Origin of the sequence: Streptomyces sp. NPDC019531 (genome assembly GCF_044903305.1) — a bacterium.
Taxonomy (GTDB): Bacteria; Actinomycetota; Actinomycetes; order Streptomycetales; family Streptomycetaceae; genus Streptomyces.
Genome location: NZ_JBJDQL010000004.1, coordinates 1 through 55857, shown reverse-complemented (window position 1 = coordinate 55857; position 55857 = coordinate 1). Strand labels below are relative to the sequence as shown.

Annotated in this window: 54 protein-coding genes and 1 pseudogene; 24 read left to right on the top strand and 31 right to left on the bottom strand. The window is 70.3% G+C overall.

Going from position 1 to position 55857, the window contains the following annotated elements:
• Nucleotides 1–394 precede the first annotated feature (394 nt).
• On the top strand, nt 395–868 hold the full coding sequence (locus ACI2L1_RS06500; protein ID WP_404738446.1) for an ATP-binding protein: 474 nt from the start codon (nt 395–397) through the stop codon (nt 866–868).
• Between the two features lie 316 nt (nt 869–1184).
• On the opposite strand, the gene ACI2L1_RS06495 is transcribed toward ACI2L1_RS06500, so the two are convergent.
• Complete coding sequence (locus ACI2L1_RS06495; protein WP_404738184.1) at nt 1185–2111, bottom strand: cyclase family protein; 927 nt, start codon at nt 2109–2111, stop codon at nt 1185–1187.
• An 85-nt stretch (nt 2112–2196) separates the two neighbouring features.
• Between ACI2L1_RS06495 and ACI2L1_RS06490 the strand changes: the two genes are divergently transcribed.
• The 4 genes from ACI2L1_RS06490 (at nt 2197) to ACI2L1_RS06475 (ending at nt 6732) form a co-directional block, all read left to right on the top strand.
• Nucleotides 2197–3063 (top strand): SDR family oxidoreductase, encoded by an 867-nt coding sequence (locus ACI2L1_RS06490; protein WP_404738183.1) that lies wholly within the window; start codon nt 2197–2199, stop codon nt 3061–3063.
• A 108-nt stretch (nt 3064–3171) separates the two neighbouring features.
• Nucleotides 3172–4320, top strand: coding sequence for an acyl-CoA dehydrogenase family protein (locus ACI2L1_RS06485; RefSeq protein ID WP_404738182.1), 1149 nt, complete (start codon nt 3172–3174; stop codon nt 4318–4320).
• Nucleotides 4320–5369, top strand: coding sequence for a Zn-dependent alcohol dehydrogenase (locus ACI2L1_RS06480; RefSeq protein ID WP_404738181.1), 1050 nt, complete (start codon nt 4320–4322; stop codon nt 5367–5369). Before ACI2L1_RS06485 ends, ACI2L1_RS06480 begins: the two co-directional genes overlap by 1 nt.
• Before the next feature lie 76 nt (nt 5370–5445).
• Nucleotides 5446–6732, top strand: a complete 1287-nt coding sequence (locus ACI2L1_RS06475; RefSeq protein ID WP_404738180.1) for an MFS transporter — start codon at nt 5446–5448, stop codon at nt 6730–6732.
• Here the strand turns inward: ACI2L1_RS06475 and ACI2L1_RS06470 are convergent.
• Nucleotides 6619–7677, bottom strand: coding sequence for a GlxA family transcriptional regulator (locus ACI2L1_RS06470; protein ID WP_404738179.1), 1059 nt, complete (start codon nt 7675–7677; stop codon nt 6619–6621). The two genes, ACI2L1_RS06475 and ACI2L1_RS06470, sit on opposite strands and share 114 nt — an antisense overlap.
• 67 nt (nt 7678–7744) lie before the next feature.
• A complete protein-coding gene (locus ACI2L1_RS06465) occupies nt 7745–8518 on the bottom strand; it encodes a helix-turn-helix domain-containing protein (protein ID WP_404738178.1) in 774 nt (257 codons plus the stop codon).
• 321 nt (nt 8519–8839) lie between these two features.
• Between ACI2L1_RS06465 and ACI2L1_RS06460 the strand changes: the two genes are divergently transcribed.
• The 4 genes from ACI2L1_RS06460 (at nt 8840) to ACI2L1_RS06445 (ending at nt 12691) form a co-directional block, all read left to right on the top strand.
• Entirely contained in the window at nt 8840–9340 is a 501-nt protein-coding gene (locus tag ACI2L1_RS06460) for a glycine-rich domain-containing protein (RefSeq protein ID WP_404738177.1), read from the top strand.
• Between the two features lie 74 nt (nt 9341–9414).
• Entirely contained in the window at nt 9415–10044 is a 630-nt protein-coding gene (locus tag ACI2L1_RS06455; RefSeq protein ID WP_404738176.1) for a class I SAM-dependent methyltransferase, read from the top strand.
• Between the two features lie 103 nt (nt 10045–10147).
• Nucleotides 10148–11458, top strand: a complete 1311-nt coding sequence (locus ACI2L1_RS06450; RefSeq protein ID WP_404738175.1) for an MFS transporter — start codon at nt 10148–10150, stop codon at nt 11456–11458.
• A gap of 102 nt (nt 11459–11560) precedes the next feature.
• Nucleotides 11561–12691, top strand: coding sequence for a methyltransferase (locus ACI2L1_RS06445; RefSeq protein ID WP_404738174.1), 1131 nt, complete (start codon nt 11561–11563; stop codon nt 12689–12691).
• Nucleotides 12692–12700: 9 nt separating this feature from the next.
• Here the strand turns inward: ACI2L1_RS06445 and ACI2L1_RS06440 are convergent, their stop codons facing one another.
• The 6 genes from ACI2L1_RS06440 to ACI2L1_RS06415 form a co-directional block, all read right to left on the bottom strand.
• Nucleotides 12701–13294, bottom strand: coding sequence for a flavin reductase family protein (locus ACI2L1_RS06440; protein WP_404738173.1), 594 nt, complete (start codon nt 13292–13294; stop codon nt 12701–12703).
• Nucleotides 13295–13354: 60 nt separating this feature from the next.
• The gene (locus ACI2L1_RS06435) at nt 13355–14146 is read right to left on the bottom strand and encodes an enoyl-CoA hydratase/isomerase family protein (protein WP_404738172.1); all 792 of its coding nucleotides are present in this window, start codon (nt 14144–14146) and stop codon (nt 13355–13357) included.
• Nucleotides 14137–16362: an acetate--CoA ligase family protein gene (locus ACI2L1_RS06430; protein ID WP_404738171.1), complete on the bottom strand. Its 2226-nt coding sequence runs from the start codon at nt 16360–16362 to the stop codon at nt 14137–14139. Before ACI2L1_RS06430 ends, ACI2L1_RS06435 begins: the two co-directional genes overlap by 10 nt.
• A 105-nt stretch (nt 16363–16467) precedes the next feature.
• Nucleotides 16468–17982, bottom strand: a complete 1515-nt coding sequence (locus ACI2L1_RS06425) for a flavin monoamine oxidase family protein (RefSeq protein WP_404738170.1) — start codon at nt 17980–17982, stop codon at nt 16468–16470.
• A 148-nt stretch (nt 17983–18130) separates the two neighbouring features.
• Nucleotides 18131–19360 (bottom strand): flavin-containing monooxygenase, encoded by a 1230-nt coding sequence (locus ACI2L1_RS06420; RefSeq protein WP_404738169.1) that lies wholly within the window; start codon nt 19358–19360, stop codon nt 18131–18133.
• Between the two features lie 214 nt (nt 19361–19574).
• Nucleotides 19575–21215: a subtype B tannase gene (locus ACI2L1_RS06415; RefSeq protein ID WP_404738168.1), complete on the bottom strand. Its 1641-nt coding sequence runs from the start codon at nt 21213–21215 to the stop codon at nt 19575–19577.
• A 187-nt stretch (nt 21216–21402) separates the two neighbouring features.
• Between ACI2L1_RS06415 and ACI2L1_RS06410 the strand changes: the two genes are divergently transcribed.
• From ACI2L1_RS06410 to ACI2L1_RS06400, 3 genes are all read left to right on the top strand, one after another.
• Entirely contained in the window at nt 21403–21852 is a 450-nt protein-coding gene (locus ACI2L1_RS06410; RefSeq protein ID WP_404738167.1) for a DoxX family protein, read from the top strand.
• A complete protein-coding gene (locus tag ACI2L1_RS06405; protein WP_404738166.1) occupies nt 21849–22256 on the top strand; it encodes a Zn-ribbon domain-containing OB-fold protein in 408 nt (135 codons plus the stop codon). Before ACI2L1_RS06410 ends, ACI2L1_RS06405 begins: the two co-directional genes overlap by 4 nt.
• Before the next feature lie 243 nt (nt 22257–22499).
• Nucleotides 22500–23114 carry a GNAT family N-acetyltransferase gene (locus tag ACI2L1_RS06400; RefSeq protein WP_404738165.1) on the top strand — a complete coding sequence of 205 codons (615 nt, stop codon included), beginning with the start codon at nt 22500–22502 and terminating at the stop codon, nt 23112–23114.
• Nucleotides 23115–23128: 14 nt separating this feature from the next.
• Here the strand turns inward: ACI2L1_RS06400 and ACI2L1_RS06395 are convergent, their stop codons facing one another.
• The 3 genes from ACI2L1_RS06395 to ACI2L1_RS06385 all read right to left on the bottom strand — a co-directional run bounded on the left by ACI2L1_RS06395 (nt 23129) and on the right by ACI2L1_RS06385 (nt 24601).
• Nucleotides 23129–23521 carry a type II toxin-antitoxin system VapC family toxin gene (locus ACI2L1_RS06395; RefSeq protein ID WP_404738164.1) on the bottom strand — a complete coding sequence of 131 codons (393 nt, stop codon included), beginning with the start codon at nt 23519–23521 and terminating at the stop codon, nt 23129–23131.
• Nucleotides 23518–23790, bottom strand: a complete 273-nt coding sequence (locus tag ACI2L1_RS06390) for a hypothetical protein (RefSeq protein ID WP_404738163.1) — start codon at nt 23788–23790, stop codon at nt 23518–23520. The genes ACI2L1_RS06395 and ACI2L1_RS06390 overlap by 4 nt, the downstream gene beginning before the upstream one ends.
• A 145-nt stretch (nt 23791–23935) precedes the next feature.
• Nucleotides 23936–24601 (bottom strand): pyridoxal 5'-phosphate synthase, encoded by a 666-nt coding sequence (locus tag ACI2L1_RS06385; protein ID WP_404738162.1) that lies wholly within the window; start codon nt 24599–24601, stop codon nt 23936–23938.
• 138 nt (nt 24602–24739) lie between these two features.
• Between ACI2L1_RS06385 and ACI2L1_RS06380 the strand changes: the two genes are divergently transcribed.
• Nucleotides 24740–26065: a hypothetical protein gene (locus ACI2L1_RS06380; protein ID WP_404738161.1), complete on the top strand. Its 1326-nt coding sequence runs from the start codon at nt 24740–24742 to the stop codon at nt 26063–26065.
• A 48-nt stretch (nt 26066–26113) separates the two neighbouring features.
• Here ACI2L1_RS06380 and ACI2L1_RS06375 read toward each other — a convergent pair whose 3' ends face one another.
• Nucleotides 26114–27283: a thiolase C-terminal domain-containing protein gene (locus ACI2L1_RS06375; RefSeq protein ID WP_404738160.1), complete on the bottom strand. Its 1170-nt coding sequence runs from the start codon at nt 27281–27283 to the stop codon at nt 26114–26116.
• 82 nt (nt 27284–27365) lie between these two features.
• Here ACI2L1_RS06375 and ACI2L1_RS06370 point away from each other — a divergent pair, with 82 nt between their 5' ends.
• Together ACI2L1_RS06370 and ACI2L1_RS06365 are read left to right on the top strand one after the other, a co-directional pair.
• Nucleotides 27366–28553, top strand: a complete 1188-nt coding sequence (locus ACI2L1_RS06370) for an acyl-CoA dehydrogenase family protein (protein WP_404738159.1) — start codon at nt 27366–27368, stop codon at nt 28551–28553.
• Complete coding sequence (locus ACI2L1_RS06365) at nt 28550–29020, top strand: nitroreductase family deazaflavin-dependent oxidoreductase (RefSeq protein WP_404738158.1); 471 nt, start codon at nt 28550–28552, stop codon at nt 29018–29020. The genes ACI2L1_RS06370 and ACI2L1_RS06365 overlap by 4 nt, the downstream gene beginning before the upstream one ends.
• Nucleotides 29021–29097: 77 nt before the next feature.
• Here the strand turns inward: ACI2L1_RS06365 and ACI2L1_RS06360 are convergent, their stop codons facing one another.
• Nucleotides 29098–29733 carry a TetR family transcriptional regulator gene (locus tag ACI2L1_RS06360; RefSeq protein WP_404738445.1) on the bottom strand — a complete coding sequence of 212 codons (636 nt, stop codon included), beginning with the start codon at nt 29731–29733 and terminating at the stop codon, nt 29098–29100.
• A 135-nt stretch (nt 29734–29868) separates the two neighbouring features.
• Here ACI2L1_RS06360 and ACI2L1_RS06355 point away from each other — a divergent pair, with 135 nt between their 5' ends.
• The 3 genes from ACI2L1_RS06355 (at nt 29869) to ACI2L1_RS06345 (ending at nt 33671) form a co-directional block, all read left to right on the top strand.
• Nucleotides 29869–30612, top strand: coding sequence for a VOC family protein (locus ACI2L1_RS06355; RefSeq protein WP_404738157.1), 744 nt, complete (start codon nt 29869–29871; stop codon nt 30610–30612).
• A 170-nt stretch (nt 30613–30782) separates the two neighbouring features.
• Entirely contained in the window at nt 30783–33134 is a 2352-nt protein-coding gene (locus tag ACI2L1_RS06350; protein ID WP_404738156.1) for a PQQ-binding-like beta-propeller repeat protein, read from the top strand.
• Nucleotides 33135–33230: 96 nt separating this feature from the next.
• Nucleotides 33231–33671, top strand: coding sequence for a hypothetical protein (locus ACI2L1_RS06345; protein WP_404738155.1), 441 nt, complete (start codon nt 33231–33233; stop codon nt 33669–33671).
• A gap of 3 nt (nt 33672–33674) precedes the next feature.
• On the opposite strand, the gene ACI2L1_RS06340 is transcribed toward ACI2L1_RS06345, so the two are convergent.
• Genes ACI2L1_RS06340 through ACI2L1_RS06325 form a run of 4 tightly spaced genes read right to left on the bottom strand, consistent with a single transcriptional unit; the run spans nt 33675 to nt 37010 of the window.
• Entirely contained in the window at nt 33675–34643 is a 969-nt protein-coding gene (locus ACI2L1_RS06340) for an alpha/beta fold hydrolase (protein WP_404738154.1), read from the bottom strand.
• A gap of 36 nt (nt 34644–34679) precedes the next feature.
• Nucleotides 34680–35465 (bottom strand): enoyl-CoA hydratase/isomerase family protein, encoded by a 786-nt coding sequence (locus ACI2L1_RS06335; RefSeq protein WP_404738153.1) that lies wholly within the window; start codon nt 35463–35465, stop codon nt 34680–34682.
• Nucleotides 35450–35857 (bottom strand): Zn-ribbon domain-containing OB-fold protein, encoded by a 408-nt coding sequence (locus ACI2L1_RS06330; protein ID WP_404738152.1) that lies wholly within the window; start codon nt 35855–35857, stop codon nt 35450–35452. The genes ACI2L1_RS06335 and ACI2L1_RS06330 overlap by 16 nt, the downstream gene beginning before the upstream one ends.
• 1 nt (nt 35858) lies before the next feature.
• Nucleotides 35859–37010 (bottom strand): lipid-transfer protein, encoded by a 1152-nt coding sequence (locus ACI2L1_RS06325; protein WP_404738151.1) that lies wholly within the window; start codon nt 37008–37010, stop codon nt 35859–35861.
• Between the two features lie 105 nt (nt 37011–37115).
• Here ACI2L1_RS06325 and ACI2L1_RS06320 point away from each other — a divergent pair, with 105 nt between their 5' ends.
• Nucleotides 37116–38678 carry a FadD3 family acyl-CoA ligase gene (locus ACI2L1_RS06320; protein ID WP_404738150.1) on the top strand — a complete coding sequence of 521 codons (1563 nt, stop codon included), beginning with the start codon at nt 37116–37118 and terminating at the stop codon, nt 38676–38678.
• 78 nt (nt 38679–38756) lie between these two features.
• Here the strand turns inward: ACI2L1_RS06320 and ACI2L1_RS06315 are convergent.
• From ACI2L1_RS06315 to ACI2L1_RS06305, 3 genes and pseudogenes are all read right to left on the bottom strand, one after another.
• Nucleotides 38757–38876 (bottom strand): annotated as a pseudogene (locus tag ACI2L1_RS06315) (transposase family protein); the annotation flags it as partial.
• Between the two features lie 21 nt (nt 38877–38897).
• On the bottom strand, nt 38898–39422 hold the full coding sequence (locus ACI2L1_RS06310; protein WP_404738149.1) for a cupin domain-containing protein: 525 nt from the start codon (nt 39420–39422) through the stop codon (nt 38898–38900).
• A 141-nt stretch (nt 39423–39563) separates the two neighbouring features.
• Complete coding sequence (locus ACI2L1_RS06305; protein WP_404738148.1) at nt 39564–40334, bottom strand: MBL fold metallo-hydrolase; 771 nt, start codon at nt 40332–40334, stop codon at nt 39564–39566.
• A 77-nt stretch (nt 40335–40411) separates the two neighbouring features.
• On the opposite strand from ACI2L1_RS06305, the gene ACI2L1_RS06300 reads away from it, so the two are divergent.
• Complete coding sequence (locus ACI2L1_RS06300) at nt 40412–41065, top strand: TetR/AcrR family transcriptional regulator (RefSeq protein WP_404738147.1); 654 nt, start codon at nt 40412–40414, stop codon at nt 41063–41065.
• A gap of 473 nt (nt 41066–41538) precedes the next feature.
• On the opposite strand, the gene ACI2L1_RS06295 is transcribed toward ACI2L1_RS06300, so the two are convergent.
• The 4 genes from ACI2L1_RS06295 to ACI2L1_RS06280 all read right to left on the bottom strand — a co-directional run bounded on the left by ACI2L1_RS06295 (nt 41539) and on the right by ACI2L1_RS06280 (nt 43715).
• The gene (locus tag ACI2L1_RS06295; RefSeq protein WP_404738146.1) at nt 41539–41790 is read right to left on the bottom strand and encodes an SCO4226 family nickel-binding protein; all 252 of its coding nucleotides are present in this window, start codon (nt 41788–41790) and stop codon (nt 41539–41541) included.
• 142 nt (nt 41791–41932) lie between these two features.
• Nucleotides 41933–42109 (bottom strand): hypothetical protein, encoded by a 177-nt coding sequence (locus ACI2L1_RS06290; protein WP_404738145.1) that lies wholly within the window; start codon nt 42107–42109, stop codon nt 41933–41935.
• A 570-nt stretch (nt 42110–42679) separates the two neighbouring features.
• A complete protein-coding gene (locus ACI2L1_RS06285) occupies nt 42680–42883 on the bottom strand; it encodes a DUF397 domain-containing protein (RefSeq protein WP_404738144.1) in 204 nt (67 codons plus the stop codon).
• Nucleotides 42864–43715 carry a helix-turn-helix domain-containing protein gene (locus ACI2L1_RS06280; protein WP_404738143.1) on the bottom strand — a complete coding sequence of 284 codons (852 nt, stop codon included), beginning with the start codon at nt 43713–43715 and terminating at the stop codon, nt 42864–42866. Before ACI2L1_RS06280 ends, ACI2L1_RS06285 begins: the two co-directional genes overlap by 20 nt.
• Before the next feature lie 119 nt (nt 43716–43834).
• Here ACI2L1_RS06280 and ACI2L1_RS06275 point away from each other — a divergent pair, with 119 nt between their 5' ends.
• Nucleotides 43835–44395 carry an ATP-binding protein gene (locus ACI2L1_RS06275; RefSeq protein ID WP_404738142.1) on the top strand — a complete coding sequence of 187 codons (561 nt, stop codon included), beginning with the start codon at nt 43835–43837 and terminating at the stop codon, nt 44393–44395.
• 84 nt (nt 44396–44479) lie between these two features.
• Here ACI2L1_RS06275 and ACI2L1_RS06270 read toward each other — a convergent pair whose 3' ends face one another.
• Both ACI2L1_RS06270 and ACI2L1_RS06265 read right to left on the bottom strand, forming a co-directional pair.
• The gene (locus ACI2L1_RS06270; protein WP_404738141.1) at nt 44480–44665 is read right to left on the bottom strand and encodes a hypothetical protein; all 186 of its coding nucleotides are present in this window, start codon (nt 44663–44665) and stop codon (nt 44480–44482) included.
• A gap of 244 nt (nt 44666–44909) precedes the next feature.
• Nucleotides 44910–48029, bottom strand: a complete 3120-nt coding sequence (locus tag ACI2L1_RS06265; protein ID WP_404738140.1) for a BTAD domain-containing putative transcriptional regulator — start codon at nt 48027–48029, stop codon at nt 44910–44912.
• A gap of 199 nt (nt 48030–48228) precedes the next feature.
• Between ACI2L1_RS06265 and ACI2L1_RS06260 the strand changes: the two genes are divergently transcribed.
• Both ACI2L1_RS06260 and ACI2L1_RS06255 read left to right on the top strand, forming a co-directional pair.
• A complete protein-coding gene (locus ACI2L1_RS06260) occupies nt 48229–49464 on the top strand; it encodes an amidohydrolase family protein (RefSeq protein ID WP_404738139.1) in 1236 nt (411 codons plus the stop codon).
• Nucleotides 49465–49898: 434 nt separating this feature from the next.
• Complete coding sequence (locus tag ACI2L1_RS06255) at nt 49899–50750, top strand: MBL fold metallo-hydrolase (RefSeq protein ID WP_404738138.1); 852 nt, start codon at nt 49899–49901, stop codon at nt 50748–50750.
• Between the two features lie 198 nt (nt 50751–50948).
• Here ACI2L1_RS06255 and ACI2L1_RS06250 read toward each other — a convergent pair whose 3' ends face one another.
• The 3 genes from ACI2L1_RS06250 to ACI2L1_RS06240 form a co-directional block, all read right to left on the bottom strand.
• The gene (locus ACI2L1_RS06250) at nt 50949–51296 is read right to left on the bottom strand and encodes a DUF6247 family protein (RefSeq protein WP_404738137.1); all 348 of its coding nucleotides are present in this window, start codon (nt 51294–51296) and stop codon (nt 50949–50951) included.
• A 29-nt stretch (nt 51297–51325) separates the two neighbouring features.
• Nucleotides 51326–51562: a hypothetical protein gene (locus ACI2L1_RS06245; protein ID WP_404738136.1), complete on the bottom strand. Its 237-nt coding sequence runs from the start codon at nt 51560–51562 to the stop codon at nt 51326–51328.
• A 172-nt stretch (nt 51563–51734) separates the two neighbouring features.
• Complete coding sequence (locus ACI2L1_RS06240; protein ID WP_404738135.1) at nt 51735–52088, bottom strand: hypothetical protein; 354 nt, start codon at nt 52086–52088, stop codon at nt 51735–51737.
• Between the two features lie 158 nt (nt 52089–52246).
• On the opposite strand from ACI2L1_RS06240, the gene ACI2L1_RS06235 reads away from it, so the two are divergent.
• Nucleotides 52247–52543 (top strand): GntR family transcriptional regulator, encoded by a 297-nt coding sequence (locus ACI2L1_RS06235; RefSeq protein ID WP_404738134.1) that lies wholly within the window; start codon nt 52247–52249, stop codon nt 52541–52543.
• Between the two features lie 761 nt (nt 52544–53304).
• On the opposite strand, the gene ACI2L1_RS06230 is transcribed toward ACI2L1_RS06235, so the two are convergent.
• Nucleotides 53305–55857, bottom strand: a 2553-nt coding sequence (locus tag ACI2L1_RS06230; RefSeq protein ID WP_404738133.1) for an RHS repeat-associated core domain-containing protein, incomplete at its 5' end; no start/stop codon positions are given.

Sequence of the window (55857 nt, the reverse complement as noted above, 5' to 3'; positions counted from 1 at the left end):
CCTGGAGTCGGCGGCCCGCTCCGGTACCTTGTGTGAGATGCGAGTGGTTCGGAGCATGAGCCATGCCGGTGTTGCCGATGGGGCGGCCCCGGACCCGGCGATGCGCGCTGCTGCTAGCAGGGTGGAAGGGCCTGCTTCCGGCGCCTGTTCGACTTCCCGCGGCGAGCGTCGCACAGTATCCCGCACGAGTACTCCTTCGCGCTGGAATATGCCCGAAGCGCTTGTTGGCGTGACTGTACGTCAACCATGCTGTCTCGTAAGGGATTCACGTTCTGTGACCCCGGCTTCGGCTGTTGTTCTGGTCATGCAAAAAATGGCTACGATCGTGGCCCTCGTGAGGCGCGAGCCCATGTGCCCGCCGGTTCGGATGGTGTGAGCGGTGCAGGTGCTTCAAGTGCAGCTGGAGATCCGGCCCGACCCCGCTGAGGTGGGGCGGGCCCGGAGGTGGGCCCGCTCGCGGCTCGCCGGGTCCGGGATAGGGGCCGATGAACCGCTCGCCGAGGCCCTGGTCCTGCTCGTGTCCGAACTGGTCACCAACGCCGTGGTGCACACCGGCCGTCCGGCCGTCCTGCGGCTGTCCCTGCCGGGTGCGGAGGCGGAGTCGGCCACCGTGCGCCTGGAGGTGGCCGACCGCAGCGGCCGGGCGCCGGTGCCGCGGTGCGTGGACGGCGACGCGACCGGCGGCCGCGGTCTCGCCCTCGTCGACGGTCTCGCGGACCGCTGGGGCTGGAGCCCCGAGGGCGCCGGAAAGAGCATCTGGTGCGAACTGGACCGCTGCGAGCAGCCCCGGAAGGGCAGCGAGGTCTGTACCGAGGTGTACGGCATCGAGGCCTCGGCATACGAAGGGCTGGCGTTCGAGGCGGTGTGACCGGCGCATGGTCGCAGAAACCACCGTCCCCCCTGCACCGTGGTGTGTTGGCGCGCTGGGAGATGCATCGGTGCGCGGCTCCGACAAATAGGTCGTAAGTGATAAATCCCCGTACGGGTGTTGACGCATTGTGTTCGATTGATCACGCTGGTGTCAGCGATTCGCCGTGAGGGGACGACGAGGGCTTCGGTGACGGAAGTCCTCGACGAGTGTGGATCGTGACGCGGTGTCGATTCCCCCGGGGTGGAGGGGAGTCGATGACGGCGGCGCGCGATGCCGAGCTCGGGGCGGGCCTGCGCGCCGCCGGCCGACCTCCTCACAGAACGGCCACCGGGGCCACCGGGGTTCCGGTGCCGCCGACGAACGGCTCGGGCATCGCCGACAGCAGGAACGTGTAGCGGCCCGCTTCTCCACAGGCTGTGGACAACTCCTCCAGGTTCCAGTTCTGGCCCTGCAGCATCCCCATCTCCACCAGGTCGAGGGCGTGCACCGGCAGCCACAGGTCCTCGATCTCGGGTGGGAAGATCTCGAACGTGAGGGTGTCGTTGGCGACCGCGGCGACGTCGCGCGCGTGGAACCACTCCGGGGTACGGACCGACAGGCCCGGCGACGGATAGGCGTACGCCTCCCTGTCCCCGGCGAGATACACCTGGATCTGCCCCGTCCGTACGAGCACGATGTCACCGGCACGCACGCGCGTGCCCGCGAGTTCCTCGGCCGCCTCCAGGTCCTCCGGGGTCACGGCGTGAGTGCCGTCGAGCCGGCCCTTGCCGAGGGCGCGCGCCACGTCCAGGAGCACCCCGCGCGAGACGATGTGCCGCGCCTTGTCGATACCGCTGAACTCGGCGCCGCCGTGCGGGGTGATGGTGCCGGCCGGGCGGCCGTTGTAGAGCAGGCCCGAGTGCGAGACATGGGTGAGGGCGTCCCAGTGGGTGGCGGCCTGCAGGCCCATGGTCACCGCGTCGTCGCTGCACGCGACCGTTCCCGGGCCGAAGATCTCCTGGTTGATCTGCACCATCGTGTGCAGCGGGTTGACCCGGCCGGGCATCATCCCGGTCTGTACGCCGTCCTGCTTCAGGGGGAGCGCGAGAGGGACCCGGCGGCCCGTGCGGACGGTCGCGGCGGCCTCGCGGACGACCTCGTCGGTGATCAGGTTCAGAGTGCCGATCTCGTCGTCGGCGCCCCAACGGCCCCAGTTGTTCACGCGCTTGGCGATGTCGTGGAACGCGGCCGGAAGTGACATCGGGCCCTCCCCGGGGCTTGTGTCCGCACAACTGACGGGTCATAAAATCTAACGGTCCGTCAGAAACCGCGGGAAGGGGCCGGGCATGGGGAACTTCTTGGCAGGCAGGGTCGTCGCCGTGACGGGCGCGGGGCGGGGCATCGGGCGGGCGGTCGCACTGGCCGCGGCGGCCGAGGGGGCGCGGGTCGTCGTCAACGACTACGGCGTCTCGATCGACGGGGCGTCTCCTGCGAGCGAGATCGCCTCGGGAGTGGTGAAGGAGATCGAGGCGGCCGGGGGTGAGGCCGTCGCCGTGGCCGACGACATCTCGACGATGGCGGGTGGGCAGCGGGTCGTCGACACCGCGTTGTCTTCCTACGGGCGGCTGGACGGTGTTGTCTGTGTCGCCGGGATTCTGCGCGAGCGCATGTTGTTCAACATGACCGAGGACGAGTGGGACCCGGTTGTCGCGACCCATTTGAAGGGGACGTTCACCGTTTTCCGGGCGGCCTCGGCCGTGATGCGGAAACAGCGGGCGGGGACGTTGATCGGGTTCACCAGTGGGAACCATCAGGGGTCGTTTTCGCAGGCCAATTACAGTGCGGCGAAAGGGGGGATCATTTCGCTGGTGCGCAGTGCGGCGCTCGGGTTGCACAAGTACGGGGTGACCGCGAATGCGGTGGCGCCTGTCGCTCGTACGCGGATGTCGGCGAACGTTCCCTTCGACCTGGCAGAGATCGGGGAGCCGGAGGATGTCGCCGCCATGGTCGTCTACCTGCTGTCCTCGCGGGCTCAGGAGATCACCGGGCAGGTGTACACCGTGGCGGGGCCGAAGATCGCGGTGTGGGCGCAGCCTCGGGAGTTGCGTGCCGCGTATGCCTCCGGCGGGTGGACGCCTGATCGGATCGCGGAGTTCTTGCCGGGGAGTGTGGGAGTGGATCCGATGCCGTTGCTTTCGGGGCCGGGCGCCTAGTGGGTTGGGGGTGCGGTTGTTTGGCGGGTGCGGGTAGTTCGTGGTTGATCGCGCAGTTCCCCGCGCCCCTGGGTGGGACAGCGGGGCCGGTGTTCAGAGGAGACCCTTGTGGACTTTGGATTCGCCGCTGAGGATGATGCGTTCCGGTCCGAGGTGCGGGAATGGCTCTCCAGTCATGTCGATGGCTCTCAGGATCGGCGTGCGTGGGAGCGGACCCTTGGGAAGTCCGGGTGGATCGGGCTTGGTTGGGCCGAAGGCGGTTATGGGAACCGGACCGCCACGCTCACCCAGCAGGTTGCCTGGGCCGAGGAGTACGCGCGGTCGGGGGCGCCGGCGCGGTCCGGGCACATTGGGGAGAAATTGCTCGCGCCCACCCTTCTCGCGCACGGTACCGACGAGCAGAAGGCTCGCTTTCTTCCTCCCGTCGCCGCCGGGGACGAGCTCTGGTGTCAGGGGTACAGCGAACCCGGGGCGGGGTCCGATCTCGCCGGGGTGCGCACGAAGGCCACGCGGGGCCAGGACGGGACGTATCGGATCAGCGGGCAGAAGATCTGGACCTCCCTCGCGCATGAAGCGGACTGGTGTTTCGTTCTCGCCCGCACCGATCCGGAGTCGACTCGGCATCGCGGGCTGTCCTTCCTCCTCGTTTCCATGGATCAGCCGGGACGTATCGAGGTACGGCCGATCCGGCAGATGACCGGGACCAGCGAGTTCAACGAGGTGTTCTTCGACGGAGCGCACGCGCGCGTGGAGCATGTCGTCGGGGGTGAGGGGAACGGCTGGCGGGTGGCGATGAGCCTGCTCGGTTTCGAGCGGGGGGTGTCCACGCTGGCCCAACAGGTCGGGTTCGCCCAGGAGTTGACTCAGGTGGTGCAGATCGCCGTACGTACCGGCGCGATCGCCGATCCCGTCGTACGCACGCTGCTCGTGCGGCAGTGGGCCGAGTTGCGGACCATGCGGTGGAACGCCCTGCGGACGCTGGGGGGTTCCGGGGACGCCGGGGCCGCCAGTGTGGCCAAGCTGCTGTGGGCCGGGTGGCATCAGCGGCTCGGGGAGCTGGCGATGCTCGTGCGGGGGGCCGGGGCCGCGGTCGGACCCGGGGAATGGTCCTCCTCCGCGCCGTACCAACTCGACGATCTGCAGCACCTGTTCCTGTTCTCGCGGGCCGACACCATCTACGGCGGCTCGGACCAGGTCCAGCGCACCATCATCGCCGAGCGGGTGCTCGGTCTGCCCAGGGAACCCAAGGGGGTCTGATGCGCGGCGTGCTGTTCGACGGGAGGCAGATCCAGGTCGTCGACGATCTGGAGGTGCGGGATCCGGGGCCCGGTGAGGTGCTGGTCGCGATCTCGGCGGCCGGGCTGTGCCACAGCGATCTGTCGGTGGTGGACGGGACCATTCCGTTTCCGGTGCCGGTCGTGCTCGGGCACGAGGGGGCCGGTGTGGTGGAGGCCGTGGGGGAGGGGGTCACGCACGTCGGACCCGGTGATCATGTGGCCCTTTCCACGCTGGCCAACTGCGGTGCCTGCGCCGACTGCGACCGGGGGCGGCCGACCATGTGCCGTAAGGCCATCGGGCGGCCTCAGAAGCCCTTCTCACGGGGCGGGGAGCGGGTGTTCCAGTTCGCGAGCAACTCCGCCTTCGCGGAACGGACCGTGGTGAAGGCCGTACAGGCGGTGCGCATTCCCGAGGACATTCCCCTGTCGTCCGCCGCGCTCATCGGTTGCGGGGTGCTGACCGGGGTGGGGGCGGTGCTCAACCGGGCCCGTGTGGACCGCGGGGACAGTGTGCTGGTGATCGGGACCGGCGGGATCGGGCTCAACGTCATCCAGGGCGCGCGGATCGCAGGGGCCTTGCGGATCGTGGCGGTGGACGCCAACCCGGCGAAGGAGGCGGTGGCCCGGCAGTTCGGGGCGACCGACTTCCTGACCTCGGTGGAGGGCGTGCGGGAACTGCTGCCGCACGGGGTGGACCACGCCTTCGAGTGCGTCGGGCGGGTCGAACTCGTGCGCGCCGCCGTCGACCTGCTGGACCGGCACGGACAGGCGGTGCTGCTGGGGATGCCGGCGGCGGGCGCGGAGGCGTCCTTCGTCGTCTCGTCGATGTTCCTCGACAAGGCCATCCTCGGCTGCCGGTACGGGTCGTCGCGGCCACAGCGGGACATCCCGCTGTACGCCGAGCTCTACCGGCAGGGGCGGCTGTTCCTCGACGAACTGGTGACGGAGACGTATCCGATCGAGGACTTCGAGAAGGCGGTGGGGGACGCGGAGGCGGGGCGGGTGGCTCGGGGAGTGCTCACGTTCTGAGCCACCGGTACGGAGTTTTCCACAGGGCCTGGAAAACCATTGGGGCGATGTCAGTGCCGGGCCCTAGCTTCGGCGCATGACTTACCGCGACGTCGCCACCCCCAGGGTCCTGGTCTGGGCCTGCACGTCCGTCGGCGCCCGTATGCCGGTGGCGATGGCTCCGCTCGCCCTCGTCTTCCTGGTGCGCGAGAGACCGGGAGGGTATGCGCTGGGGGCGGTGCTCGCGGCGGTGTACGTGATCGGTGAGATCGTCGGTGCCCCGGTGCTCGGGATGCGGCTCCGCCCCGAGCGTCCCAGGCCCCACCTGGCCTCGGGGCTCGCGGTCGGCGCCGCCGGGTTCGCGGGGCTCGGGCTGCTTCCCGACGTGAACTCCCTGATCCTGGGCGCGTTCGCGTTCGTCGCCGGGGCCGCCCCGGCCGCGGCGACCGGCGGTCTGCGCGCGCTGCTCACCGAGCTCGTTCCGGAGCGGGCCGTCGCGCAGGCGCTGTCCACCGAGTCCATGCTCAACTCCGTCATCTGGTCCGTCTCCCCGGCCGCCGTCACCGGCCTCGCCCTCGGAGTCGCGCCGCGTGTCCCGCTGTTGCTGGCCGCCGGATTGATGGCGACCTCGGTCGCGGGGCTGTGGCCGCTGCCGGGCGGCTGGAAGGCGGACGACCCGGTCGATGGGGCGTGGGACGCCGGGTCGTCGTTGCCCCGGCTGCTGCTCGGTGCCTGGCCGGTGTACGTCACGGGCGCGGCCAGTCTCAGCCTGCTGGGCCTCGCCGAACTGGCGCTGCCGGCCCTGCTCGAACAGCGGGGCATCTCCGTCGGCTGGTCCGGCCCGATGCTGACGGGGCTGGCGGTGGGCGGCGGACTCGGGGCGTTCCTCTACGGCCTGCGCACCTGGCCCGGCCTGCTGCACACCCGCAGTGTCGTGTTCATGTGCGGCACCTCGATCTGCGTCACCCTCGTCGCGCTGATACCGAACACCGCCGGGATCGCGGCCGCGCTCGCCGTGGGCGGCCTGCTCCAGGTGGGCGCGCTGCTCACCCGCAACCTCGCCCTGCGCGACGCGCTTCCGCCCGGCGCGCTGGCCGCCGGCTACTCCGTGATGTACGCGGCGGCGGGCGCGGGCTACGCGGCCACGGGTTCGCTCGCCGGTGCCCTGCTCAGAGTCACGGTGCCGTCCCACGCGATCCTGGCCGGGGTGGTGCTGACGCTCGCGCTGACGGGGGTGGGGTGGTGGGGCGAGGTGCGCCGGAGGCGGGGTTCAGCTCAGGGCGCCGACGTCGTCGTAGCCCCTGGCGGAGTTGTCGACGCCTCCGCTCCCGGACCGGAACGTACGGCGATACGCGGTGGGTGTGACCCCGAGGGCCGTCTGTAGGTGCTGGCGCATCGACTGGGCGGTGCCGAAGCCCGCGTCGTGGGCGACCTGGTCGACGGAGAGGTCGGTGGACTCCAGCAGGTGCCGGGCCCGCTCCACCCGCTGCTGGGTGAGCCACTGGCCGGGGCTGACACCGACCTCCTCCCGGAAGCGGCGCGTGAAGGTGCGTACGGACATGGCCTCCTGCTCGGCCATGTCCCGCAGCTGGATCGGCTCGTGCAGTCGGCCGAGCGCCCAGGCGCGGGCCGAGGTCGTGGTCGACTGCTGCGGGTCGGGCACGGGCCGGTGGATGTACTGCGCCTGTCCGCCGTCCCGGTGCGGCGGTACGACGGTGCGGCGGGCCACGTCGTTGGCGACCGCCGTGCCGTGGTCGCGGCGCACCATGTGCAGGCACAGGTCGAGCCCGGCGGCGACGCCCGCGGAGGTCAGGACGTCACCGTCGTCGATGAACAGGACATCCGGGTCGACCCTGACCTGTGGGAAGAGCTCCTGGAGACGGTCGGAGTCGGCCCAGTGCGTGGTGGCGGGGCGGCCGTCGAGGAGACCGGCGGCAGCCAGGACGTAGACGCCGGTGCAGATGGACGCGAGGCGGGTGCCGGGGCGGATGTGGGCGAGGGCGGCGGTCAGTTCGCCGGTCAGCACGCCCTGCTCGAAGACCGGGCCGAGTTCGTACGACGCCGGGACGATCACGGTGTCGGCCGTGGCCAGGGCCTCGGGGCCGTGCTCGACCTGGATGGCGAAGTCGGCGTCGGTCCGCACGGGGCCCGGCGGGCGGATCGAGCAGGTGACGACGTCGTACAGATGACGCCCCTCGGCGTCCTTGGGGCGGCCGAAGATCCGGTGCGGAATGCCCAGCTCGAAGGGGAGCACACCGTCCATGGCGAGAACGACCACGCGATGCGGGCGGAACTCCGGGGCGCCGGGGGCAGGACGGTCACGGTTCATGGCCCGATCCTAACGAATGCTGTCCTTCGGGCCAACCGCTTCCCTGCAAGGAGAGCGCGCTGATCCCTCACTCTGGTGTGGTCGAGTACCGCTCGATGCTCGCGCGGCCCGTCGACCGGTCGAGTAGGCGCAGCTCCCACGGACCTGTGTTCACGTCGAAGTCCTTGCCGAACCCGACCCACTTGCCCGCCATGCGTCGGCTTGTCGGCTCGATGAGCAGCTGAATCGCACCGTGGTACCGGGCGCCCTGGTAGTACCCGTCGGCCGCCGTCTGCTCGGTCCACGCGCCGGTGACGACGTTCCCGTCCACGGTGAGATCCAGAGACAACGGACTGTCCGGGTTGGTCGACGCTCCTGGCAGGCTCTGGGCTGTCAGCCGGTTGCCGTGCTGGACGATCACGACGTGGTGCTTGCAGTCGAACGTCTCGTCACGGCTGGACGAGTAGAACTCGTACCGGGACAGCCAGATGCCCGCGTACTCGCTCTGCGGCTCCGGCTCCGGGCTCGTGGCAGCGTCAGCCGTGCCGGCTTCCCCAGCCTCCATGTCGTGGCCTCCTGCACCGTCTGAGCGGACACGTGCCATCGGGATCGCGAACCCCAGCGACTCGGGGGTGCGGCCGGTGAACTGCTTCAGCGCCCGTGCGTACAGCGGGCGGCACGTCCGGGTCTCCCCGGACTCCCAGCGTTGCACGAGTCGCTTGGAGGCGTCGTTCGGCTCCCCCAGCTCCTCGCCCGCGCGACGCAGGCCCTGCGCGAACTCGTCTTGGCTCAGGTTCATCGACTTGCGTACGGAGGTCAGCACGTCGTTGGGGATTCGCTCACGCTCGGCCGTGGTCGTCATGATCCGAGGGTAGCTACGCCGCGCCTCCAATGACACCGGTTTGACGCCCTCGGGTCGACGTCGACTTGACGCTTGAGGGACGCCTTGAACGTCGCCGCAGTGGCCGCGACCGATCCGGAACATGGTCGCCATGTCCATCCACATCAGCGCTTACACCGTGAGAGCCGACGGCACTCGGACCGAGCCACGAACCCTGTACGAGGGTGAGGGCGGGGAGCCCCTCGCCACTGGCCTGATGCCGCCGTGCCTGTGTCCCAAGTGCGCGGGCGGACGACGTAACCGGAGCACCACGGAACCCTCATCACGTGGAGGCGAGCCAGCATGAGCACGGCATTAGTGATCCGCGACCCGAAGGCGTACGTCACCCCGGACGTGTGGGAGCGGGAGGTGGCCCTCCTCCTCCGCAACCCGGAGAACACGCGCGAACTGGCAGAGGCCAAGTTCGGACAGGCCATCGCCTACCTGGTCACGTGCGGCGAGAACCCGGACCTTCTCATGGGCCCGTCCAAGCAGGTGGACGAGGCATGGCACTCGTTCATGCTCGACTCGATCCCGTACCACCACTTCACCAACCGGCATTTCGGCCGGTACATCCACCACGTTCCGGAGCTTCCGGGGACGACGGCCGGTGTCCAGTGCGTCAGCGACGACAAGGCGAGGCGGGACGGCCCCGACCTCAAGACCGGCGGCCCGCTCGTCCTGGAGCAGACGATCAAGGCCATCAAAGCGGCCGGGTTCGATATCGAATCCGACCTGTGGGGCATGGAAAACGCGGCCGACTGCAATCAGTGCCACGCCGGGTGCCACGACTCGCCCAAGTAGCAGTGAGCAGCACGTGAGTTGGGGCCTGTCCTCGTACGTTGGGGGCGGGCCCCTCTTGCCGGAAGGATCACCACATGTCATTGGCTGAGTCCTGGGACAGGTACGCGGTCGGGAGCAAGCCACGCAGGACCGTGAACGCCATGGGCGATACGACCTGGCTGAACTGGACCCAGTACGCCGATCACGGGCCGAACGAGAGCGTTCTGGGTCCCATGGCCGGGCGCCGGGTGCTGGAACTCGGCTCAGGGAGCGGCAGTAACCTCGCGCACCTCGTGACGCTTGGCGCGACAGGTCTGGGGGTAGACATCGCCCCCGCCCGTGAGGCGGTCGCGCGGGAGCACTGGGGTCATCTGCCGGGCCTTGAGTTCCGTACGGCGGAGGCGACGGCGTTGCTGAGCGAGACGGACGAGACGTTCGATGTCGTGCTCTCGATCTTCGGTGCCGTGTGGTTCGTCGATCCGGACACCCTGCTCCCGCTGATTCACTCGCGCATGGCGCCGGGCGGCATCCTGGCCTTCTCGCATTTGCCTCCGGGCAGCCAGGGGCCAAGGCCTGCCAGAGCCGGACTTCGGCACGACCGCACCCCGGACGAGTGGGGGCGCATCCTGACAGGGCACGGTTTCTCCGACATGTACGTGGCTCTGATCGACCCGCCGAAGGACCGGTCCGTGGGCACGATGCTCGTCCGTGCCTTGGCGGCCTGACCGCGTGGTGGTGCGTCCCGCGCAGCCCGCATGGCCCGATCCTAACGAATGCTGTCCTTCGGGCCAATGGATCCGGGAAGCCGCAGGACGGAAGCTCAATGTCGTGACCCAGACAACCGAAGCCGCCGTACCGGCAGCCCACACGGAAAAGCAGTCGACTTCTCGCATTCACCGCGCCTGGTTCGTCGCCGCCGTCGCCTTCGTGACGATCATCGGCGCGGCCGCCTTCCGCTCCCTGCCGGGCCTCCTTATTGATCCCCTGCATGAGGACTTCGGATGGTCGCGCGGCACCATCGGCGCGGCCGTCTCCGTCAACCTCGCGCTGTACGGCCTGACCGCGCCCTTCGCGGCGGCGCTGATGGACCGCTTCGGCATACGGCGGGTGGTCGCGGTCGCGCTGACCGTGATCGCGGTCGGTTCGGGCCTGACCGTGTGGATGACGGCCGCCTGGCAGCTGATGTTGTACTGGGGCCTGCTCGTCGGCCTGGGCTCAGGATCGATGGCCCTCGCCTTCGCGGCGACCGTCACCAACCGCTGGTTCACCGCGCGGCGCGGCCTGGTCACCGGCCTCCTGACCGCCGCCTCCGCCTCCGGCCAGCTGATCTTCCTGCCGCTGCTGTCCTGGATGGTGGAGAGGCACGACTGGCGCCCGGCGGCGATCACGGTCGCGCTGGCGGCCCTCGCGGTCGTGCCCTTCGTCTGGCTGCTGCTGCGCGACCATCCGGCCGACGTGGGCCTGCGGCCGTACGGCGCCCAGGAGTTCGTGCCGAAGCCGGAGCCGGTGCCCGGAGCCGCCCGCCGAGCGATCGCGGTGTTGCTGAAGGCCGCCCGCACCGGCCCGTTCTGGCTGCTCGCCGGCACCTTCGCGATCTGCGGCGCCTCCACCAACGGCCTGATCCAGACCCACTTCGTGCCCGCCGCCCACGACCACGGCATGCCCGTCACCGCGGCCGCCTCGCTGCTCGCGGTCATCGGCGTCTTCGACGTGGTCGGCACGGTCGCCTCCGGCTGGTTCACCGACCGCTTCGAACCCCGCCGTCTGCTGGCCGTCTACTACGCCCTGCGCGGCATCTCGCTCCTCTTCCTGCCCATGCTGCTGGCCCCCTCGGTCCACCCGCCGATGCTCTTCTTCATCGTCTTCTACGGCCTCGACTGGGTCGCCACCGTCCCGCCCACCGTCGCCCTGTGCCGCGAGCAGTACGGCGACGACAGCGCGATCGTCTTCGGCTGGGTCCTCGCCTCCCACCAGGTCGGCGCCGCCCTCATCGCCGTCCTCGGCGGCGTTATCCGTGACGTCTTCGGCACTTACGACATGGTCTGGTACGCCTCGGGCGCGCTGTGCGCGGCGGCGGCGCTGATGGCCCTGGTGATCCGCCGCAGGCCGGCCCCGGCCCCCGTCCTGGCCGTATCCTGAACCCACCTGAACGGAAAGGGACGTTCGTGACACTCGGCATGGTTCTCGGCGACGTGGTCCTCGTGCTCGCCCACGTCGGATCACGAACCCCAGGAGCATGCAGTGTCCGCCTCCTCCACGGTCCTCTGGACCGAGGATCGACAGAGCCTTTCCGCCCGTTGGCACTCTGAGAACCAACTCCCGCCGCCCGGGCGGGTGATCGTCGTCGACGACCGGACGAACGCCGCCACCGCCCACCGACTCGCCTGCGAAGGCACCGGTCTGCTGTGGCGGGGCGACTTCCACAACGCGCGTGGGCTGCTGCGCGCCATGGAGCGCCGCGTCGACCGCAAGACCCCGTCGCCGGGCCGCACCCCGGCCGAGACCTTCCGCCTTCAGCGCCGTTTCCGCGCCCACCGCGCCCGCGTGCTCGGCCGCCTCCTGGTCGTGCTGGAGGACGACCACGCACTGGCCCTGCGGCGCGCCCCTGACGTACGTCGCGCGTGCGCCGAGGCCTACGGTCCCCCGCCCGGCGGTCGTACGGCGATTTCCCTCCGCGAGTTGCTGGGCGTGCTCGGAGCCAGGCAGTGGCGAGCGAAGGGCGTCGAGATCCCGGCTCTCGGCGCCCGACTCCGTCCCCACTACGGGGTGTTCGCGCCGGTCCGGGGCGAGTACGTCGATCTGGTCGCCCAGGCACCATTGCCCAGGCTCGTTCCTCGCACCGCCTTCGACCTCGGAACCGGAACCGGCGTCCTCGCCGCCCTTCTGGCCCGGCGTGGTGTCGAACGGGTCGTCGCGACCGACCTCAGCGCCCGCGCGCGTGTCTGTGCGCACGACAACCTGCGGCGCCTCGGTCTGGCCGAGCGCGTTCGCGTCACCGGCCCGGAGCTCTTCCCCGAAGGGCGCGCCGGGCTGATCGTGTGCAACCCGCCCTGGATCCCGGCCCGGCCCACCTCGACGCTGGAACAGGGCGTCTACGATCCCGACGGCGCCATGCTCCACGGCTTTCTGTCGGGACTCGCCCCGCACCTCGAACCCGGCGGTGAGGGCTGGCTGATCCTCTCCGACCTGGCCGAACGCGTCGGTCTGCGCACCGGGGACGAGCTGCGAGCCGCCATCGACTCGGCGGGCCTGCGGGTCGTCGGCCGTATCGACACCAGGCCCCGCCACTCGCGTGCCGCCGACCCCGGAGACCCTCTGCACGCCGCCCGTGCCGCGGAGGTCGTCTCCCTGTGGCGGCTGACGGCGGTGTGACCCTGGCCGTCAGCTCTCCAGACGGCCGAACCGCCCCCGATGGAAGACGAGCGGTCCGTCGGCGGCCTCGCCCGTCCCCAGCGCCTCCACCCGCCCCACCACGATCAGATGGTCCCCGCCCGTGTGCACCGCGTGGATCGTGCAGTCGATCCAGGCGAGCGTGCCGTCGAGGCGGGGCGAGCCGGTCGCCGGGGCCGGTGCGTGCGGTACACCCGTGAACTTGTCCGCGCCGCTCACCGCGAAGGCCCTGCACAGCTCGCCCTGGTCCGCGCTCAGGACGTTCACGCAGAAGACGCCCGCGTGGGCGATGCGGGGCCAGGTCGTGGACGTACGGCCCACCATGAAGGCGACGAGCGGTGGGTCGAGGGAGAGGGAGGAGAAGGACTGGCAGGCGAAGCCGGCGGGAGGAGTGCCGGGGGCGGTGATCACTGTGACCCCGCTCGCGAAGTTGCCCAGCACGCGCCGGAACTCGCCCTGATCGACCGGCGCCCGCTCGTCCTCGCGGACGCACCGCAGCTCCGGGCGGGGCAGCGCCTCTACGGAGAGGGCCTTGCCTGACCTGAGATAGCGGACGGCCGCTTCCGCCATTCCTGCTTGTCCCATCACACTCACCATTGAAGCTGACGGTGTGTCAGATGGGAAGGGGTCCGTCGGGCCCGCCCCTCAACGCCCCCGGTACTCAGGACTCCTGCGCTCCACGAAGCTCGCCACGCCCTCCTTCGCGTCCGCCGTAGTCATGTTGATCTCCTGCGCGGCGGCCTCCGCGGCGAAGGCCGTGGCGCGGTCGGTGTCCGGGGAGGCGTTGACGAGCTGCTTGGTCAGGGCCAGGGCGCGGGTCGGTCCGGTGGCGAGACGGGCCGCCCACTCGCGGGCCGTCTTGTCCAACTCCCCGTCCGGGACGACCCGGTTGACCAGGCCGAGGCGCTCGGCGTCCGGGGCGGAGAGCGCGTCGCCGAAGAACATCAGCTCCTTGGCTCGCCGGGGGCCCAGGAGGCGGGTCAACAGGTACGCGCCGCCGCCGTCGGGGACCAGGCCCCGGCGTACGAACACCTCGATGAACCTCGCCGACTCGGCGGCCAGGACGAGGTCGCAGGCGAACGCGAGATGCGCGCCGATGCCGGCCGCGGTGCCGTTCACCGCCGCGATCACGGGTTTCTCGCAGTCGAGGACGGCCGCGATCAGACGCTGGGCGCCGAGGCGGATCACGCGGGTCACGTCACCGGGGACCGGGTCTCCCGCGGTCGTACCGCCCCGCAGGTCCGCCCCCGCGCAGAAGCCGCGCCCGGTTCCGGTGAGGACGACCGCTCGCACGTCGGGGTCGCCGGACGCATCTCCCAACAGCTCGATGAGCCGGTCGCGTTGGCCGGGGGTGAGGGCGTTCAGGGCCTCGGGCCTGTTGAGGGTGAGGTACGAGACCTGGCCGGAGACCGTGTGCTCCACCTCGCTCACCGGCACACCACCAACGCGTCCAGCGCCACCGCGCCCTGCCCCCTGGGCAGCACCATCAGCGGATTGATGTCGAGCTCCGCGAGCTCGTCCCCGAGCTCCAGCACCATGCGCTGCACCCGGAGCACGACCTCCACGAGCGCGTCGAGATCCGCGGGGGGCCGCCCCCGGACCCCGTCGAGAAGGGCCCGTCCACGCAGGTCGTCCAGCATGTCCCGAGCCTGTTCCTCACCGAAGGGCGGCACGCGTACGGCCGTGTCGCGCAGCACCTCCACCAGGACCCCGCCGAGCCCGACCGTCACCGTCGGGCCGAACAGCTCGTCGTGCGCGGCCCCGACGACCATCTCGACGCCCCGCTCGACCATCTGGCAGACCAGGACACCGTCCAGCGGGACGTCCTCGTAGCGGGCGATGTCGGTCAACTCCCGGTAGGCGTCCCGGACCTGGCTGGCCGAGGTCAGGCCGATCTTCACCAGGCCCAGCTCGGTCTTGTGGGCGATCTTCGCGCCGGACGCCTTCATCACCACCGGGTAGCCCACCAGGCCGGCCGCGCGTACGGCCGCCGCCGCGCTGGTCACCAGCTGCTCGCGCGGCACCCGGATCCCGTACGCCCGCAGCAGCTGCTTCGCCGCGTGCTCGCTCAGCTGCTGGCCCGGGCGCATCAGTGCCTGCGCCTTGCGGAAGGAGGGTGAGGGGGTGCGTGGGGCCTCGTCGAAGGGGGAGCGGTAGCCAGTGACGAAGCGGTGGTGGTCGAGGTAGGCGCGGACCGCGGTGATGCAGTTGCCGACCGTGCGGAAGGTGGCCACCCGGGAGGAGCCGAGCAGGACCTCACGGTAGGCCGGCTCGGTGCCGACCGGCGAGCCCCACACCACGCACACCAGCTTGTCGGTCTGCTCGGCCGCGTCCACCAGGTCCTGGACCAGCCGGTCGCTCAGGGGCGGGAAGGGGCCGGTGACGGGGCAGATCAGCACCCCGACGGAAGGGTCGTCGAGGATCGCGTCGATGATCTTCCGGCCGCGCCAGTCGCCGACCGGATGCCCGCCGTTGTCCACGGGGTTGGCGACGCTCAGGAACTCCGGTATCCACTGGTGCAGTTCGGCCTGCTTGGCCTGTGACAGGGCGGGCAGCTTCAGGCCCGCCTCCGTCGCCAGGTCGGCGAAGTGGGCGCCGGTGCCGCCCGAGATCGAGTAGACGACGACGCCCTCGGCGCGCGGCGGCCTCGCGCGGGCCAACAGGGTTGCGGTGTCCTGGAGTTCGTCGAGGCCGTCGACGCGGATCACGCCGTACTGCCGCATCGCGGCGTCCACGACCGTGTCGGCGCCGGTGAGTTTGCCGGTGTGGGAGGCGGCCGTGCGGGCGCCGGTCTCGGTGCGGCCCACCTTGACCGCGACCACCGGCACCTTGCGGCGGGCGGCGCGGTCGGCGGCGAGCAGGAAGGAGCGGCCGTCCTTCAGGCCCTCCAGGTAACAGGCGATGGCGCCGACCTCGGGCCGCTCGGCGAAGTAGGAGAGGAAATCGGAGGTCTCCAGGTCGGCCTCGTTGCCGGTCGGCGCCCAGTGGGTGAGGCGGATGCCGAGCTCCTGGAGGGCGTGGACCGGGCGGCCCTGGTGCCCGGACTGGGTGATCAGGGCGATGCCGGGACCGTCGAGATCCTCGCGGAACGTCGAGAAGGCGTTCAGGTTGGTGTTGGGACCCAGCAGCCGCATCCCGGACTCCGCCACCGCGGCGGCGAGACGCTCCTGGGCCGCCGCCCCCTCCTCACCGGTCTCCGCGAACCCGGAGGCGAAGACGACCGCGAACTTCGCCTTGGCCTCGGCCAGTTGCTCGATCACCGGAAGGGGCTCCGCGACCAGCAGGACGGCGAGATCGACCTGCTCGGGCAGCTCGGCGACGGACGTGAGGCAGGGGATGCCGAAGACGGCCGGGCGGGTCGGGTGCACCGGGTGCAGCCGGGCGCCCACCCGTGCCGCCCAGTCGATCAACTGCCGGGTGATACCGGTGTTCGGGCGGCCCTCGGCGTCCGAGGCGCCGATCACCGCGACCGACTCCGGCTGGAAGAAGCGGTCCAGATCGGGGACGTCGGCATACAGCGGCCTGCCGCCGACGTCGAGGTCGTCGACCTCGGCCGGCCTGCCGTGGACGGCGGGCCCGGGCTGCTCGCCGCATGCGATGACCCGGGCCCGGCGGGAGTCGGTGGTGAGGGTGCCGTGGGTTGATCCAAGCATCGGTCCGCCCGCTCCTGTGTGACAGCGTGAATAACTGACGCAGTGTCAGATTACAGAACTGACGCTGTGTCAGGAACGGGCGTGCAGGCAAAGTTGAGGCGCTGACTACAGCACCGCGAGTACCTCCTTGGCCACCCGCTCGCCGGAGCGGACGGCTCCGTCCATGAAGCCGTTCCAGTGGAGGGAGGTCTCCGTGCCCGCCCAGTGGATGCCACCCACCGGCGCGCGCAGGGCGGAACCGTACTGGGTCAGGACGCCGGGCGCGGCGATGGAGACGGGGCCGCCGCGGGTGTAGGCCTCGTTGTTCCAGCGTTGCAGGACGAAGGAGGTGGGGGAGGCCGCTTTCGAGCCGAAGTACGTCACATAGTCCTTGAGGACGGCCGCCTTGACCTCCGCCTCGCTCGCCGCGTCGTACTTGCGGGCCTCGTCGGCCTCGATGAAGCCCATCAGGGCGCCGTACGAGGCGTCGGGCGGGGAGTTGTCGAAGGTGGAGCTGATGACCCCGGTGTCGCTGACGACCTGGCCGTTGAGGCCGTCGGCCCGCCAGAACGGGGTGTCGTAGATGGCGATCGCCTTGCCGACCGAGGCCATCGGCAGGCGCTGGGTGAGCTGGTCGCGGGCGGCCGGCAGGAGGGGGTCGTAGGTGATGCGGGCCGCGAGGGGCGGCGGTACGGCGACGACCACCCGCTGGGCGGTGACGGTGACGCCGTCGGCCGTGACGACGTACTTCGAGCCGGACTTGGTGATCGTGCGCACCGGCGCGTTCAGCACCACCCGGTCGCCCAGCGTGGCGGCGAGCTTGATCGGCACCAGCTGGGAGCCGCCGACGAAGCGCAGTTCCTGGGCGCCGCCCGCGGTCTCGGTGAGGCGTTCCAGGGTGCCGACGTTGGTCTCGTTGCCGGCGGCGGCGATGTAGAAGAGGACGAACAGGAGGGAGAGTTCCCGGGGTTCGGCCGAGAAGATCGAGGTGCAGGCCACGTCGAGGAGGAACTTGGCCGACGGGATCACGGCGTTGGCGCGCAACCAGGTCTCGAAGGTCTGCCGGTCCCACTCCTCGGCCTTGGCGGCGGTCCAGGGCGCGTCGACCGGGATCGTCTTGGCCATGTCGTCGAGGGAGGCCTGGACGATGGCCGCGTTGGCGAGTCCCGCCGCGTCGATCGGCGGGACCGAGCCGAGGACGCCGTCGGTGGCGTACGGCGTCTTCTTGCCGTCCTTGTAGAGGAGGTTGTTGCCGGTGTTGTAGGTGGCGAAGGTCCCCACCCCGAGCGAGTCGGCGAGCGCCTTGATGCGGTCCTGGGTGGGGCCGATGAACTCGCCGCCGCCCTCGGTGACACCGCCGTTGGCCAGGGACAGGTTGAGCACCCGGCCGCCGACGCGGTCGCGGGCCTCCAGGACGGCGACCGTCTTTCCGCCCGCGACCAGGTCACGGGCGGCGGTGAGCCCGGCGAGGCCGCCGCCGACGATCGCGACGTCCACGTCACGGGTGGCGGCGGAGGCGGGAGCGGCGGCGGTGCCGGTGAGGGTCACGGCACCGGCCGTCGCGGCGGCACCGCCGAGCAGGGAGCGCCGGGAGAGCCGGGAATGCGGGGGGAGCGGGGGGAGCTGTCTTTCGCGTGCCACGTGCGTCCTCCGTAGTGGAGAGAGTGTGGAGCTAGAACATGAGAAGTGTTCACATTCTGGCCCCGCGCGACGGCACACGACAACGCTCCTGTCACATCTCTCACACATGTAACAGGAGCGCTGGTGAACCGAGTTGAGGCTCTCCGCGTCAGACGGGGAGCCGCGAGAGCCTGTCCCCGCAGTCCTTCTCCACGGCCTTCGCGATCTTCTCGGCGTCGATCGCCACTTCTCGGATGGTGCCGCTGATGGGAGTGACGTAGCCGGTGAAGTAGAGGCCCCGGGCGTTCTTCGGGGCGCGGTAGCCGTTGACGACCGGGTGGCCGCGCGGGTCGAGGACGTCCAGGTGGCCGACGAGACCCTCCAGCGAGCGGGCATACCCCGTGGCCGCGATCACCGCGTCCGGGTCGATACGGGTGCCGTCCGCCAGGAGGACCTCGCCGCCCTCGAAGCCCTCGACGGCGGCCACGACCTCGACCCTGCCCTTGCGGATCGCGTCGATGAGCCCGACGTCCTGGACCGGGATGGCGCCCTCCTTGACCCGGCTGTAGAGGCCGGTGTCCGGGCGGGGCAGGCCGTGCGGGGACAGGTCGGGCACGCTGAGCCTCGCCATCGGCCGGGCCAGCCGGTCCACGAGGCCGACCGGCAGCCGTCGTACGAGAACGCCCGTGTACTGGGCGGCCCAACCGGCCGTGGAGCGGCGGACGATGTGCGGCACGGTGCGCACGGACAGCCGTACCCGCGCGGCGCCGCCCTCGACCAGGTCGACGGCGATCTCGGCGCCGGTGTTGCCGACGCCGACGACGAGGACGTCCTGGCCGGCGTAGGGCTCCGGGTTGCGGTACTCGCCGGCGTGCCGGAGCTCGCCCTTGAATCCCTCGCGGCCCGGCCAGTCCGGCAGCCGCGGGGTGTGGCTGTAGCCGGTGGCGACGACCACCGCTGCGCCGGTCAGTTCGCGGCCGCCGGTGGCGTGCAGCAGCCAGCCCGTGCCGTCGGGGGCGCGCTCGACGCGCGAGACCTCGACGCCGGTGACGGTCTCCAGCTCGTGGAACTCGGCGTACTTCTCCAGGTAGCGCACCACGTCGTCGCGGGAGACCCAGCGGCCGAAGCGGCGGGGCATCGGAAGGCCCGGCAGGGCCGAGAGGCGACGGGTGGTGTGCAGGTGCAACCGGTCGTAGTGGCGCCGCCAGGACGCGCCGATGTGCTCTGACTTCTCCAGGACGACCGCGCGGACACCCCGGGCGCGCAGCGCGTACGCGACGGAAAGCCCGGCCGGGCCGCCGCCGACGACGTACACCGGACGGTCGGGCTGGTCGGGGCGGTCTGCGGAGGCAGAGGCAGAGGCGGGGTCGGACTCGGGGTCGGGTGCGGAGTCGGCCATGAGCGCGAGCGTAATCAGGCGGCGCGTTGATGGGTCTCGGTCAAGCCCGGAATTGGTTGCGGATCGATCACGCATGTAGGAGAAGTGCGTGGGTCGCGTGACGTAGCCCACACAGAAAACGCCCCGGGCGCCGGGTCCGCGTGATGCGGAGCCTCGACGCCCGGGCAGCGGCGGCCGGAAACTGACGGGAAACCGGGGGCTGCGTTCGTGGGAGTTACTTGCTGTTCTTGGCCTTCTTGTAACCCGTGACCTTGGCGATCCAGGTGATGAAGTCGCCGGGGTCGGTGTTGGCGCCGTGACCCTGGTCCCAGTAGTAGAGGTGGTTCACGTCGTCGCCGAGGTTGTCGAGGCGGGCGGCGAGGTTGGCGGAGACCGTCAGCGAGGTGTCGGAGTCCTTGGTGCCGAGGCGGATCCACCAGTGCTTGGAACGCTTCCCGTTGACCTTCTCCACCAGGTGGTACATCGGGTTCATCAGGTCGAGCTTCTCGGGGATGTCGCTCGCGACGCGCTGGGTGGACAGGCCCGTGGAGTCGTTCTTGGCGCCGTACGCCGTGAAGTGGCGGCTGAGAGTCGTACCCGCGCCGAACTCGTTGTTCTCGCCCGCGGACAGGTCCCAGGCGTCGAAGGAGGGCGCGTCCTTCTTGCGGGCGCCGACGTGGGTGAGGAAGTCGGCCCAGGTGAAGCCGGCCTTGCCGTTCTTCCAGGTGATGAAGGTGTTGGCGGCCAGATAGGTCTCGCGGGCGGAGTCCGAGAGCGCGGCCAAGTAGGTGGTCGCCGAGGGCTCCAGGTACTGCGTGACCAGGTAGTCGTCGTAGTTGCGCGCGGTCAGCGTGCCGAAGCCGGAGCCCTTCAGGCCGCGCAGCTTCAGCTTCGCCTGGTACTCGGCGAACTGCGACTGGAGCTCCTTGGACACCGTCTGGTCGACCTGCTTGCCGGTGCTGAGGTCATTGGTGCCCCAGTTCCACTCGTAGGCGCCGTCGGCGTGCTCCAGGTCGGTGATCGGGCACCAGGCACCGGTCGCGAAGATCGCGTCGGAGGCGTCGGCCGCGCCGATCTCCTTGAGGTACTTGTCGTAGATCGGGCTGTCGCCGGAGGCACCGAGCAGCGAGGACAGGGCACCGCCCGCGCTGGTGCCGGCCGAGACGATCCGCTCGACGTTGCCGGGGATGCGGCCCTTGTTGGACTTGACGTACCGCACGGCCGCCTTGAGGTCGACGATCGCGGCGGGAGCGGTGCCGTAGTACTCGCCGGCGGAGTTCTTGAGGGTACGGCCGCGGGCGCCGGGCTCGACGACGACGTACCCGGCGGCCAGCGCCAGCAGCTGGTTGGTGTTCATGGCGCCGCCGGTGGCGTTGGTGTTGCCGTTGGCACCCGGCGCCGAGGCGCTCGCGGAGGGCGAGGCGGAGCTGCTCGCGGTGGGCGCCCCGCTCGGAGCGCCGCCGCCCGCGCTCGCGCCGCCGACGCCGGTGGCGTCCGCCACGGAGGACGGCATGTAGCCGCCGACGGAGTTCGCGAACAGGATCGGGGCGTCGCTCGCGTCCACCGCTGTGCCGTCGATCTCGACCGGCACGCTGACGTTCAGCGACTGGTAGGTCTCGTCGACCGGCTTGGAGACGTAGGTGATCGCCTTCCAGAAGTGGTAGGTGACCGAGTGCTCGGTGCCCTCCGTGTCGGTGACCGTCGTCGTCAGCTTCGTGTAGGCCTCGGGGTCGAAGACGAGAGTGTCGTCACCGCTCGCGGAGGAGCTGTCGGTCGACGCGCTGGCGTTCAGGGCGATGCCGCCGATGGCCGCGACCCCCGCTGTCGCACCGATGCCGATGACGACGTTCCTGCGCTTGATTGCCCTGTGCTTCACGGTTTGCTCCCTAGGCGTTTTCGCTGGCGGGAACGAACGTAGCCGGGGCTTCGACAAAATTGCCAACAATCCCGGGGTATTCACTGGGGACCCATAGCTTCTCAGGAAGCACACAGTCTTGTCTCATGGATTCTTACCGGGAACGCGGTCTTTCCGGGCCCCAGGATCTGACGTACCGTCAGATTTCATGGACACGATCTGGCTGACCGGCGCGCAATGGCTGGCCGTCCTGCGCATAGGGCTCGGGCTCTGGTGGCTGGAGAGCTGGCGGCACAAGGACAAGAGAACGTGGTTCGAGGGCGGCGGCATCACCTGGGCCGCGGACATCGCCGCCAAGCACCGCTGGGCCCCGGTCCGCAGCGGCTTCGACGTGGTGGTCGCACCCCGCCCGAGGACGATGGCGTACGTCGTCGCCTACGCCGAACTCGCCCTGGGCGCGGGCCTGATACTGGGCCTGCTGACCCCTGTGGCCCTGGTGGGCGGGCTGCTCCTGAACGTCCTCTACTTCACCCTGATGATCCACGACTGGGCCGAGCAGGGGCAGAACTCGATGATGGCCCTCATCTCGCTGGTTGCCCTGTTCGGGATGTCGTGGCAGACGTGGTCGCTGGACGCCGCCTTGGGCCTCTTCTCGTGAGCGCCCGCCACGACGTCCCGGAGACGGACGCCTTCACCCGCACCTACTGGGACGCGGCGGCGCGGGGCGGCCTGCTGCTCAGGCGCTGCTCTTCGTGCGGCCGAATCCACCACTACCCCCGCGAGTTCTGCCCGCACTGCTGGAGCGAGGACGTCTCCTGGTGCGAGGCGACCGGCCGGGCGACCCTCCACACCTGGTCCGTCGTCCACCGCAACGACCTGCCGCCCTTCAGGGACCGCACCCCGTACGTCGCCGCCGTGGTCGACCTCGCCGAGGGACCCCGGATGATGACGGAGATCGTCGACTGCGCGCACGAGGAGCTGCGGGCCGGGCTGGAGCTGGAGGCCGTCTTTCCGGACGGCGTACCCAAGTTCAGGCCGTGGGGCTCCGTGCCGGCGGGGTGAGGGCGTGATGGCCGAGGTTGATGTTCGCGATCGCGTAGGCCCTTCCCGGATCCGTACGGTCATGGCCTGGGGCTGGAGGGGGTCTTTCCGGGCGGAGGGATCGAAAGTCAGGCTGTGCGGCTCCGTGTCGGCGGGGTGAGGGCGTGATGGCCGACGACGATGTTCGCGATCGCGTACCGCCCGTCCCGGACAGGGGCCGAAATTCAGGCCGCGTGGGGCGACCGCGGCGGTTTGAATGGGTGGATGACCGACGTCGACGATCAGCACCTCATGCGCCCGTTCACCCCACTCCAAGGCCACGGCCTGCGTCTGGGCGCCTGGGACCCGGAATCCGACCCCCAGGTGGAGGACTGGCTGCGCGCCACGCAGGACCCCGAGTTCGGGCGCTGGAACACCCCCCTCACCCTGATCCACGACCTCGACGGCGCCCGTGCCGCCATGCGCCGCAGGGCCGAGCAGGCGGCGCAGGGCACGAGCGCGTCGTACCGGATCACGGACGAGTCGAGCGGTACGACGCTCGGGCACGTCGGTGTCAACATGATCGACCACGTCTTCCGCACCGCCCGCGTCGGCTACTGGGTGCTGCCCGAGACCCGCGGCCGGGGCGTGGCCACCCGCGCCCTCGGCCTCGCAGCCCACTGGGCCCTCACCGACCTCGGCCTGCACCGCCTGGAACTGGGCCACGCCCTCGGCCACGGAGCCTCCTGCACCGTCGCCGAACGCTGCGGCTTCCGCCACGAGGGCACGCTGAGGGGCGCGATGTTCGAGGCGGGCCGCCATGACGAGTTCCGGGACATGCACCTGCATGCGCGGCTGGCGACGGATGCGGAGCCATCAGGGGCCGAGGTTCCACGCTGACGGTTCTGTCCGGATCAGACCTTGATGACGCGTGCTCCGGGGCCGCACAAGGCGGTGAGATCTTCGGGATCCGAGGTCAGGACGGTCACGGGGGCGGGTGACGCGAGTGCCGTTGCGGCGACGATCGCATCGAGGGCGTATTTGTGTCCGTGCAGACCGGCGGCGGCGAGGAGCCTGCTGGCCTGATCGGCGATGGCCTCGGTGGGCGAGAGGATGTTCACCCGGGAGGCGGCGTAGTCGAAGCGTGCCTGATTGATCTTCGGGTCGCGCGCTTCGACGAGCGTCACCGAGCTCATGACGACCCGAATGTCCTCGGCCTCAGCCGCGGCCAGCCACTCGGTGAGTTCGGGTGAACGCCGTACGAGCTGGGAAAGTCCCTCGCAGTCGAGAACGAGGGTGCCGCTCACGCGGTGTCCGCCGAGCCCGCCGCGTCGCCGCGCAGGACGGCTCGTTTGGCCTCGACCGCAGCCGGGTCGGCCGGGCCGTGTTCGGCTTCGGCGTCGTCGATGAGCTCGCGCAGTCGGTCGCGTTCCAGCTGGCGCTGGATGAGGGCCTCGACGTAGGCCGACATGCCCCGCTTGCCGGTGCGCTCTCTGAGGGCGGCGATGGTGCCCTCATGGAGGGAGACGGAGACCGGGCGGACGGGGCCTTCACCGGGAGCGGGGGAGGTAGCCATGGGCTCAGTTTAACAAGACTTTTATTATTCGGCGGAGTGAGGTGCGGAATGCCCTGTTCTCGGGGGCCGGCGCTCCTGGTTACCAGCGCATCGGTTACCAGCGCATCGGCTACCGACCGGTGGCGGACTTCGCGGTGTGCGACTTTCAGGGCCAGAGCAGTTCCTGATGCCAACCCTCGGCAATGCGGCGGTAGTTGAGTCGTACGTGTCGTCTGCGCTCGTCCCCCTGGAAGAACTCCACCTCGTCCGGAAGCAGCCGGTACAGCGTCCAGGTCGGGACGGGTGCCCCCGGCTCCCGCTGCGCCCGCTCCCAGGCATCCTCGGACGCCCGCGCCAACTCTCCGAGCGAGCCCAGGACTTCGCTCTGCCGCCCGGTGAGCGCGGCGGCCAGCGCGCCGGTCGAGCGGGCGTGCAGATCCGCCTGGCCCTCCTCGGAGGGCGCCGCGGTCACCGGTCCCCGGACCCGCACCTGCCGGCCGAGCACCGGCCAGTAGAAGCCGAGAGCGGCGTACGGCCGGACCGCGAGGTGCCCTCCCTTGCGGCTGTGGGAGTGGCTCGCGAAGGCCCAGCCGTCGGAGTCGGCGCCGTGCAGCATCACGGTCCGTACGTCCGGCCGCCCCTCCGCGTCCGCCGTCGCGAGGGACATGGTGTGCGGCTCGGTCTGCCCGGCCGCCACCGCCTCCGCGAACCAGGTGGTGAAGAGCTTCAGCGGGGTCGCGGGCGCCCCGGACGGGTCGAAGGAGGGCAGCGAGGTGACCTCCGGGTTCCACACCCGCAGTGACCTCAGCAGTTCGTGAAGATCCGTTGCCATGCCTCAGACGGTACCGAGGTCGGACGTCAGCCACCGGTCGAGTCCGGCCAGGAACTGTTCAAGTTGTTCGCGAGTCAACGCCATACGGTCAAGGCCGTACAGTGCAGGCTACTTCGGCCGCCACAGGGAGGGGATACGGTGAATCGCCTGTCCGGTACGTCAGTCGGCGCCATCGGCGTCCTCCTTCTCGCGTCCCTCGCCGCCTGCGACTCCGGGGCGGCGGCGCACTCCTCCCTCACCGCCCCCGAGCTCTACTACCTGCGCCCCTACGGTGACAAGACCGGCCCGAAGGACAAGATGCCCTTTCACGTGATGGCGGAGGACGGGAGAAAGCCCGGGGTCCGCCGGCTCACGGTGGACGTGGCTCCTGACGGGCGGGACGTGGTCCGGCTGAAGAAGTACGGTCCCTGCGAAGGCGATTCCGCCCATCTGACCTGCGAGGTCAACGGCGACTACAGCAACTGGGCGGACAACGCGCGCGCCCAGCCGTACGCCGTCAAGGGCGCGAAACCCGGTGACACGGCCGTCGTCCGCTTCACGTACACCACGAAGGACGGCAAGAAGCTCACCGCACGGACCCGGTTCGTCGTAGGGGAGCCGGTCGTCGAGGCGGTGGCGCCCGAGTACCGGAAGGATCTCCTGCGGCCCGGCTCAGAGCTGGTCTCCCCGCTCGTCGTGCGCAACACCGGCGAGGTGCCCGTCAAGGGCCTGGGCATCGAGATGAGCGTTGACGGGACGGCGTTCGCCCAGCGGTACGGCAACTGCCGTTACCCCGAGCTGGGCAAGGGCCACATAGCCGTGTGCGAGCTCCCGGAGGTGACGATCGACCCGGGGGAGACCCTCGTCGTCGGTCCCGCCCCGCGATTCCGCGTCCCCCGCACCCGGATGTACCCCTCCTACGGCCGGGACGTCTGGGCCCTGGACATGGGCCCCGGGCAGTACGACACCCACCCGGAGGGCGGCGACACCGGCGACGGACCGACCCTGGAGGCCGAGCCCACCAGCGACACCGGGGGCACCTTCGTCGCGGGCGGCGGGCAGACCAACCTCGTCGTCGACACCCACGCCGACTACCAGGTCTCCGACGTCGAGCTGAAGGGCGCTCCCGGCACGCGGCGCACTTTCAAGATCAAGGTCCGCAACGACGGCCCCGCCGACGCCGGCCGCACGGCCCAGCTGGTCTTCGAGCCGCCCCTCGGGCTGAAGGTGGTCAAGCAGCCCATGGAGGAGTACGACGACGGCGTCTACCAGCCGTACTGCGACAACAAAGACTTCACCTACACCTGCGACATACCCGACCTGAAGCCGGGCGAGAGCCGCTCCTTCGAGTTCACGGCCGAACTCGGCGCACCGGGATCGGGCACCCTGAGCCTTCAGGAGAAGGACCCGTCCAGCCCGTGGGACCTGGGCCGCCGGGACCCGGACACGTCGAACGACAAGGCCGTCGTCACCGTCGTGCGCTGACGCCCCAGCACCACGTCGTGCGCTGACGCCCCAGCACCACGTCGTGCGCTAACGCCCCAGCACCACCGTCCCCGACGAGCAGAACCACCCCCCCGTCCCCGACGCCACCGCCAGCCCCGGCGCCGACCCGTCCCGCCGCCGCACCTGCCGTGCCCCGGCCTCCCCGCGCAACTGCCGTACGGCCTCCACGAGCAGGAACAGCCCCCGCATTCCGGGGTGTTGGGCGGACAGCCCGCCCCCATCCGTGTTCACCGGCAGGTCACCGCCCTCGACCCGCAGTCGTCCCTTCTCCACGAAGGAACCGCCCTCGCCCTTCGCGCAGAAGCCGAGATCCTCCAGGGTCACCAGCGTCATATACGTGAAGGCGTCGTAGATCTGGGCGAGTTCGATCTCCTCGGGGCGCACTCCCGCCCGCTCGAAGGCCAGCCGTCCGCTCACCGCTGCCGGGGACACCGTGAAGTCGGGCCACTCGGACATGCTGACGTGCGAGACGTACTCGCCGGTGCCGAGCACCCAGACGGGAGCGGTACGGCAGTCCCGTACGTACTCCTCGGCCGCGAGCAGCACCGCCGCGCCGCCGTCGGAGCGGAGGCAGCAGTGCAGCTTGGTGAAGGGGTCCGCGATCATCGGGCCCGACAGGACGTCGTCCACGGTGATCGGGTCGCGGAACATCGCCTCGGGGTTGAGCGCCGCGTTCGCCCTCGCCTGTACGGCGACGGAGGCCAACTGCTCGATCGTCGTGCCGTGTTCGATCATGTGGCGGCGGGCCGCCATTGCGTACTTGGCGATCAGGGTGTGGCCGTACGGCACCTCGAACTGGAGCGGGCCGCGGGCGCCGAAGGACAGGGTGCCGGTGCGGCGGCCCTCCTTGATGTCGGCGCGGGCCGTGGAGCCGTAGACCAGCAGCACCGCGTTCGCGTGTCCCGCGGCGATCGCGTCGGCGGCGTGGGCCGCCATGACCTCCCAGGTGGAGCCGCCGACCGAGGTCGAGTCGACCCAGGTGGGGCGCAGGCCCAGGTACTCGGCGACCTCGGCGGGGGCGAGGGTGCCGGTGCCGGCCGAGGCGAGACCGTCGACCAGCCCTCGCTCCAGTCCCGCGTCGGCGAGCGCGCGGCGGGCGGCCTGCGCGTGCAGGGCGTAGGGGGTCGTGCCGTCCACGCGGCCGCAGTCGGAGAGTGCCACACCGGTGATCGCGACTTTCCGGCTGCCGGGGCTCATGAGGGGGCTCCTGCCTCTGTGCATCTGGTGCGGGCCCTCCTAATATGACGGACCGTCAGATCGGGAGGGAAGGGCCGGGGCCATGGACGCTCGCTTCACCGCCGAACAGGACGAGATCCGTCAGGCGCTCCGCGTAGTGCTGCAGGAGCGGTGCGGGCCACGGGAGTTGAGGGCCGCGGTGGACACACCCACCGGTCATGACCCCGCGCTGTGGCGGGTCCTCGCCGAACAGCTGGGCCTGCCGGGACTCGCGCTCCCCGAGGTGTACGGCGGTGTGGGGTGCTCGGTGACCGAGCTTGCGCTGGCCTGCGAGGAGACGGGACGCACGCTGGCGGCCACGCCGTTGCTGGGGACGGCGGTTCTCGCGGCGCCGCTGGTGACGGCTTTGGGTACGGAAGCCCAGCGTGCCGATCTGCTGCCCCGGATCGCCTCGGGTGACTTGACCATGGCGTTGGCTGTGCCGCCGGGTTCCGCGCTGGGGCTGACCTGTGACAACAGGGCCCAGTGGGCGGGCGGAGGACGTGCGGGTGGGGTACAGGCGCGACCTGTGGACCAACCCCCCGGCTCCGTCTGGCGGCTCTACGGCCAGGTCGACCAGGTCCTCGACGGGCACAGCGCCGGTCTCCTGCTCGTCGCCGCGCACGCCGGAGGGTTCGCCCGTTCCCGTACGCTCCTCTTCCTCGTCCCCGGTGACGCCCCCGGGCTCGTCCGCACCCGGCAGACCGCCCTTGACGCCACCCGCCCCCAGGCCCGGCTCCAACTCCGGGACGTCGAGGCGGAGTTGCTCGGGGCCGACACCGACGTCCTCGGTGCGCTCGCCCGGGTGGGAGACACCGCCGCCGCCGTCCTCGCCTGTGAGGCCGTCGGGGCTGCCGACCGCGCGCTGGAGCGGACCGTGGAGTACGTGAAACAGCGGGAGCAGTTCGGGCGGGCCATCGGGTCCTTCCAGGCCGTGAAGCACCGGCTCGCCGACGTCTACGTCCAGCTCCAGGCGGCCCGGTCGGCCGCCTACTACGCCGCCTGGGCCACCGCCCGCCAGGAACAGCGGGTCGGCGGTCTCGCCCTGGCCCAGGCCCTCGAAGCGCTGCGCACCGCCGCCGGCGAGGGCATCCAGCTGCACGGGGGCATCGGCTTCACCTGGGAGCACGAGGCCCAGCTGTACTTCAAGCGCGCCGCCGGGGACGAGCTGCTCTTCGGCCCCGCGCACCGGCTGCGGGCCCATGCCGCCGAGGCGGCCCGGCTCTTCGCGCGGGCGGAGGTGTCGGTGTGATCGGCGAGCGGATCGTGCAGCGGGTGTCGTCCACGCGTGGTTTCGCCAAGATCGCGCCGCATGTGATTCCGGCCCTGGACCGGGCAGTGCACCGGCTCACCCGGGGGAAGGTCCTGCTCAGCGCCCAGATGCTGCCGGGGGTGATCCTCACCTCGACGGGGGCGAGGAGCGGGCTGCCCCGTCGCACCCCGCTCGCGTGTATGCCCGAGGACGACGGCCGCACCTGGATCCTCATCGGCTCCAACTTCGGCCGCGACGGCCACCCCGCCTGGACCGCCAACCTCCTCGCCCACCCTGAGGCCACGATCAGCTGGAAGGGCCGGGACATCGAGGTCACGGCGACGCTGCTGACGGGGGAGGAGCGGACGGCCGTATGGAAGACCGCGCTGGCCTTCTGGCCGCCGTACGCCACCTACCAGGCACGGGTCGAGCGGGAGATACGGCTCTTCAGGATCGTACGGAAGTGAACGCACGACAGGCGGCCGTCCACCCGTGTGAACAACCGCCTGCCTGACAGGACTTGGAACCCGGAAGGGAAGTCGAGCTACTTCGTCGGCTTCTTCCCGGTCACGCCCAGGTGCACCAACAGCGCCAGATTCGGCTTGAGTTCAGCCTGCTTGACGCCCCACGTCTGGAAGCCCTTCTGGTGCGAGGCGACCGCCGCGAGCATCGCGACGAGTGAACCGGCGACCGCCGCCGGGTTGACGTCCTTGTCGACCCTGCCTTTGGACTGCAGCTCGGTGACCGCGTCCGCGAGGGAGTTGTTCACCGAATTGAGGATCTTCATACGGAGTTTGTAGAAGCGTTTGTCGCCCTCGGCGGCCCCGAGGTCGACCACGCGCAGGATGGCGTCGTTCCGGCGCCAGAACTCAAGGAAACCGTCCACGAGTTCCTGCGCGGTCTGCCAGCCTGCCTTGCCGACCCAGGAGCGGCCCGCGAGCAGTTCGGTCAACTGGCCGCCCTCGGTGGCCATTTGCTCGGCGATCTCCAGGACGGCTCCCTCGACGTCCGGGAAGTACTGGTAGAAGGTCGCGGGTGAAGTACCCGCCTTCCGGGCGACATCGATGACTTTGACGTCCCGGTAAGGGGAAGAGCTGAGCATCTCGCTGAGGCAGTCGAGCAGCTTCTGCCGGGTCGCCTGCCCACGCCGACCGGCCACACGGCCGTCGACGGTACGCACTTGTCCTGTCATGCCGTCAGCTTACCGAGGGGTGATCGGAGCGCGATTCGGCCGACTGCAAATGGGGTGCACGGGGCCCGGGAGACGGGTGTGCCTGGTCCTGCGGGGTGCGTGCGTCGCCGTTACTTTGACGGTATGGCCGAAAACAGGGCATCCGCAGACGGAACGGGATACGGCGAGGGCATCCCCTGCTGGGTGGACGCGCAGCTTCCCGACGTGGCCGCCGGGAAGCGGTTCTACGGTGAGCTCTTCGGGTGGACGTTCAAGGACGCCCACGGGGGTTCCGTGTGGGCGTACCGCCGGGATGAGCCGGTCGCGGCCCTCGCCCACAAGACGGACGGCCGGATGCCCACCGTGTGGACGGTGTACTTCGCCACCCCGGACATCGAAAGTCTCGCCGACCGGATCTGGGCGGCCGGCGGACAGGTCATCACCGCCCCCATGCCGGTCGGAGACCTGGGTACGTCCGCGCTGGTCACCGACCCGGAGGGGGCCGTCTTCGCCCTCTGGGAGCCCGGCAGTCACCAGGGCTTCGGCAGTCGGCACGAGCCCGGCACCTTCGCCTGGGCCGAGCTGTACGCCCGGGACACCGAGACCGCCAACACCTTCTACGGCGGGCTCTTCCACGACGCCCTCTTCGGCTCCGAGGCTCACCCCGACTTCGGCCGCGCCCCGGTCTCCGACGTGTTCCCCGCCGAGATGCCGCCGCACTTTCTCGTCCACTTCGGCGTCGAGGACTGCGAGGCCGTCCTCGGGACGGTCAGCCGTCTCGGTGGGCGGGTTCAGGCGCCGACATTCGAGACGTCGTACGGAAAAGTGGCCGTCGTCACCGACAATCAAGGGGCGTCGTTCGCCATCATGGAGCGGCCCGGGCGGTAGATGATGTCGCTTTGATGTGAGACACCCCATTTGACCCTGGGTTCGCAACCAGGCCTCCGGCCAGGAAGAATCAGGGTTGCGTGCCGCCATGGCGGTGCGGTGGTGAGACGCTGCACGGGGTCGCGTACACATGTGAGTGGCGCGGCTTGTACGGGGAGGTGGCAGGCAGAGTGGTGGATCAGCTGACGCAGCACGATCCGCGCAGGATCGGGCCGTTCGAGGTGCTGGGACGGCTGGGTGCCGGCGGCATGGGGCTGGTCTATCTCGCGCGCTCGGCTTCGGGCCGGCGGGTGGCGATCAAGACGGTCCGTACGGAGCTCGCCGAGGACCAGCTCTTCCGCGTCCGCTTCACCCGTGAGGTGGAGGCGGCCCGGGCGGTCTCCGGCTTCTACACGGCGGCCGTGGTCGACGCCGACCCGCGCGCGGCCGTGCCCTGGCTGGCCACCGCGTACGTCCCCGCGCCCTCCCTCGAAGAGATAGTGAACGACTGCGGGCCGCTCCCGGCCCAGGCGGTGCGCTGGCTCGCGGCGGGCGTCGCGGAGGCGCTGCAGTCCATCCACGGCGCCGGGCTGGTCCACCGCGACCTCAAGCCCTCCAACGTCCTTGTCGTGGAGGACGGCCCCCGGGTGATCGACTTCGGTATCGCGTCCGGTGTTTCGAACACCCGTTTGACGATGACGAACGTCGCTGTCGGCACCCCCGCCTACATGTCCCCCGAGCAGGCCAAGGACTCCCGCAGCGTCACCGGCGCCAGCGACGTCTTCTCGCTCGGCTCCATGCTGGTCTTCGCCGCCACCGGCCACCCGCCCTTCCACGGCGCCAACCCGGTCGAGACCGTCTTCATGCTGCTGCGCGAGGGCCCCGACCTCGAAGGCCTCCCGGCCGAGCTCCGGCCGCTCATCGAGTCCTGTATGCAGATGGAGGCCACCGGCCGCCCCAACCCGGCCGACCTCCAGTCCCAGCTGGCCCCTCACCTCTTCGGCTCCGGCTCCGACGACAGCGGTACGGCGTCGGCGTGGCTGCCCGAGAAGGCCGTGGCCCTGATCGAGTCCCGGCGCGGTGGCCGTACGCCGACCACGCAGGCACGCGGCGCCCGCAGCGGAGGCGGCCGCCCCGCCGCCGTACCCCGGCCGCCCTCCTACGACCCGGTACTGCCCGCGCCCGTCCCCGTCGGCGGCCCCGACACCGGCCCCGTCCGGCTCGCCGGCGCCCAGGTGCCCATCGGGCCAGGACCGCGGGTCGCCGACGCCCGTGCCGCCGCCGTGAAGGCGCCGCCGCCGGAGGCCGGCCTGGTCGCCTCCTGGTCCCGGCCGCGCCCCGGCGTCAACGGCACGGAACCCGCCGTGGGCCCCGCGGTACCGGCACCGCCGGCCGCGCCGCCGGAGACCGCGGCCGGCTGGCGACCGTGGCGGTTCCGCATGTCGAACGACGTGTGGGGCACCCCCGCGGTCGCCGGGGACCTCGTCTACGTCACCTCCTTCGAGGTGCACGCCCTGGACGTCGGCACCGGCCGCCGTCGCTTCAAGACGCGGGACGTGGCCTGGTCGATGGCGGTCGCGGAAGGCCGTATCCACGCCTCCGACGGCCCCACCCTGTTCGCCCTCGACGCCCGCGAGGGCGCCGACCAGTGGCGGCTGAACACCGACGCCTGGGTGTACTCCCTCAAGGCCGAGCGCGGCACCGTCATCACCGGCACGCGCGGTGGCGGGGTCCAGGCCTGGGAGGCCTCCAACGGGCAGAAGCTCTGGGAGCTCGCGGGCTGCCAGACCGACTTCGAGTCCCCCGAGGCGGGCCCCGCGCTCCACGAGGGCACGGTCTACGTCTGGCAGGAGGGCCGCCTGCGCGCCCTGGACGCCCGCACCGGCGAGGAGCGCTGGGCGTTCCCCCTCGGCGACGCGGCCTCCTGCGGCGGGGTACCGGTCCGGGTGGCCCAGGCCCACGACGGATACGTGTACATCTCGGCCGGGACGCGGGTCATGGCCCTGGAGGTGGCGACCGGGCGGGTGCGCTGGCACTTCGAGGCCCCCGCGGTCTTCCTGTGCCCGCCGACCTTCGTACCGGGGGCGGCGGTCACGGGCGGCGGGGTCTATCTCGCCGACTACCTCGGCACCGTGTACGCCCTCGACGCCACCGACGGCCGGGACCGCTGGCGCATCGCGACCGAGGCGCGCGCCTCGGTGGAGCCGGTGCTCGTCGCCGGGGGCCATGTGCACGTGGGGAGCGGCAAGGGGCTGTACACGCTGGACGCAGTAACCGGCACGCCCAAGTGGCGCTTCCAGGCGGGCGGCGACATCGTGGGGGCGCCCGCGGTGGCGGAGGGCCGTATCCACTTCGGCTCGACCGACCACCTGCTGTACACGCTGAAGGCCGACGACGGCCGACTGCGGTGGAAGCTCGCCACCGGCGGGGAGATCACCGGGTCGCCGGTGGTCAAGGACGGGGTCGTGTACGCGTGCAGCAAGGACCGCTGCGTGTACGCGTTGGACGCGGAGAAGGGGACGGGGACCGCCAGGGCCACCTGAGGGGGACCGCCAGGGCCACCTGAGAGTGATGTCAGTGGCCTCCGTTAGAGTGATCACATGCATTCACGGGGGCGTGTTCTCAGGTTTACGGCAGTCATGGCGGCGGTGGTGCTCGCGCTGACCGGGTTCTCCACCGGGCGCCACAAGAGCAGCGGGCGGCACAAGAGCAGTCACAGCGACAGTGACAGCGGCGGGGGGTGCAGCAGCTCCAGCCAGAACCACGACAGCTATACGCCGCGCACCACCAGCACCCGCCGCACCTCGACGCTCCAGGACGGCACCGCGCTGGTGGTGAGCTGTGCGACGAAGTCGATCCCCTACGCGACGGTCGAGGTCACCAACCCGAACAGCCGCCAGGCCACCTTCGAGGTCGACTTCTCCTTCGAGGACGCGACCGGTAAGCCGCTGAGCTCCGAGGTCAAGCAGATATCGGTGCCCGCGAGGGGCACGTCGAAGGTCCAGGTGAAGGCGAGCCAGGCCCTCCTGGCGAAGCTCGACCACTGCTGGGTCGAACCGGAAGCCGACCTGGTGAACTGACCGTCAGACCCGCAGCCCCGTCAGGAAGTCGACCAGGGCCGCGTTCACCTCGTCCGGGCGTTCCTGCTGGGTCCAGTGACCGCAGCCCGGGAGCAGGACCGGGTCCCGGACCAGGTTCGGCATCAGCCGCGGAAGCTTCTCGATCAGTTCCGGCGTTCCCGGGAACGCCGGGACCAGGTCCCTGTCGCCGTACATGTAGAGCGCCGGCGGGGTGACCCTCGCGCCGTGCCAAGGGGCCGTCAGTTCCCAGTTGCGGTCCAGGTTGCGGTACCAGTTGAGGGCGCCGGTGAAACCCTTGGTGTAGCTCTCGGTGAGCTGGTCGAGGTCCTGCTCGGTGAGCCAGGAGGGGAGTTCCTCGGGGTCGGGCATGTCCGCGAGCCAGCCGCGGTCCAGGTCGGTCACCAGGGCCTGCTCGTGGCGTCCGGCACCGGGGCCGTCTCCCGAGGCGCCGTACAGCAGCCTGCGCAGGGCGGCACGCGGGTCCTCGCCGAACTCGGCGTCGGCCACCCCCGGCTGCTCGAAGTAGTTCCAGTAGAAGTGCCCGTCGAACCGCTCCCGCATGGTCGCGAGCGGCGGCCGCTCGCTCCGGAACGGCGGCGGCACGCTCAGCCCCGCTACCCCGCGCACCACGTCCGGCCGGAACAGCGCGGTGTGCCAGGCGACCGGCGCTCCCCAGTCGTGCCCGACGACGAACGCCCGCTCCTCGCCCAGCGCGTGGATCAGTCCGACGACATCCCCGACCAGGTGGAGGATGCTGTACGCCGAGACGTCCTGCGGATGGTCGCTGGTGCCGTATCCGCGCTGGTCGGGCGCGACCGCCCGGAACCCGGCCGCGGCCAGCGGGCCGAACTGGTGGCGCCAGGAGTGCCAGGACTCCGGGAAGCCGTGCAGCAGTACGACGAGCGGTCCCTCGCCCTCCTCCGCGATGTGCAGCCGTATGCCGTTCACGTCGACCACGCGATGTTCAACCATGCGGCGAGCATACGCCTGCATAGGACACCGAAATTGCTAACGCAACCGAAACCCGGGCTGTCGTGAACGGAACAGTTCCGCCTGCCGTTCCAGGGGCAGATTCCCGAGCGAGACGAGGTGCGGCGCCTGCGCGAAGCCCTGCTGAACGGCTGCCTCCTTGGCGGCCCAGAGCGCGCGGACCGTGCCCTGCACCCCCTCCGTCGGATAGCCGGCGATGACCGACGCGGCGGCGACCGCGGCCGCCAACGACCCGCCCGGCTCGGTGAGTTCGGTGACCAGCCCGATGGTGTGGGCGCGCTCGGCGGAGAGCCGTTCCGCCGTCCCCATCAGCGCCATCCGCGCGGCCTCCCCATGAGGCATGACCTGCGCCATGAGCACCGACTCGTACGCGCTGACCATCCCGTAGGTGGTGTGCGGATCGAAGAAGGTCGCGGCCGGGTCGGCGACGAGGAAGTCGCTCTCGCCGAGGAGGTAGAAGGCTCCGCCGCAGGCCATTCCGTTCACGGCGGCGACGACCGGCTTCCAGAGGTCGTTGGACTTCGGCCCGATGCGCAGGAGCGGATCGTCCGCCATGTACGGGGAGCCCGGTTGCGGCACCTCGGCGTCCCGGTCGAGGCCGGTGCAGAAGGCCCGCTCCCCTGCGCCGGTCAGGACGACGGCCCGTACGGTGTCGTCGAACCGCAACTCCCGCCAGACGGCGACGATTTCGTCCCGCAGGGCCAGGTCGATGGCGTTGAGCCGGTGCGGGCGGTCGAGGGTGACGACCGCGACACCGGTCTCCTTGTCGGCGGCGACCCGCAGGCCGCTCACGACAGCACCCACTGCGGAAGCCCGTCCGAGAACACCACGTGCACCCGGGCGCCGATGCGGATCCGGCCGGGATCAAGGGAGTTGAGCGGCGCCCCGGCCGCGCGGACCAGATTCCCGACCAGCCGTATCCGGGGAGCCTCTTCCAGCTCGACGACGATGACGTTGTACGGGGCCTGCGCCGCGTAGTCCGGCAGGAGGGGTGGGTGCGGGACGACGTAGGACCAGATCCGGCCGCGCCCGGAGACGGGACGCCACTCGGTCCCGAACGACTGGCAGTGCGGGCAGCAGGGGCGGGGCGGGAAGCGGAGTTCGCCGCAGTCGGCGCAGGCCTGGACGCGGAGTTCGCCCTGGGCGGCGTACTGCCAGAACGGGGCGCCCGTGGCGTCCTTCACCGGTTCGAGCATGTCAGCTCCTGTTGGTCAGCAGCAGGGCGGAGGTGGGGACGCCCTCGCCGGCGGTGACGAGGCACGTGGCGGCGTCCGGGACCTGGGCGGTGCTGGTGCCGCGCAGCTGCCGTACGCCCTCGTCGATGAGGTTGAAGCCGTGCACGTAGGCCTCGGACAGTCCGCCGCCCCCGGTGTTGATCGGCAGCCGTCCGCCGATCTCCAGGGCACCTTGTTCGGTGAACGCGCCGCCCTCACCGCGCCCGCAGAAGCCGTAGCCCTCCAGGGAGAGCGGGACGAGAGAGGTGAACGCGTCGTAGATCTGGGCCACGTCGACGTCCTGCGGGGTGAAGTCGGCGTGTTTCCACAGGTGTCGGGCGGCCGACCAGGCGGGTCCGGTGAGCGGGTCGTCGTTCCAGTAGTTGACCATGCCGTGGTGCTGGGCGGGCAGTCCCTGGGCGGCGGAGTGGACGTAGACGGGGATGTTCGGGCAGTCGCGCGCCCGTTCCCTGCTGACGAGGACACACGCCAACGCCCCGTCCGTCTCCAGGCAGTTGTCGAAGAGACACAGGGGCTCGCTGATCCAGCGGGAGGTCATGTACATCTCGCGGGTCAGGGGGCGGTCGTACATGATCGCGGCGGGGTTCTGGTTGGCGCGGTTGCGGCAGGCCAGGGCGACGTTGAAGAGGTGGTCGCGGGTGGCGCCGTACTCATGCATGTACCGGCGGGTCAGCATGGCGATCTCATCCGCGGGGCGGAGCAGGCCGAAGGGCCTGGTCCACTGGGCGGGGGTGGGGAGTTGGACGGTGGTGTTGGTCCAGGGGCGAGGGCCGGAGCCGCGCTTCCGTGACCGCCAGGCGACACCGACGCTCGCCTGTCCGCTCGCTATCGCCGCCGCGAGGTGCGCGACCGTGGCGCACGAACCGCCGCCCCCGTACCCGACCTTGCTGAAGAAGGTGAGGTCGCCGAAGCCGACTGCCTTGGCCAGCTCGACCTCGTCCGTCTCCTCCATGGTGTACGAGGCCAGGGCGTCGACCTCGCCGGGGGCGATCCCGGCGTCGTCGAGTGCGGCGAGAACCGCTCGGCAGGCGAGGGTTCTCTCGTCCTCGGCGAGGTTCTTGGCAAAGGGAGTTCGTCCGATACCGACGATCGCCGTGGCGTCCTTGAGGGTCACGCTGCACGCACCTCCGCACACTGTGAGGCCTGCTGACAGCCCGTCAGGCTACAGCTAATCTGACGGGTAGTCAGCTAATGCGTTTCCGCTTTCGGGGAGGCCGATGTGGAGTGGCGCAGCATCCCGGAGCTGGTCCGGTGGGCGGCGGAGCGGTACACCGACGCGGAGGCGGTGGTGGAGGGCCGTACCCGTGTGACGTACGGCGAGTTGGGCGCCCGCGTGGAACGCGCGGCGGCCGCGTGCATCGCGAACGACGTGCGACCGGGCGACCGGGTGGCCGTCTGGGCCCCCAACTCCCTGGACTGGATGGTCTCGGCGCTGGGCGCGGTGTCTTCCGGAGCCGTCCTCGTGCCCCTCAACACCCGCTTCAAGGGCACGGAGGCGGCGGACGTACTGCGCCGGAGCGGGACCCGGCTGCTCTTCGTGACCGGCACCTTCCTGGGCACGTCGTACGTGGCGTCCCTGCGCAGGGCGGTCTCGGAGGGGCCCGGACTGCCGGACCTGGAGCAGGTGGTGGTGCTGTCGGACGACGCCCCCGCCGACTACCGCACATGGAAGGACTTCCTGGCGAGCGGGGACGGGGTGGGGGAGGCGGAAGTGCGGGCGCGCGCCTCCGCGGTGTCCCCCGAGTGGCCCTCGGACATCGTCTTCACGTCCGGGACCACGGGCCGCCCGAAAGGCGCCGTGATCACCCACGAGCAGACGCTGCGGGCGTACGAAGTCTGGTGCGACCTGGCCGGATTGAGGCAGGGCGACCGCTATCTGATCGTCAACCCCTTCTTCCACACCTTCGGTTACAAGGCCGGGGTGATCGCCTGCCTGATGCGCGGGGCGACGATGATCCCGCAACCGGTGTTCAACGTCGACACCGTGCTGGCGAACATCGCGTCGGAACGCGTCTCGGTGCTCCCGGGCCCGCCCACCCTCCACCAGTCGCTCCTCGACCACCCGGCACGCGCCTCCTACGACCTGTCCGCCCTGCGTCTGGTGGTGACGGGCGCGGCGGTGGTGCCGTTGCGCCTGGTCGAGCAACTGCACGCGGACCTGGGCGTGGAGACGGTCCTGACGGCGTACGGCCTCTCGGAGGCGAGCGGCATCGTGACGATGTGCCGGCGCGGCGACCCGCTGCCGGTGATCGCGTCCACGTCCGGCCGGGCCATCCCCGGCACCGAGGTACGGGTCGAGGCGCCGCCCGGCGAGCCCGGCGAGGTCCTGGTCCGCGGCTTCAACGTGATGCGCGGCTACTACGAGGACGCGGCGGCCACCGCGGAGGCGGTGACGGAGGACGGCTGGCTGCGCACGGGTGATGTGGGCCTCCTGGACGCGGCGGGCAACCTCCGCATCACCGACCGCCTGAAGGACATGTTCATCGTCGGCGGCTTCAACGCGTACCCGGCGGAGATAGAGCAACTCCTCGGCCTGCACCCGGCGGTGGCCGACGTGGCGGTCATCGGCGTGCCGGACGCGCGCCTCGGCGAGGTCGGCCGGGCGTATGTGGTCCGGCGTCCGGAGTCCGTCCTGACAGCCGACGACCTGATCGCCTGGGCCCGCCGGGAGATGGCGAACTACAAGGTGCCGAGGTCGGTGGAGTTCGTGGGGCGGCTGCCGCGGAATGCGGGGGGGAAGGTGGTTAAGGGGGAGTTGCGGGGGAGTCCGGTTGAGCTTTGAGGTGGGGCTTGGGAGTGGGGGGCTGGGTGGGCGAGACCACGCGAGGCGCCCGGTGACGATGGGGCCGCGGCACGCCCCCGCCGCGAGCAGCCCGACGGCTTCCGTGATGTACCGGTACACCGTGCTCACACCCACCTCGAACCCGGCCGCGAGCTGCGCGTAGGTGTGCCCTAGGAACAGGTGTGCCGGCACCAGCAGGCCGGGGCCGCGCCGCGTCGATCAGGTCTGGTCGGCGGGAGGAGCCTCGAAGTCCGGGGTCTCGGGCAGGAGGACCAAGTCGATCTCCGGCCGGGAGAGGAGTGGTCCCAGGGCCATGCCGCGTTCCGCCGGCCAGAACTTGGGCTCCTCGCCGGGGACGGGGTCGTCCCCGCCTTCCAGCCACAGCGCCTCGCCTCCACCGGGGGTGAAGAAGGAGATCATGTGCGCCTGTTCGTCGGTGCGGTTGCGGAACCGGTGCCGCGTGCCCCTGGGCACGAAGACGAAGTCACCGGGGTTCGCCGTGAAGGTCTCCTCGCCGTTCAGGAACTCCACCGCACCCGAGATGACGTAGAAGGACTCGTCGGCGACCTTGTGCACGTGCGCGATCGGCCCGCCGCCCGGAGGCAGCCAGCAGTCGGTGAAGCCCAGGATGCCGCCGGTGGAGTCGGCCGGTGCCAGGGTCGAGTAGACGTCGCCGGACATCCACTTGACCACGCCCTTCTCGGCGGGGACATGCATGACGCGTGGGCGGAGGTAGTCCGCCATATCCGTGTCGTGGTTTGACGGTTTCGACGGTGCAGAACTCATGTCTTTTCCTTGGGAAGTCGGAAAGTGAGGTGTACCGATGCACCGGGCGTTGGAGCACGGCCCGGAGGTCTGAGGTGCGGCGCCGCGAGCCGCGCGCGGTCAGCGGACGCCGTACTCGCGTGCCAGCCGGGCGGCGGCCACGATGCCGCCGGTGAAGGGCTCGCCGTGGCCGGGCAGCAGCACGCTCGCCGCCGGCAGTTCGTCGAGCCGGTCGAGGGCGGCGAGCGCGGCGCGGCTGTCGTGGGTGAAGCAGCGGCACACCAGCGTGGGCCCGGTGCGGCCGGAGAACGCGTCCGCGGTGACCAGGGCGTCGCCGGTGAAGAGCAGCCCGCGGTCGGCGAAGAGGTACACGGTGCTGCCGGGCGTGTGTCCGGCCATGACGACGGCCCGCGGGGCGCCCGGAAGGTTCTTCAGCACCAGGTCGGTGTCGAAGACCCGCGCGTCCCGCACGGCGGGAGCGGTGAAGGCTCCGGAGCGGGCCAGCTGGAGGGGGAGGGCGAGCGCGGAGGGCCGGCGCAGCAGGTAGGGGAGCATCGAACGCTCCGGTTTGGCATGACGGTTGGCGCTGCGAGGGCCGTCGCGCAGGATGCCGGCGTCCCGCTCGTGGATCCAGATGTCGGCGCCGGCCTGCTGGAGGGTGTGGGCCAGGCCGGTGTGGTCGAGATGGCCGTGGGTCAGGAGCACGGCACGGATGTCGGCCAGGGGACGGCCGAGGTCTTCCAGCAGCGCGCCGAGCTGTTCCAGGTGTGCGGGCAGCCCCGCGTCGACCAGGACGAGGCCGTCGGGGTCCTCGATCAGGTAGAAGTTGACGCCGTGATCACCGAGGCGATGGACGCCTGGTGCCACCCGCACGGTCGCGGGACGGGACATGAGAGCCTCCGGCAGCGGAGCTGGATGAGCTGGATATATTCGATACAGCGGACTGTAACAGAATGAGGGGTGTGCCGATGGCAGGCGAGACGCCGCGCCGGCCCTATAACTCCGAGCGCCGACGCGAGGCCGCGGGCCGCAACCGTGCCGCGGTGCTGGAGGCCTGCCGCGAGCTGCTCTTCCGGGACGGCTTCCACGCCACGACCATCCGTGCGGTGGCCGAGCGGGCGGGTGTCTCGGCCGAGACGGTGTACAAGTCGTTCGGCGGCAAACCGGGCATGGTCAAGGCCCTGTGGGACATCACGCTGGCCGGCGACGATGAACCGGTGCCGATGGCGGACCGCCCCCAGACCCGCGAGATCCTGCGGACGACGGACCCGGTCGCCAAACTCCGGCTCTACGCCGCCTACGTGCGCGGCATCCACGAACGCGTGGCCGCGCTGTTCGCCCTGCTCACCCAGGCCGGGCCGGACGTCGGGGAGATCCTGGCGACCGCCGAGCGGGAGCGGCTGACCGGCGTGACCGGGTTCGTCACGCACCTCGACGAGACCGGCGTGCTGCGTCCGGGGACGGATCCGGCCCACCTCGCGGACGCCGTCTGGGCGCTGGCCGGACCGCAGCTGTTCACCCAGCTCACCGCGGGACGCGGCTGGTCGGCCGAGGTGTACGAGGAATGGCTGGCCGACACACTCACGGCCACGCTCCTGCCGGTCCCGTCGGGGGAGGGGTGAGCCGTGAGGTCGGGCCGGTCACGGCGGGATGGCGTCGACGTATCCGCCGTCCACGCGCGGGGCGCTTGCTGGGTCGGCGTGAGCCCGCGGCCGGGCGGGCGGAGGTGCGGTCGGCGAGTGTCCGAACTGTACGTTCACCCCGTGTCTGCGGTGTTTTTGGGAGTAGGGCGTGTTTTAGAGGGCGGTACGAGAGCTGGTGTCTGTTTCGCCCTTTCGGGAGGGGTAAGCGAGCTGGCCGCGGCGCCGCCGGGCGGCTACGGCCGCCACTGGGTGAACAAGCCCTGCGACGATGAGCAACGACCAACGACGACAACCAACAACCGCTCAGACGCAGGTCAGTTGGGGCGTGCACCCCTCTGATCAGGGCGGAAAAACGGGCCCGCCGGACCAGGGGGAAGAAGAAGTGGGTTTTGTGAACACGCCCCCTGCCCGCGACCCCGCGGGCAGGGGACCGGGGCTGTGCGCACCATGGCTCACACCATCAGTGGCACCGCATGAATCTCGTCCGGCGTATCAGCGCCCCCGCGCTCGTGCGCGCGGCGGACCGCCTCGGGCGAGGGGCCCTCGCTGAGGCAGTAAACAGTGCCGGACTCAGGGTCTGCCCAGGCGTGTTCGAAGTGGACTCCTTCTTCCCGCTCGCCCGCGGCAGCGGCATCGTGGCCCTGTTGCAGCTGTTCGGCCGTGATGCCCTGCATTCCGTGGTGGATATCCATGAACCGTGTCACGGGCCTCGCACCTCCTTCCGCTTCCCGGAGCGCGCCGACCTGCTCTCCTCCTCCTTCCATACTGCGCCCGAACGGCACGACCAGCACGGCGAGCGTGATTTCGGGAGGGGCAAGCGGGCCGGCCCGCGACGTGGCCGGGCGGCTACGGCCCTGGCTGGGTGAACAAGCCCTGCTCGGTCTCGGCCAGGATTCCGCGCTTGGTCAGCCGCTTGAGCTTCAGGCGGGTGTTGTTGATGTTGTTGGGTGCGATCCCCATGTCCAGTGCCTCGCACACCTGCCGCGCCCGCAGAGGGGCGTCGGCCTCGGTGAACACCGCCATGATCTGCTGGTAGGCCGGACGGTCGGGCAGCTTCGGGGCCGGCGGCGCGGCTGCGGGACGGGCAGCTCCAGCAGTGTCTTGCGGGTGATCCGGACTCCTCGGCGGCCCGGTCGAGTTCGTCCAGGCGCGCGGTCAGCTGCGCGATCTGCTCCCTCGTCGCCTCTCCGCCTGCGCGGCGATCTCCCTCTCCAGCTCCTCCAACCGCGCCAGCACCGCCCCGAGGATCGGCTCCCCGCCCATGATGCGCTGCGCCAGGCCGCAACAGTGGCCCCGGTCAGCTGGCGCAGTATCACCGCGGCCATCGCCCAGTACACCCGTGACTCCGAACTGCGCGGCAGGTGCTCGTAGTCGCTCACCAGCCTGCGGTGCAGCATCAAGATCCCGTAGGCGCGCTCCACGCTCCACCGCTTGGGGATCGGCACGAACCCGGCGTGGGCCTGGTTGCGCTCGACGATCTCCACCTTGATGCCCACCCGGAGCTGGGCGGCCGTGGCACGGTTTCTGGTGATGTCCACGGTGGCAGCCGGATCGCGGCGGGTGGCCGCTCGGGCCGTTGGGAGAAGTCGATCGTCAGCTCTTCAGGGAGGTGACGAAGGCGGTCCAGGACGCTGCCCGGAAGAGCAGTACGGGACCGTCCTGGTCCTTCTTCGAGTCGCGGACGGGGAGGACGCCGGGGACTCCGTCGGCCACCTCGACGCACTCGCCGCCGCTACCGTTGCTGTAGCTGCTCCTGCGCCACAGTGCGGAACTCAGATCACGCTCTGTGTTTGCCATTTTGATAGTCCTTAGCCACTTGATCGACCATGGCCAGGGTCGCCTCCGGGGACAGCGCCGTGGCCCTGAGCAGATCGTACGACCTGCGGTAGTTCTTCACGAGCGCTGGATAGTCGATGAGTTGGCCACTGTGGAGACCCTCCGTGTACACCACGGGTGGCTGGTCAGGGAAGGTCATGACCCTGATCATGCCCATCATCATCGGATGCGCGGCCATCGTTTCCGGCACGATCTGCAGAACGCTCTGAGTGGAACGGATCACGACGGCGATGTGCTCCAGCTGAGCGGCCATCTCTTCGGGTGACAACAGGGGCCGACGGATCACCGACTCGTGGAGGATCGCCCAGAACGCCGGTCGTTCCTCCCGTTTCCAGATTTCCGCGCGTTCCATGCGGGCACGTACCTGCGTGTCAACGGTCTCGGGGGGCAGCCACGGCAGCGACGTCCGTACGACAGCCGTGGCATAGGCGTCGGTCTGGAGCAGGCCGGGCACCAGCGAGGGCGCCCAGTCCTCGATCGTCTCCGCGTGCCGCTCCATCTCCGCCACATCGGCGAAGTACTCCGCATGCCCCGACTGCCGTGCCTTTCGGGCGTCTTCACAGCGCCGCTCGAAAAAGCCGTCCGTGCCCAGGACCTTGTCCACATGCCTCGCCAGATCGGCCGGCATCCGCCGCTCACCCCGCTCGATCTGGCTCAGGAACGGAATGCCCCGGAAGCTGCCCTCCGCCAGCTGCTCCAGCGTCAGCCCCGCCTGCTCCCGTCGGTAGCGCAACTCGGCGCCGTAGAAGGAGGGGACGTTCGCCGAGGCGTCGGGGTCCTTGCGTGAGGGCACAGCTCGTCACCGCCGTTTGCCAGTTGCGCTTGCGTAGTCGAAAACCCTTTTACGGTACGGGACTTCCCGTCAACGTGTGACTGGATCGTCACAGAACGTACTGGAAGGTGTGAGCGACCGTGCCCCCACAACCACCTCACGGCATCTACGACACGACCCCCTGCGTGGAGGAACTGCGGGACGCCCTCGCCGTCCACGGCATCACACTGCCCTCCCTGCGCCCGGCGGGCGTCGTGGTCCTCGGCAGCTGTACCGCCGCGACGGCACGCATGCTGGCGGCGGCGTTGCGGGGAGACGGCCGCGCGGTGACCCCGGCCGGACTCGACCTACGCCTACTCGCCCTCCCTGAGGCCGTGCCGGACCTGCGTCGGGCCGTACGGCGGCATCTAGGGGCCTCCTGTGGCGACATCCAGCTCTGTGTCACGGAGTTGGTCACCAATGTCATCCGTCATGTGGGGGAGGGGACGCCGGTCCGGGTGCGGGTCGCTCGCGTGGGCCGTGACCGTATCCGCGTCGAGGTCACCGATCCCGACGCGCGCGCCCTCCCGGTGCTCCGGCGTGCCGCGGGTGACGACGAGAGCGGTCGCGGACTCGCCCTCCTGGACGCCGTGGCGCTGCGCTGGGGCGTGGAGCAGTGGGCGGAGACCAAGACGGTGTGGTGCGAGCTGCGGCGGGCCTGAACGACCTGCCCCCGGACATGCCTCGGCCGCGACGGCTCCCCCTCCGCGCCGCCGCGGCCGATCCCCGTGCGGGAAAAAGGTCTGTCAGGCTTCCTCGTCCGTGACGTGGATGTTGTCCGTCGTGACCGTGCCCGTGTCCTTGGCGGTGACCGTGAGCGGCTCGTCGGTGACGTGGATGTTGTCCGTGGTGTCCGTGCCGGTGTCGGCGGCGGTCACCGTGGCCGGCTCGTCGGTGACGTGGATGTTGTCGGTGGTGGTCTCGTCGCTCATCTCGTGCTCTCCCCTGGCAGTCGGGTGCGATGGATGGACGGGATCCGCCCGGCGACTCCCCCGAGGGTCGCCGGGCGGATCCCGAAGGCCGGTTCACCATAGGACCCGGCCGTACGCCGTTCCGTCTGCCCCCCGACGCGACGGCCCGACACAGGTGAGAATGTCGGGTCGCGATAAACGAACGATGAACGCCGTCGGCGACCGGTTCCGCAAGGTGGCGTTCCGCTGCGGCGAGCCGCGTGGCTCACGCCACCGCTCGACGCTGCAGCAACCCCCTGACCTCCCCCGCCTCCGGCGCCTGGAGCGCCTCGAAGATGTCGAGGGCCTCATGCCAGCACACCTGGGCCCGGCCGGGCTGGTCGATCGCGTGCAGGGCGCGGCCGAGCACGGTCAGGACGTTGCCGCGCCGCCACTCGCCGCCGATGCCGCGCAGCAGCGTCAGGGCCGTCTCGGCGTTCGTCGCCGCGCGGGCCGGTCGTCCGGCCGTCAGGTCGAGCTCGGCGAGGCGGAAGACGGTCATCCCCTCCCAGAGCCGCTGGCGGCTGTCCTGGAAGACCTGGAGGGCCCGCTGGAGGCACTCCGCCGCCTCCACGAGCTGCCCGCTGCGCAGCAGCGCGAGCGCCAGCGCGTACCGGCCGTTGGCCCCCTTCAGGGCGTGCCCCATGTCGTCGTACATCGCGGTGCCCTGCTCGGCCAGGGCCACCGCGCTGTCCGTGCGGTCGGTCGCGAGGTGGGTGCGGGACAGGTTGCACAGGGCGCTCGCCTCTCCCGAACGGTCGCCCACCGCGCGGAAGTTCTCCACGGCCCGGGTGAAGTGCTCCTCGCTGTCCGCGTACCGGCTCTGGTACATCGCGATCACTCCGGCGATGTTGGAGGACCAGCAGCTGGCCAGCGGATCGTCGGAGGCGGAGGTCAGCTCGCGGGACAGGCCGGCCTCCTCGTCGGCCAGGTCGAAACGGCCGGTGAGGCTGTGGGCGTAGGCCAGGGTGATCAGTGCCCGGGCCTCCGCGCGCGGGTCCTCGACCGCACGCGCGGCCTCGCGCAGCGCCGAGGCGACCGCCTCGTACTCCTTGGAGTTGGCCCCCGACTCCGCGAGGTCCACCGCCGCCCACAGCACGTCGACCGCGCGCCGCATGGTCCCGGCGCGGGCGGACTGCCGTACGCACGCCAGCAGCGACACGGCCTCCGCGTACAGCCAGTCCTGCGCCGCGTGCCGGTCGGCGAAGGCGAGTCCCGGGTACTCGGGCGTGGCCAGGTGGTCCACCAGCCGGTCCCCGGGCCGCTCGATCAGGTACACACCGGCGACGGTCGCCAGGTAGAAGTCCAGGAGCCGGGACATGGCCGCCTCCCGCTCACTCGGCGGCCACTCGTCCCGCTCGGCGCACGCACGCGCGTAGAGCCGTACGAGGTCGTGGAACCGGTAGCGGCCGGGCGCCGCCGACTCCAGCAGCGAGGTGTCGACGAGGGACTCCAGGAGGTCCTCGGTGTCCTCGGCCGGAAGATCGAGTACGGCCGCGGCGGCGGCCAGCGAGATGTCCGGGCCGTCGGCGAGGCCCAGGAGGCGGAAGGCGCGGGCCTGGGCGGGCTCCAGCGCGCCGTAGCCGAGCTCGAAGGTGGCCTTGACCGCGAGGTCGCCGGCCTGGAGTTCGTCGAGGCGGCGGCGTTCGTCGGCGAGCTTGGCCGCGAGGACCGAGACGGTCCAGGTGCGGCGGGCGGCCAGGCGGGAGGCGGCGATGCGGATGGCGAGCGGGAGGAAGCCGCAGGCGGCGACCACGTCCAGGGCGGCCTTGCGCTCGGAGGCGACCCGCTCCTTGCCGACGATCTTGGTGAACAGCTGGAGTGCCTCGTCGGGGGACATGACGTCCAGGTCGACCAGGTGCGCCCCGGCGAGGTCGACCATGCGGACCCGGGAGGTGACCAGGGCCGCGCAGCCCTCCGTGCCCGGCAGCAGGGGCCGTACCTGGGCCGCGTCGCGCGCGTTGTCGAGCAGCACGAGGACCCGGCGGCCGTCCAGGACCGAGCGGTACAGGGCGGCCCGTTCCTGGAGGGAGTCCGGGATCGCCGAGTCGGTGGTGCCGAGGGCTCTGAGGAAGGCGCCCAGGACGGTCTCCGGTTCGGCGGCGCGGGCGCCGGCGCCCTGGAGGTCGACGTACAACTGGCCGTCGGGGAAGGCCGAGCGGGCTTGGTGGGCCACGTGCACGGCGAGGGTGGTCTTGCCGACGCCGCCGATGCCGGCCAGCGCGGAGACCGCCATCACGCGGCCCTCGGAGCCGGAGGCGAGCTCCTCGCTCAGTTCGGTGACGAAGGACGCGCGGCCGGTGAAGTCCGGGACAGTGGCCGGGAGTTGGGCGGGCCGAACCGGGGCGACGACCGGTTCGGGCCGCGGGGAGGAGGGTACCGCGAGGCCGGGGTCCGCCTGGAGGATGCGCTGCTGGAGTTCGCGCAGGCCGGGGCGGGGGTCGACGCCGAGTTCGTCGGCGAGGAGGCGGCGGGTGTCGGCGTAGACCGCGAGGGCCTCCGCCTGGCGGCCGCTGCGGTACAGGGCGAGCATGAGGAGTTCCCTGAGCCGCTCGCGCAGGGGGTGTTCGGCGGTCAGGGCGGTGAGTTCGGAGACGGCCTCCGCGTGGCAGCCCTGCTCCAGGTCCATGTCGAGGCGGGATTCCAGGAGTTGCAGCCGCCACTCCTCCAGACGTACGCGCTGTGCCTCGGCGTACGGCCCCGGGACGCCCGCGAGCACCTCGCCGTCCCACAGGTTCAGTGCCCGGGTCAGGACGTCCCGCGCGTGGCACAGATCCCCGGCGGTCTTGGCCTTCTCCGCCTCGGTCGCCAGTTCCTGGGCGGCGGCCAGGTCCAGGGCGTCCTCGCGCAGTCCGCGGATCGCGTAGCCGCCGGACTCGCTGACCAGGACGCCCGCGTCGAGGATCTTCCGCAGCCGGGAGGCGTAGGTGCGCACCGCGGCCAGGGCCTGGTCCGGCGGCTCCTCGCCCCACAGAGCGGAGATCAGCTCGGCGGCGGTCGCGGTACGGCCCTCGCGCAGCAGCAGGGCGGCGAGCAGGGCGCGTTGCTGGGGCGAGCCGGTGTTCAGCAGCGCCTCGCCGCGCCGGGCGCGCACGGGACCGAGCACGAAGAAGCGCAGCGGAGCGGACCCCGCGTCCATGGCCGGGGAGCCGACGCCCGCCGTGACCCCCGCCGGGGAGCCTGCGTCCACTGCGACCCGCGCCGGGGAGCCTGCGTCCACCGCGCCCCCCGCCACGGAACCCGCGTCCACCGCAACCCCCGCCACGGAGCCGGAGCCCGCGTCCTCCCCGGCTCCCGCCGAGGAGCCGGGTCGCCTCTGCTCCGGCACCCGCGGTACACCGTCCATCGCCGTCCCCCTTGGGCCTGTTTGCAACCCCGTCAGTCTGCCTTGTCCATGGCGGATGCGTCAGCTGTGGAGAGCGTGATCACAGGAGGGCGCGCGGGATATCACAAGGCCCTCACGCGCTCTCCGCACACTTCCGCACACGAGCGACCATGACCGGGCCCCGTCCGCGGAGCTGACGGCCCGTCAGATCGGCGCTACCGTGAGCGCCATGGAGACCACGACGGCACTTCCGAAGATCATCTCCGTCGACGACCACACGGTGGAGCCCGCCGACGTCTGGCAGAACCGGCTTCCGAAGAAGTACCTGGACACCGGGCCCCGCATAGTCCGCGCCCCGCTGAAGGAGATCAGCTTCCTCGGCGGCCGCTTCAAGCCAGTGATGGGCGCCCCGGGCGACGAGGGCCCGCTCGGCGACTGGTGGCTGTACGAGGAACTCCAGCGCCCCCTCACCCGCCTCGACACGGCGGTCGGCTACAGCAGGGACGAGATCAAGCTGGAGGTCATCACGTACGAACAGATGCGCCCAGGCTCCTACGACGTCCCCCAGCGCCTCGCCGACATGGACGTCAACCACGTCCAGTCCGCGGTCTGCTTCCCGACCTTCCCGCGCTTCTGCGGCCAGACCTTCACCGAGGCCAAGGACCACGAGCTGGGACTGCTGTGCGTCCAGGCGTACAACGACTGGATGGTGGAGGAGTGGTGCGGCCCGCAGGCGCAGGGACGCCTGATACCCCTCACCCTCATCCCCCTCTGGGACGCGGAGTTGGCGGCAGCCGAGGTCCGCCGCAACGCCGCCCGCGGCGTGCGGGCCGTCGCCTTCTCCGAGATACCCCCGCACCTGGGACTGCCCTCCGTCCACTCCGACGACTGGGACCCCTTCCTCGCCGCCTGCGACGAGACCGGCACGGTCGTCGCGATGCACATCGGCTCCAGCAGCCGTATGCCCTCCACATCCAAGGACGCCCCGCCGGCGGTCGGTTCGACCATCACCTTCGCCAACTGCTGCTTCTCGATGGTCGACTGGCTGATGAGCGGCAAGTTCGAACGCTTCCCGGGCCTCAAGGTCATGTACGCCGAGGGCCAGATCGGCTGGATCCCCTACATCCTGGAGCGCGCCGACGTCGTCTGGGAGGAGAACCGCGGCTGGGGCGGCGTCGCCGACAAGGTCCACCGCCCGCCGTCCGAACTCTTCACCGAGCACGTCTACGGCTGCTTCTTCGACGACGCGTTCGGCCTGCGGAACCTCGACGCGATCGGCGTCGGCAACGTCCTGTACGAGACCGACTACCCGCACTCCGACTCCACCTGGCCGAAGTCGAGGGAGGTCGGGGAGGCGCAGATGGGGCATCTGGACGCCGAGGTGGTGGAACGGATCGTCCGAGGCAACGCCATCGACCTGCTGGGTCTGACCCCGGAGGGACTGTGGGCCCCCTAGCCTCGCGCTTCATGGGTGCACTCGTCCATACCTTGATCAAATAAGCGGAGAGTGCTTCTGACCTGCAACGCCGCCGCCCAGCTCGTCACCACCGGCCGCCACCGGCTCCGCATCACGACCCGATGGCCCTGGATCGACGAGATCACCCGCGCAATCGACCGGCTCAACGCCTTGCCGCGCCCCGGCCGACCAGCCCCTCCGACCGCCCCAACGATCCGCACCACCACACCGGGAAGTGGAACCCGGCGCCCACCCGACGCGACAACCGGGCCGTCAACCTGCCCCAGCCTCGAAAGGACCGCACCTCGCAAACACAGAGTCCCCGTCAGCACACCAACGAGGACTCATGGACGTTCTGCGTTTGACGATGGCCCGCCCCGGGGCTGCACTGGATTCATGGATGCTGCGGCGACTCCGCCCTAGGGAGAGCAGCGATGACAACCATGGAAACGTTCAACCTTCTGCAGCCGTACAAGATCGCCGAGGAGACGTTCGTCATCCCGTGGGCCCTCGATGCCCCACCGGTCGGCCACTTCCCGATGAACTCGATGGTGATCCGGGGAGCGGAACCGGTCCTCGTGGACACCGGGGCGCCCGCAGTGCGCTCCCAGTGGCTAGAGGCAGCCTGGTCCGTCGTGGATCCCCTGGACGTGCGGTGGATCTTCCTCACCCACGACGACCGCGACCACGCCGGCAACCTCCTGGCGGTCCTCGCCGAATGCCCGAACGCGACCCTGCTGACGACATGGTTCTCCATCGGCCGCATGGCCGAGGAGTGGGAGACCCCCATCAACCGGTGCCGCTTCATGACCGACGGCGACACGATCGACGCGGGCGACCGCATCCTGTTCGCCAAACGACCGCCCCTATACGACAACCCCACAACCCGCGCCCTCTTCGACCCGAAGACCAACGTCCTGTGGGCCGTCGACACCTTTGCCACGAACGTACCCACCCCGATCCCGGACGTAGCGGCGTTGTCCGCGGACGAATTCCGCGACGGCCAGTTCTTCGGCGGACGGCTGGTCTCTCCCTGGGTCGCGTTGCTGGACACCCAGAAGTTCCGGAGGGTCGTGGACGACTTCCAACGCCTGAACGCCGAGGTCATCGCCGGCTGCCATTCCCCGGTCCTCCGCGGCCCCAAGATCTCCGAGGCCTACGACCTCCTCCGCCAGCTCCCCGAGATCCCCCCGTGGGCAGAGTTCACCCAGGCCGACCTGGACCAGTGGATGGCTGCCGCCGAGAGCTCGGTACCACCGGAACAACCGCGACCGTCGGGGACGTGATGGGGGCCATGGCCCCAGGCTGCTTCCTTACGCCGCCGCGATGAAAGGCGGAGGCTAGGGAACTGGACTGAACCGGCTCGACCTTCATTCCGTCGGGGAAGCCGGCCTTCCGCACGTTCTCCGGCAGCGCGTCACGAGCTGCCTGGGCTTTGAGCGTCCAGTCCATCTGCCACGGCGGACCCATGAATCCGTTGTCGGTCACCGGCCGGGCTCCAGCCGCCTCACCTGGTAGCGGATATTGGATGCTTCTTCGAGGAGCGCCTTGGCCTCGGCGATGTCGGTGGACTCCGCAGCACGGTGATGGAGATCCCTCATGTGGGCGTCCAGCTTCGGATCGCGTGCGATGGCGTACTCCCCCCACCAGCGGGCCATGAACGCGGGCACCGTGCTGATGTCGTAGGCGTCCGCGACAGCCCACTTCCAGTGCCGGTCGAAATCGGAAAGGAGCTGCGGGGCGTGCTCGGCGATGGCCTCTCGCAGGGCCTTCGGGGTGCGCTCGGGCATGGGAGGGACGGCCGGTGTTGGTTCGGCGGCGTGGGCTGTCATGACCGATGAAGTCCTTCGACGCGTCGTCGCTACGACCATAGTCCGCTCCTCGTGTTCTGTGCGGCCTGTCCATAGCCGGTCTCCGGGTGCTGTTCTGCTACGCCTGCCACGTCGCCCCCGGCCCCCGGCGCGGGCAGACGCAGCCCCCGGGACTCCGCGACGCGCAGGGCATCGGTCAGGCACTCGGCGAGGCGGAGACGGACGTAGCGGACCTCGGTGTATGGCGAGGCCGGATCGTCCAGCACGGTGCGGGCGAGGCCGAGCACGTCGGTGCCGGTGGCGAGCTGGGCGGCCTCGAGGTCATCTGCGAGCCGGGAGAGACGGCTGGTGTGGTTGTCGGCGACCAGGAAGCAGGGCTTGCCGTCGGGGGACGGCCAGGGGAGGAGCCGGGGCGCGGGCGCGCAGCCGGGTACGAGGGTGCCATCAAGACGTGTTCCATCAGGCGGCCACCTTCTGCGCGCCGATCACATGCGGGTCCAGGTCGATCCCGAAGTCGGCAGCGAGCACGAGAGCGAGGCGACGGCGCTGCTGAAGCGCGGCTTCCTCTTCGTGGGCGGCGAGATAGGGACGGACGAGGGCGGAGTCGCTGCCGTCGAGGGAAGTGAGGAGACCGTACGAGGAGCGGGGCAGGGGGAGCTGCGGCGAGCGCGGGGCGTGCGGGGAGGAGGGGTGGCGTACGGCGGTGAGGTGCAGGCAGAGGTAGGGGCGGTGGTGGGGGCGGCGCCGTTTCCCGGTGCCGGGGGAGAGGAAGAGGCGCAGCCAGTGGAGGGCGCGGGGGATAAGGTCGAGCATGTCGACGCTCCTTGTAAGCGTTGGCCGTTCCCCGGGAGGTCTAGCCACCTCGCCGGGGTCTTTACGCCTTCGAAGCTACACCTGTATGTAGACCTCTGCATACAAGTGCAGAGGGATCCACACGATCGGGCAGGTCACTGCCGCTCTACGTTGGACGTATGAGCGATACGGAAGAGCCAGACACCACGCTGGATCCGATGAGCGCGAGACCGCTCTACGTGCAGTTGGCCGACGCCGTCGCCAGGAAGATCGCGACCGGGGAGTTGGCGCCGGACAGGCCGATCCCCTCCGAGAACCACCTTGCCGAGGAGTACGGTGTGGCACGGCTCACCGCACGCCGTGCCGCGCAGGAACTTCGCGAGCGGGGCCTGATCGTCACGGTGCGTGGCAAGGGATCGTTCGTCGTCGAGCGTCCGACTGGCCACGCGGCCGACGAAGGCGAACCGGAGGCCTGAAGAGGGTGCACGTCCTTGTCGACCTACCCCATCCACCGCCCGGCCGGCATTCCGCCCCTCCGCGGCCTGGGCATGTTTCGTGGCGGGAGGGCGTCATGAGATGCCCTTGTCCAGGCCCTGCAAAGCCCTCAACTCTCGTGCCAGTTGAGTGAATTGAGCGTCGAGATTTCCCCGCGAGACAACTTCAAGAGGGCGTCGACGACGCCCTGCCAGGATTCAAGCGTGAGTTCGCGCGGCCCAACTTCGTCGTCATTAACGTTTTCCCACACCAGATTCTTGGCCGGGTAGACGCTCGGGGGGACCAGCCGGACTCGTGGACCAGCGATACATCAAAGTGCTCAATTATCTCCCTATGGCATCGAGGTCGTACGGCCACTTTCATGCTGAATGGGACTCATGAAATGCAGAGAACGCCGACCCGGGAGGTATTTCAGGGTGACCTCACCGAGAGAACATGTTCATCCAGAATAGAATTCGTTCCTCTTGGTCATCCGTGAGAAACATCTCGTACCCCCCCGTATCTCCAGTTACCCCTACCATTATCAACTGTTCATCTGGCGACTCCTCCAAGAACGACACCAATCTCTGGGTCTGTTGCCTCAAGGGCGACCCTTCCTTGGCTCTGCGCAAACGACGGAGGTAAGAGTGAAGGAGATCGGCACGGGCGACAGCCCCAGTTTGAATGCTCCAGCCCTCGCCTGTCGCTCGCATGACATCCGTCGGGCACTTGCCATCCCGAACCGCATTTACGAGCAACTCCTCTAGCCTGGCCTTTTCCATGGTCCTCCATTGATGCTGATTTCAGCGCCGTGCACTGGTCCGCGGATCGTGACTTCTGCTTCATCGTAGGGGTAGGAGATGCCTGGGACGCGAAAGTACCCAGATCCATCTCCGTTCGGTATGCGCAAGACCACGCCAGGGCCATTTCCTCGATAGCTCTCCTCTAGTGCCATACCCTCATAGTCCGTAGACCATGAAGTGAACTCGCTGTTTGTGTTTCCGCCGACATGAAGCTGTGGATCTGAGTGGCCGCCAAGAGGTTCAGCTCGCCCTTGCAGCGCGTTCTCGTACATTCGCCGCCACGCTTCGGGGCTATTTGCGTCAGCATAACCGATGCCTCGATAAAGGTGCGGCTCATCTTCTGGATTCCAACTGCCTCCACTCTCACACGGTGTGAGCCCAAGGGGATCAATCCATGAATTTGGGTTGTGAACGTAGGCGGAGGGGTTGGGGGCGGGGGTGAGGCCCAGGGGGTCGGGGGTGGCGTAGCGGGCTGTTTCGGGGTCGTAGTGGCGGAAGTGGTTGTAGTGCAGACCGGTTTCGGGGTCGTAGTACTGGCCAGGGAACCGAAGTGGGGTGTACGCCGTGCTGTCCGTGGCCCAAGCCGTCGTGCCCCACAAGGTGCTGCGCGTGCGCCACGCTATGTCGCCGGTCTCGTCGATCAGTTCGGTCGGGGTGCCGACAAGGTCGGTGACGATGGCGAAGAAGCGGGAGTCGATTTCGTCCTGGGGAGCGTCGGCTGCTGTGATGCGTTCCGTCTGGGCGATCGGGTGCAGGCCCTGGTGGTCCCAGGTGAGGGTGACCGGGCGGGGCAGGTCCGTGGACGTTGTGGTTTGTTCGCAGAGGGTGGTGCCGTCCCAGGTGAAGTCGACCTGTTCCAGGACCGATTCTCTGTCTGGGGCAAGGCGTTGTTTGGCGATGCGGCGGCCCAGCGGGTCGTAGCGGTAGCGCCAACGCGTGCCGTCCGGTGTTGTCACCGCCGTGAGGCGGTCTTCCGCGTCCCACTCGTAGCGCCAGGTGTCCGGCTTGCGGGACAGGCGGGTTTTCTGGCGGAGGGTGATGCGGCCGGCTTCGTCGTGTTCGTAGCGGACGTTGCCTGCGCGGGTGATGCGGGTGCCTGCGTACTCGCGGGTGCCGACCGACTCGCTGTTCGGGTGCGCGGTTGGCCAGGAGGCCGAGGTCTGGTTGCCCGCCTCGTCGTACGCGTACGTCTCCGTCCAGTTCGCCGCGTGCACCGCCGTCACCCGGCCCGCCGCGTCCAGGTCGAAGTGGCGGGTGCCGTTGAGGTGGTCGTCGATGGCGGTGAGGTTGCCGTCGGCCTGGTAGGTGTACGCGCGGTGCTGGAGGTGGTTGCCGGTGGGGCCGATGAGGTTCTGTTTTGTCAGGCGGCCCATCGGGTCGAAGGTGTGGGTGAGGGTCACCGACTCGCCTATGTGGCGGGTCAGTTCGCGGCCTGCCTCGTCGTGGGTGAAGGTGAGGGTGCGGCCCGACGCCACCATGCCGGTGCGGTTGCCCGACGCGTCGTACGACCATGTCGTCGTCGCGCCGGTGGGGGTGGTTCGGCTTGTGCGGCGGCCCAGTACGTCGTAGGTGTGGGTGAGAGAGCGGTCGTTGACCGTTTCCGACAGGACGCGGCCCGCCTCGTCCCGGTGCAGCCTCAGGACCGCGTCCGGGACCGTCGCCTCGGCAAGGTCGCCGGTCATGCCGTACGTGTATGACGTCACCACGCCCGCCGCGTCCTTGTGTACCACCCGGCCCAGCACATCCCGCTCAAAGCGGATGCTCTGCCCCAACGTGGTGGTCTTCGAGGTCAGTTGGCCCGCCGGGTCATGTGTGTAGGTCAGCGTGCGGTCGTCGAAGTCCGTCTCCGAGACCAGGCGGCCCGCCGGGTCGTACTCGTAACTCCACGTCAGGTCCTGCGGGTTGGTGACCTTCGTCAGGCGCAGTTCCGTGTCGTGGTCGAACTCGTAGCGGACGCCGTCCGGGCCCGTGCGGGCCGCCAGCAGGTCGAAGTGGGTGTACTCGAAGCGGGACACCGCACCCAACGCGTCCGTGTGAGCAACACAGTTGCCCTCGCCGTCGTACGTCCAGGATTCCGCCGTGCCGTCCGCCGCGATACGGCGGGACAGGCGGCCCTCCACCGTCCACTCCAGGTGCGTCACCGAACCGAGGGGGTCGGTGACCGTCACCGGGCGGCCGAAGGCGTCTCGTTCGTAGCGGGTCACCGCGCCCAGCGGGTCGGTGATCTGCAGGGGCAGGCCTACCGCATCACAGCGCACCCGGGTGGTGTGGCCGAGGGCATTGGTGACAGATGCCAGGTGGCCGCGGTCGTCATAGGTGAAGCGAGTCGTTGCCCCGGAGGCGTCGGTCACCGCCGTGCGGTTGCCGAACGCATCGAATTCCTGGGTGACGTGGGTGCCGTCGGCGCCGGTCACGGCCACCGGCAGGCCCGCCTCGTTGTAGGCGATGCTGGTGTAGCGGCCGTCCGGGCGGATCGCCAGGACCGTGCGGCCCGCCTCGTCGTAGGCGTAGCT

What these genes read in the sequence shown, in the direction of transcription:
- ACI2L1_RS06495 (WP_404738184.1), bottom strand. Translation starts at nt 2,111, where the DNA reads ATGTCACTTCCGGCCGCGTTCCACGACATCGCCAAGCGCGTGAACAAC.
- ACI2L1_RS06490 (WP_404738183.1), top strand. Translation starts at nt 2,197, where the DNA reads ATGGGGAACTTCTTGGCAGGCAGGGTCGTCGCCGTGACGGGCGCGGGG.
- ACI2L1_RS06480 (WP_404738181.1), top strand. Translation starts at nt 4,320, where the DNA reads ATGCGCGGCGTGCTGTTCGACGGGAGGCAGATCCAGGTCGTCGACGAT.
- ACI2L1_RS06475 (WP_404738180.1), top strand. Translation starts at nt 5,446, where the DNA reads ATGACTTACCGCGACGTCGCCACCCCCAGGGTCCTGGTCTGGGCCTGC.
- ACI2L1_RS06470 (WP_404738179.1), bottom strand. Translation starts at nt 7,677, where the DNA reads ATGAACCGTGACCGTCCTGCCCCCGGCGCCCCGGAGTTCCGCCCGCAT.
- ACI2L1_RS06465 (WP_404738178.1), bottom strand. Translation starts at nt 8,518, where the DNA reads ATGACGACCACGGCCGAGCGTGAGCGAATCCCCAACGACGTGCTGACC.
- ACI2L1_RS06460 (WP_404738177.1), top strand. Translation starts at nt 8,840, where the DNA reads ATGAGCACGGCATTAGTGATCCGCGACCCGAAGGCGTACGTCACCCCG.
- ACI2L1_RS06455 (WP_404738176.1), top strand. Translation starts at nt 9,415, where the DNA reads ATGTCATTGGCTGAGTCCTGGGACAGGTACGCGGTCGGGAGCAAGCCA.
- ACI2L1_RS06440 (WP_404738173.1), bottom strand. Translation starts at nt 13,294, where the DNA reads ATGGGACAAGCAGGAATGGCGGAAGCGGCCGTCCGCTATCTCAGGTCA.
- ACI2L1_RS06430 (WP_404738171.1), bottom strand. Translation starts at nt 16,362, where the DNA reads ATGCTTGGATCAACCCACGGCACCCTCACCACCGACTCCCGCCGGGCC.
- ACI2L1_RS06420 (WP_404738169.1), bottom strand. Translation starts at nt 19,360, where the DNA reads ATGGCCGACTCCGCACCCGACCCCGAGTCCGACCCCGCCTCTGCCTCT.
- ACI2L1_RS06410 (WP_404738167.1), top strand. Translation starts at nt 21,403, where the DNA reads ATGGACACGATCTGGCTGACCGGCGCGCAATGGCTGGCCGTCCTGCGC.
- ACI2L1_RS06400 (WP_404738165.1), top strand. Translation starts at nt 22,500, where the DNA reads ATGACCGACGTCGACGATCAGCACCTCATGCGCCCGTTCACCCCACTC.
- ACI2L1_RS06390 (WP_404738163.1), bottom strand. Translation starts at nt 23,790, where the DNA reads ATGGCTACCTCCCCCGCTCCCGGTGAAGGCCCCGTCCGCCCGGTCTCC.
- ACI2L1_RS06385 (WP_404738162.1), bottom strand. Translation starts at nt 24,601, where the DNA reads ATGGCAACGGATCTTCACGAACTGCTGAGGTCACTGCGGGTGTGGAAC.
- ACI2L1_RS06375 (WP_404738160.1), bottom strand. Translation starts at nt 27,283, where the DNA reads ATGAGCCCCGGCAGCCGGAAAGTCGCGATCACCGGTGTGGCACTCTCC.
- ACI2L1_RS06370 (WP_404738159.1), top strand. Translation starts at nt 27,366, where the DNA reads ATGGACGCTCGCTTCACCGCCGAACAGGACGAGATCCGTCAGGCGCTC.
- ACI2L1_RS06355 (WP_404738157.1), top strand. Translation starts at nt 29,869, where the DNA reads ATGGCCGAAAACAGGGCATCCGCAGACGGAACGGGATACGGCGAGGGC.
- ACI2L1_RS06345 (WP_404738155.1), top strand. Translation starts at nt 33,231, where the DNA reads ATGGCGGCGGTGGTGCTCGCGCTGACCGGGTTCTCCACCGGGCGCCAC.
- ACI2L1_RS06340 (WP_404738154.1), bottom strand. Translation starts at nt 34,643, where the DNA reads ATGGTTGAACATCGCGTGGTCGACGTGAACGGCATACGGCTGCACATC.
- ACI2L1_RS06330 (WP_404738152.1), bottom strand. Translation starts at nt 35,857, where the DNA reads ATGCTCGAACCGGTGAAGGACGCCACGGGCGCCCCGTTCTGGCAGTAC.
- ACI2L1_RS06310 (WP_404738149.1), bottom strand. Translation starts at nt 39,422, where the DNA reads ATGGCGGACTACCTCCGCCCACGCGTCATGCATGTCCCCGCCGAGAAG.
- ACI2L1_RS06305 (WP_404738148.1), bottom strand. Translation starts at nt 40,334, where the DNA reads ATGTCCCGTCCCGCGACCGTGCGGGTGGCACCAGGCGTCCATCGCCTC.
- ACI2L1_RS06300 (WP_404738147.1), top strand. Translation starts at nt 40,412, where the DNA reads ATGGCAGGCGAGACGCCGCGCCGGCCCTATAACTCCGAGCGCCGACGC.
- ACI2L1_RS06290 (WP_404738145.1), bottom strand. Translation starts at nt 42,109, where the DNA reads ATGGCGGTGTTCACCGAGGCCGACGCCCCTCTGCGGGCGCGGCAGGTG.
- ACI2L1_RS06285 (WP_404738144.1), bottom strand. Translation starts at nt 42,883, where the DNA reads ATGGCAAACACAGAGCGTGATCTGAGTTCCGCACTGTGGCGCAGGAGC.
- ACI2L1_RS06270 (WP_404738141.1), bottom strand. Translation starts at nt 44,665, where the DNA reads ATGAGCGACGAGACCACCACCGACAACATCCACGTCACCGACGAGCCG.
- ACI2L1_RS06265 (WP_404738140.1), bottom strand. Translation starts at nt 48,029, where the DNA reads ATGGACGGTGTACCGCGGGTGCCGGAGCAGAGGCGACCCGGCTCCTCG.
- ACI2L1_RS06255 (WP_404738138.1), top strand. Translation starts at nt 49,899, where the DNA reads ATGACAACCATGGAAACGTTCAACCTTCTGCAGCCGTACAAGATCGCC.
- ACI2L1_RS06250 (WP_404738137.1), bottom strand. Translation starts at nt 51,296, where the DNA reads ATGACAGCCCACGCCGCCGAACCAACACCGGCCGTCCCTCCCATGCCC.
- ACI2L1_RS06240 (WP_404738135.1), bottom strand. Translation starts at nt 52,088, where the DNA reads ATGCTCGACCTTATCCCCCGCGCCCTCCACTGGCTGCGCCTCTTCCTC.
- ACI2L1_RS06235 (WP_404738134.1), top strand. Translation starts at nt 52,247, where the DNA reads ATGAGCGATACGGAAGAGCCAGACACCACGCTGGATCCGATGAGCGCG.